This window comes from Streptococcus oralis (genome assembly GCF_964238205.1).
Classification (GTDB): Bacteria; Bacillota; Bacilli; order Lactobacillales; family Streptococcaceae; genus Streptococcus; species Streptococcus oralis_CZ.
This window is the reverse complement of sequence record NZ_CAXSLF010000004.1, coordinates 1-57,671: the sequence shown is the minus strand read 5'-3', so window position 1 is coordinate 57,671 and position 57,671 is coordinate 1. Positions and strand designations below refer to the sequence as shown.

General features: G+C 40.5%; 52 protein-coding genes (1 of these 52 running past the window's edge). 31 read left to right on the top strand and 21 right to left on the bottom strand.

Going from position 1 to position 57,671, the window contains the following annotated elements:
- Window positions 1–1,113: the 3' portion of an MATE family efflux transporter gene (locus tag ACESOD_RS06605; RefSeq protein ID WP_316108109.1), read on the top strand. 258 nt of this gene lie to the left of the window's left edge; the window shows 1,113 of its 1,371 coding nt (coding positions 259–1,371); the start codon falls outside the window, past its left edge; its stop codon occupies window positions 1,111–1,113.
- Between the two features lie 97 nt (window positions 1,114–1,210).
- Complete coding sequence (locus tag ACESOD_RS06600) at window positions 1,211–1,927, top strand: YebC/PmpR family DNA-binding transcriptional regulator (protein ID WP_301392122.1); 717 nt, start codon at window positions 1,211–1,213, stop codon at window positions 1,925–1,927.
- A 222-nt stretch (window positions 1,928–2,149) separates the two neighbouring features.
- On the opposite strand, the gene ACESOD_RS06595 is transcribed toward ACESOD_RS06600, so the two are convergent.
- Window positions 2,150–2,824, bottom strand: a complete 675-nt coding sequence (locus ACESOD_RS06595; protein WP_373094584.1) for a CD20-like domain-containing protein — start codon at window positions 2,822–2,824, stop codon at window positions 2,150–2,152.
- Between the two features lie 207 nt (window positions 2,825–3,031).
- On the opposite strand from ACESOD_RS06595, the gene ACESOD_RS06590 reads away from it, so the two are divergent.
- The 16 genes from ACESOD_RS06590 to ACESOD_RS06515 all read left to right on the top strand — a co-directional run bounded on the left by ACESOD_RS06590 (window position 3,032) and on the right by ACESOD_RS06515 (window position 15,565).
- Window positions 3,032–3,493 (top strand): MarR family winged helix-turn-helix transcriptional regulator, encoded by a 462-nt coding sequence (locus ACESOD_RS06590; protein WP_316108107.1) that lies wholly within the window; start codon window positions 3,032–3,034, stop codon window positions 3,491–3,493.
- Entirely contained in the window at window positions 3,477–5,246 is a 1,770-nt protein-coding gene (locus ACESOD_RS06585; protein ID WP_373094583.1) for an ABC transporter ATP-binding protein, read from the top strand. The genes ACESOD_RS06590 and ACESOD_RS06585 overlap by 17 nt, the downstream gene beginning before the upstream one ends.
- Complete coding sequence (locus ACESOD_RS06580) at window positions 5,236–6,996, top strand: ABC transporter ATP-binding protein (protein WP_373094582.1); 1,761 nt, start codon at window positions 5,236–5,238, stop codon at window positions 6,994–6,996. Before ACESOD_RS06585 ends, ACESOD_RS06580 begins: the two co-directional genes overlap by 11 nt.
- Before the next feature lie 67 nt (window positions 6,997–7,063).
- A complete protein-coding gene (locus ACESOD_RS06575) occupies window positions 7,064–7,420 on the top strand; it encodes a DUF2200 domain-containing protein (protein ID WP_000078814.1) in 357 nt (118 codons plus the stop codon).
- Window positions 7,421–7,422: 2 nt separating this feature from the next.
- Window positions 7,423–7,926, top strand: coding sequence for a phosphatase PAP2 family protein (locus tag ACESOD_RS06570; protein WP_373094581.1), 504 nt, complete (start codon window positions 7,423–7,425; stop codon window positions 7,924–7,926).
- A 118-nt stretch (window positions 7,927–8,044) separates the two neighbouring features.
- Window positions 8,045–8,491 carry a LytTR family DNA-binding domain-containing protein gene (locus ACESOD_RS06565; protein WP_004250544.1) on the top strand — a complete coding sequence of 149 codons (447 nt, stop codon included), beginning with the start codon at window positions 8,045–8,047 and terminating at the stop codon, window positions 8,489–8,491.
- 4 nt (window positions 8,492–8,495) lie between these two features.
- Window positions 8,496–9,170 carry a LiaF transmembrane domain-containing protein gene (locus ACESOD_RS06560; protein WP_373094580.1) on the top strand — a complete coding sequence of 225 codons (675 nt, stop codon included), beginning with the start codon at window positions 8,496–8,498 and terminating at the stop codon, window positions 9,168–9,170.
- A gap of 106 nt (window positions 9,171–9,276) precedes the next feature.
- The gene (gene rpmB, locus ACESOD_RS06555) at window positions 9,277–9,465 is read left to right on the top strand and encodes a 50S ribosomal protein L28 (RefSeq protein ID WP_001140948.1); all 189 of its coding nucleotides are present in this window, start codon (window positions 9,277–9,279) and stop codon (window positions 9,463–9,465) included.
- A gap of 150 nt (window positions 9,466–9,615) precedes the next feature.
- Window positions 9,616–9,981 (top strand): Asp23/Gls24 family envelope stress response protein, encoded by a 366-nt coding sequence (locus tag ACESOD_RS06550; protein ID WP_000216431.1) that lies wholly within the window; start codon window positions 9,616–9,618, stop codon window positions 9,979–9,981.
- A gap of 2 nt (window positions 9,982–9,983) precedes the next feature.
- On the top strand, window positions 9,984–11,651 hold the full coding sequence (locus tag ACESOD_RS06545) for a DAK2 domain-containing protein (RefSeq protein WP_373094579.1): 1,668 nt from the start codon (window positions 9,984–9,986) through the stop codon (window positions 11,649–11,651).
- A 224-nt stretch (window positions 11,652–11,875) separates the two neighbouring features.
- Complete coding sequence (locus tag ACESOD_RS06540) at window positions 11,876–12,067, top strand: hypothetical protein (protein ID WP_301392128.1); 192 nt, start codon at window positions 11,876–11,878, stop codon at window positions 12,065–12,067.
- Entirely contained in the window at window positions 12,064–12,258 is a 195-nt protein-coding gene (locus tag ACESOD_RS06535) for a hypothetical protein (protein ID WP_006154913.1), read from the top strand. Before ACESOD_RS06540 ends, ACESOD_RS06535 begins: the two co-directional genes overlap by 4 nt.
- A complete protein-coding gene (locus ACESOD_RS06530) occupies window positions 12,245–13,129 on the top strand; it encodes an ABC transporter ATP-binding protein (RefSeq protein WP_301392129.1) in 885 nt (294 codons plus the stop codon). The genes ACESOD_RS06535 and ACESOD_RS06530 overlap by 14 nt, the downstream gene beginning before the upstream one ends.
- 1 nt (window position 13,130) lies before the next feature.
- A complete protein-coding gene (locus ACESOD_RS06525; RefSeq protein WP_373094578.1) occupies window positions 13,131–13,868 on the top strand; it encodes an ABC transporter permease in 738 nt (245 codons plus the stop codon).
- Window positions 13,868–14,965: a sensor histidine kinase gene (locus tag ACESOD_RS06520; RefSeq protein WP_373094577.1), complete on the top strand. Its 1,098-nt coding sequence runs from the start codon at window positions 13,868–13,870 to the stop codon at window positions 14,963–14,965. Before ACESOD_RS06525 ends, ACESOD_RS06520 begins: the two co-directional genes overlap by 1 nt.
- Entirely contained in the window at window positions 14,966–15,565 is a 600-nt protein-coding gene (locus ACESOD_RS06515) for a response regulator transcription factor (protein ID WP_373094576.1), read from the top strand.
- Window positions 15,566–15,628: 63 nt separating this feature from the next.
- On the opposite strand, the gene ACESOD_RS06510 is transcribed toward ACESOD_RS06515, so the two are convergent.
- The 12 genes from ACESOD_RS06510 to ACESOD_RS06455 form a co-directional block, all read right to left on the bottom strand.
- The gene (locus ACESOD_RS06510; protein WP_373094575.1) at window positions 15,629–17,203 is read right to left on the bottom strand and encodes a hypothetical protein; all 1,575 of its coding nucleotides are present in this window, start codon (window positions 17,201–17,203) and stop codon (window positions 15,629–15,631) included.
- A gap of 170 nt (window positions 17,204–17,373) precedes the next feature.
- Window positions 17,374–18,606 carry a DNA cytosine methyltransferase gene (locus tag ACESOD_RS06505; protein ID WP_373094574.1) on the bottom strand — a complete coding sequence of 411 codons (1,233 nt, stop codon included), beginning with the start codon at window positions 18,604–18,606 and terminating at the stop codon, window positions 17,374–17,376.
- Window positions 18,607–18,656: 50 nt separating this feature from the next.
- Entirely contained in the window at window positions 18,657–19,502 is an 846-nt protein-coding gene (locus tag ACESOD_RS06500) for a hypothetical protein (RefSeq protein WP_373094573.1), read from the bottom strand.
- Entirely contained in the window at window positions 19,486–20,670 is a 1,185-nt protein-coding gene (locus tag ACESOD_RS06495) for an AAA family ATPase (RefSeq protein WP_373094572.1), read from the bottom strand. Before ACESOD_RS06495 ends, ACESOD_RS06500 begins: the two co-directional genes overlap by 17 nt.
- Entirely contained in the window at window positions 20,667–22,901 is a 2,235-nt protein-coding gene (locus ACESOD_RS06490; RefSeq protein WP_373094571.1) for a DUF262 domain-containing protein, read from the bottom strand. The genes ACESOD_RS06495 and ACESOD_RS06490 overlap by 4 nt, the downstream gene beginning before the upstream one ends.
- Before the next feature lie 59 nt (window positions 22,902–22,960).
- Complete coding sequence (locus ACESOD_RS06485; protein WP_373094570.1) at window positions 22,961–25,612, bottom strand: valine--tRNA ligase; 2,652 nt, start codon at window positions 25,610–25,612, stop codon at window positions 22,961–22,963.
- Window positions 25,605–26,147 carry a restriction endonuclease subunit S gene (locus tag ACESOD_RS06480; protein WP_373094569.1) on the bottom strand — a complete coding sequence of 181 codons (543 nt, stop codon included), beginning with the start codon at window positions 26,145–26,147 and terminating at the stop codon, window positions 25,605–25,607. Before ACESOD_RS06480 ends, ACESOD_RS06485 begins: the two co-directional genes overlap by 8 nt.
- The gene (locus ACESOD_RS06475) at window positions 26,144–27,199 is read right to left on the bottom strand and encodes a restriction endonuclease subunit S (protein WP_373094568.1); all 1,056 of its coding nucleotides are present in this window, start codon (window positions 27,197–27,199) and stop codon (window positions 26,144–26,146) included. Before ACESOD_RS06475 ends, ACESOD_RS06480 begins: the two co-directional genes overlap by 4 nt.
- Window positions 27,192–28,202: a RhuM family protein gene (rhuM, locus tag ACESOD_RS06470; RefSeq protein ID WP_373094567.1), complete on the bottom strand. Its 1,011-nt coding sequence runs from the start codon at window positions 28,200–28,202 to the stop codon at window positions 27,192–27,194. Before rhuM ends, ACESOD_RS06475 begins: the two co-directional genes overlap by 8 nt.
- On the bottom strand, window positions 28,195–30,177 hold the full coding sequence (locus ACESOD_RS06465; RefSeq protein ID WP_373094566.1) for an HsdM family class I SAM-dependent methyltransferase: 1,983 nt from the start codon (window positions 30,175–30,177) through the stop codon (window positions 28,195–28,197). Before ACESOD_RS06465 ends, rhuM begins: the two co-directional genes overlap by 8 nt.
- Window positions 30,177–30,755, bottom strand: a complete 579-nt coding sequence (locus ACESOD_RS06460; protein ID WP_373094565.1) for a GNAT family N-acetyltransferase — start codon at window positions 30,753–30,755, stop codon at window positions 30,177–30,179. Before ACESOD_RS06460 ends, ACESOD_RS06465 begins: the two co-directional genes overlap by 1 nt.
- Window positions 30,756–31,117: 362 nt before the next feature.
- Window positions 31,118–31,513 (bottom strand): helix-hairpin-helix domain-containing protein, encoded by a 396-nt coding sequence (locus ACESOD_RS06455; RefSeq protein ID WP_045762766.1) that lies wholly within the window; start codon window positions 31,511–31,513, stop codon window positions 31,118–31,120.
- Window positions 31,514–31,728: 215 nt separating this feature from the next.
- Between ACESOD_RS06455 and ACESOD_RS06450 the strand changes: the two genes are divergently transcribed.
- The 5 genes from ACESOD_RS06450 to ACESOD_RS06430 all read left to right on the top strand — a co-directional run bounded on the left by ACESOD_RS06450 (window position 31,729) and on the right by ACESOD_RS06430 (window position 38,036).
- Window positions 31,729–32,481, top strand: a complete 753-nt coding sequence (locus ACESOD_RS06450) for an isoprenyl transferase (RefSeq protein ID WP_373094564.1) — start codon at window positions 31,729–31,731, stop codon at window positions 32,479–32,481.
- An 8-nt stretch (window positions 32,482–32,489) separates the two neighbouring features.
- The gene (locus ACESOD_RS06445) at window positions 32,490–33,293 is read left to right on the top strand and encodes a phosphatidate cytidylyltransferase (RefSeq protein ID WP_373094563.1); all 804 of its coding nucleotides are present in this window, start codon (window positions 32,490–32,492) and stop codon (window positions 33,291–33,293) included.
- A 21-nt stretch (window positions 33,294–33,314) separates the two neighbouring features.
- Window positions 33,315–34,571: an RIP metalloprotease RseP gene (rseP, locus tag ACESOD_RS06440; RefSeq protein ID WP_373094562.1), complete on the top strand. Its 1,257-nt coding sequence runs from the start codon at window positions 33,315–33,317 to the stop codon at window positions 34,569–34,571.
- Window positions 34,572–34,588: 17 nt separating this feature from the next.
- Complete coding sequence (locus ACESOD_RS06435) at window positions 34,589–36,442, top strand: proline--tRNA ligase (RefSeq protein ID WP_373094561.1); 1,854 nt, start codon at window positions 34,589–34,591, stop codon at window positions 36,440–36,442.
- 214 nt (window positions 36,443–36,656) lie between these two features.
- Window positions 36,657–38,036, top strand: a complete 1,380-nt coding sequence (locus tag ACESOD_RS06430; protein ID WP_373094560.1) for a glycoside hydrolase family 1 protein — start codon at window positions 36,657–36,659, stop codon at window positions 38,034–38,036.
- A gap of 82 nt (window positions 38,037–38,118) precedes the next feature.
- Here the strand turns inward: ACESOD_RS06430 and ACESOD_RS06425 are convergent, their stop codons facing one another.
- The 8 genes from ACESOD_RS06425 to ACESOD_RS06390 all read right to left on the bottom strand — a co-directional run bounded on the left by ACESOD_RS06425 (window position 38,119) and on the right by ACESOD_RS06390 (window position 46,921).
- A complete protein-coding gene (locus ACESOD_RS06425) occupies window positions 38,119–38,793 on the bottom strand; it encodes a rhomboid family intramembrane serine protease (RefSeq protein ID WP_373094559.1) in 675 nt (224 codons plus the stop codon).
- Window positions 38,777–39,316 (bottom strand): 5-formyltetrahydrofolate cyclo-ligase, encoded by a 540-nt coding sequence (locus ACESOD_RS06420; RefSeq protein WP_373094558.1) that lies wholly within the window; start codon window positions 39,314–39,316, stop codon window positions 38,777–38,779. Before ACESOD_RS06420 ends, ACESOD_RS06425 begins: the two co-directional genes overlap by 17 nt.
- Before the next feature lie 3 nt (window positions 39,317–39,319).
- The gene (locus ACESOD_RS06415; protein ID WP_373094557.1) at window positions 39,320–40,450 is read right to left on the bottom strand and encodes an N-acetyldiaminopimelate deacetylase; all 1,131 of its coding nucleotides are present in this window, start codon (window positions 40,448–40,450) and stop codon (window positions 39,320–39,322) included.
- A 61-nt stretch (window positions 40,451–40,511) separates the two neighbouring features.
- Window positions 40,512–41,210, bottom strand: coding sequence for a 2,3,4,5-tetrahydropyridine-2,6-dicarboxylate N-acetyltransferase (gene dapD / locus ACESOD_RS06410; protein ID WP_373094556.1), 699 nt, complete (start codon window positions 41,208–41,210; stop codon window positions 40,512–40,514).
- Between the two features lie 63 nt (window positions 41,211–41,273).
- Window positions 41,274–42,206, bottom strand: coding sequence for a DMT family transporter (locus ACESOD_RS06405; RefSeq protein WP_373094555.1), 933 nt, complete (start codon window positions 42,204–42,206; stop codon window positions 41,274–41,276).
- 82 nt (window positions 42,207–42,288) lie between these two features.
- Complete coding sequence (gene pbp1b / locus ACESOD_RS06400; RefSeq protein WP_373094554.1) at window positions 42,289–44,823, bottom strand: penicillin-binding protein PBP1B; 2,535 nt, start codon at window positions 44,821–44,823, stop codon at window positions 42,289–42,291.
- Between the two features lie 160 nt (window positions 44,824–44,983).
- Window positions 44,984–45,883 carry a UTP--glucose-1-phosphate uridylyltransferase GalU gene (gene galU, locus ACESOD_RS06395; RefSeq protein WP_373094553.1) on the bottom strand — a complete coding sequence of 300 codons (900 nt, stop codon included), beginning with the start codon at window positions 45,881–45,883 and terminating at the stop codon, window positions 44,984–44,986.
- Between the two features lie 21 nt (window positions 45,884–45,904).
- The gene (locus tag ACESOD_RS06390) at window positions 45,905–46,921 is read right to left on the bottom strand and encodes an NAD(P)H-dependent glycerol-3-phosphate dehydrogenase (RefSeq protein ID WP_373094552.1); all 1,017 of its coding nucleotides are present in this window, start codon (window positions 46,919–46,921) and stop codon (window positions 45,905–45,907) included.
- Between the two features lie 239 nt (window positions 46,922–47,160).
- Here ACESOD_RS06390 and leuS point away from each other — a divergent pair, with 239 nt between their 5' ends.
- The 8 genes from leuS to ACESOD_RS06350 form a co-directional block, all read left to right on the top strand.
- Window positions 47,161–49,662 carry a leucine--tRNA ligase gene (leuS, locus tag ACESOD_RS06385; RefSeq protein WP_373094551.1) on the top strand — a complete coding sequence of 834 codons (2,502 nt, stop codon included), beginning with the start codon at window positions 47,161–47,163 and terminating at the stop codon, window positions 49,660–49,662.
- A gap of 113 nt (window positions 49,663–49,775) precedes the next feature.
- Entirely contained in the window at window positions 49,776–50,468 is a 693-nt protein-coding gene (locus tag ACESOD_RS06380) for a GNAT family N-acetyltransferase (RefSeq protein ID WP_373094550.1), read from the top strand.
- A gap of 12 nt (window positions 50,469–50,480) precedes the next feature.
- Window positions 50,481–50,897 carry a GNAT family N-acetyltransferase gene (locus tag ACESOD_RS06375; RefSeq protein WP_373094549.1) on the top strand — a complete coding sequence of 139 codons (417 nt, stop codon included), beginning with the start codon at window positions 50,481–50,483 and terminating at the stop codon, window positions 50,895–50,897.
- A gap of 280 nt (window positions 50,898–51,177) precedes the next feature.
- Window positions 51,178–52,044 (top strand): ABC transporter ATP-binding protein, encoded by an 867-nt coding sequence (locus tag ACESOD_RS06370; protein ID WP_373094548.1) that lies wholly within the window; start codon window positions 51,178–51,180, stop codon window positions 52,042–52,044.
- The gene (locus ACESOD_RS06365) at window positions 52,044–52,907 is read left to right on the top strand and encodes an ABC transporter permease (protein ID WP_373094547.1); all 864 of its coding nucleotides are present in this window, start codon (window positions 52,044–52,046) and stop codon (window positions 52,905–52,907) included. The genes ACESOD_RS06370 and ACESOD_RS06365 overlap by 1 nt, the downstream gene beginning before the upstream one ends.
- 161 nt (window positions 52,908–53,068) lie before the next feature.
- A complete protein-coding gene (ruvB, locus tag ACESOD_RS06360) occupies window positions 53,069–54,067 on the top strand; it encodes a Holliday junction branch migration DNA helicase RuvB (RefSeq protein ID WP_083303327.1) in 999 nt (332 codons plus the stop codon).
- A complete protein-coding gene (locus ACESOD_RS06355) occupies window positions 54,048–54,620 on the top strand; it encodes a nucleotidyltransferase family protein (RefSeq protein ID WP_373094546.1) in 573 nt (190 codons plus the stop codon). The genes ruvB and ACESOD_RS06355 overlap by 20 nt, the downstream gene beginning before the upstream one ends.
- A 499-nt stretch (window positions 54,621–55,119) precedes the next feature.
- Window positions 55,120–57,671 (top strand): accessory Sec-dependent serine-rich glycoprotein adhesin (locus tag ACESOD_RS06350; RefSeq protein ID WP_373094545.1); only part of this gene is annotated, 2,552 nt, incomplete at its 3' end.

The following is a 57,671-nucleotide window of genomic DNA, read 5'->3' as shown; positions in this document are numbered from 1 at the left end:
CGTAACTTTTCGAAGATTAAAGAAGCTGTCGCAGCCACTTGGATCTTAGGAGCCCTTTTAAGTGTGATTGTTATGGCGATAGGATTTGTCGGCCTCTATCCACTTCTCCAATATCTGGAAACTCCTACAGAGATTCTCCCCCAGTCTTATGAATACATCTCCATGATTGTCAGCTGTGTGGGAGTTAGCTTTGCTTATAATCTCTTTGCAGGATTACTACGCTCGATTGGTGACAGCCTTGCAGCACTTGCTTTTCTTATCTTTTCAGCCATTGTTAATGTCATTCTAGATTTATATTTTATTACACAACTGCAGTTAGGTGTTCAATCTGCTGGTCTTGCAACCATTATCTCCCAGGGCTTGTCAGCTATCCTTTGTTATCTCTATATCCGAAAGAGTGTTCCAGAGCTCCTTCCTAGGTGGAAAGATTTCAGATGGAATAAGGCTCTCTATATTGATCTTTTGGAGCAGGGGCTAGCCATGGGCTTGATGGGTTCAATCGTCTCTGTCGGAAGTGTTATTTTGCAATCCTCTGTCAATAGTTTTGGAGCAGTCATTATCAGCGCTCAGACGGCAGCACGCCGAATCATGGCCTTTGCCTTATTGCCAATGACGGCTATTTCAGCCTCTATGACCACATTTATCTCTCAAAACTTTGGGGCAAAACGTCCAGAACGTATTGTTCACGGTCTTCGACTAGGGAGTTATATCAGTATGGCTTGGGCGAGCTTTGCCTGTATTTTCCTATTTTTTGCAAGTCCTACTCTGGTTTCTTTCCTGGCAAGTTCGACAGACGGCTACTTGATTGAAAATGGGACTTTATACCTACGCATCAGTTCTGTATTCTATCCATTTTTGAGTCTTTTATTGATCTATAGAAATAGTTTACAAGGGCTAGGTCAAAAGTTCCTACCTCTCGTATCTAGCTTTATCGAGTTATTTGGGAAAATCGTGTTTGTAGCTTGGATTATTCCTTGGACAGGCTATACAGGTGTGATTCTATGTGAGCCCCTTCTCTGGCTAGTTATGACTGCTCAACTTTATTTCTCACTTTCCAAACATCCATGGATCAAAGAAGGCAAGAAAATCTTGGTTGCTGGTGGGAAATCCTAGCTTGATTTACAAAAGAAAAATCCATTTCCTCTAGTGAAAATCAGGTAGACTTGTGTTATAATAAGAAAGATTAAAATGTGAAAAAAGGAGATTCCTAATGGGACGTAAATGGGCCAATATCGTAGCTAAGAAAACAGCTAAAGATGGAGCTAACTCTAAAGTATATGCAAAATTTGGTGTAGAAATCTATGTAGCAGCTAAAAAAGGTGAACCAGATCCAGAATTAAACACTGCTTTGAAATTCGTTGTCGATCGTGCCAAACAAGCGCAAGTGCCAAAACACGTTATTGATAAGGCTATCGATAAAGCAAAAGGAAACACAGACGAAACCTTTACAGAAGGTCGTTACGAAGGTTTCGGACCAAATGGTTCTATGTTGATCGTTGATACTTTGACTTCAAACGTTAACCGTACAGCTGCCAACGTGCGTGCTGCCTTTGGTAAAAACGGCGGAAATATGGGAGCTTCAGGTTCTGTATCTTATCTCTTTGACAACAAGGGTGTTATCGTATTTGCAGGTGACGATGCTGATGCTATTTTTGAACTCTTGCTTGAAGCAGATGTTGATGTAGATGATGTAGAAGCAGAAGAAGGAACAATCACTGTCTACACTGCACCAACTGACCTTCACAAGGCTATCGTTGCTTTGCGTGAGTCTGGTATTGAAGAATTCCAAGTAACTGAATTGGAAATGATTCCTCAATCAGAAGTTGAGTTGTCAGGTGAAGATTTGGAAACATTTGAAAAACTCTACGGAGTCCTTGAAGACGACGAAGACGTACAAAAAATCTACACAAACGTAGACGGATTCTAAGAATAAAAATAACCCCTTTGAACATTCAATATTTTCAAGGGGTTTGTTTATCTTGTTATGACAAAAGGGGTAAGAAAGAGACAAAAATCTCTTTTGCCCAAAACGTTATTAGTTATCTATAATCGTCTATAATCCAATGGATTGTGGAAATATCGTGGTGCTGGGATTTAGAAATCGAGACTTGGTCTACCGATTGCTATTCCCAGCACCTTTTTAGTTATATTAAATTTTCACTCCAGAATCAGATTGTTCTTTGCGATCTAGTCCGATGGCGAATTTACGGATCAGAAGAAACTGGCCATTTTCTTGTTTTACGAAGGTGAGCACAACTGTCTTAGGATCTGAACTGATGGAGAGATAGGTGATTCTTTTTATTTCATAGTCTCCCATAATTGAATCTGTTTCTGAATCTGGGATTCCGTGTTTCCTGATAATATCTTTGTAGTTGCTGCCTCCCTTCCCGCTATCAGAAGTGTCCCCTTCTACCAAGGCATCGAACTGTTCCTGACTCCAAGTGAAGAATTCGGTATCCTCTTCGTCATCTTCCTCAGTTGTACTACTATCAGGAAGTTCATCATACTCCTCAGTATTAGTTGAAAAAGTGATGTTTCTATAGGGGTGACTAAAGGTTCTGGCAAGATCAGTAAAGATATTAGTAGATAGAACTTGAGTTATCAAAACAATGACAATGGAAATAACACCTAAGGTTGTTCCAATAATGGCCAATGTTTTACGGTTTCTAAGATTGAGGACAATGCCAAAAATTCCTAAAATCAAAGAGGCGATGGCAAGGAAAAATGATAGGATGTTTACAATAGGTATCCAAGAACCAAGAAGTGCCAGGGTTCCAAAGATGATGGCAAGGATTCCTAAGATTTTCTGTTCTTTTTGCTTCATTTGTGAATGACTCATTTCTAGTAAACTGGATTTGTGTTCGTGTGAGATAGTGTTTATTATAGATAAAATAAGAGCTGATGTCAATTTATACCGAGATAGTTCTCATAGAAACTTTTTTCTTGACATCTTTTCTGAAAATGATAAAATAGTTCTCATGGAAACTTAATTATTCTCAAGAGAACTATTTTTATTTAGAAGGGAGATAGCATGGATAAACCGATGTTGGTCTTTAAACGTTTTGGTCACCAGTTACATCTGATGGTACAAAAGGAAGCCAAGCGTTGTGGTATTGAATTTATGGGTGGTCCGCAAGGGCAGGTCATTCGTTTTTTAGATCGTCGTGAGCATGAACAAGAATTAACATTCATCAAGGATATTGAACAAGAGCTCAATATTACCAAGTCAGTTGCTAGTAATTTGGTCAAGCGTATGGTGCAAAATGGTTTGGTAGAGTTGGAGGTGAGTCCAAATGATAAACGAGCGAAATTTGTTCATTTGACCGAAAAATCACGCTCTCAGATGAAACAAATCAAATCATTCTTTGATCGAATGAACCGTAGTTTGCTTGATGGCATTTCCGAAGAGAATCTCGCTATTTTTGAAGAAGTTATGGGCCAACTACAAGCAAATGTAGAAAAAATAGGAGGTAAGAATGAAGAAACTCGCTAAGCGTATCACAGGAAAAGAGTGGAGCATGATTCTAATAACTGTTCTCTTTACCTGTTGCTCGGTCTATCTAGAGTTAGAAGTACCGACTTACGTTTCAAAAATAACAGAATTACTCGGAACGCCAGGTACGGAGTTGGGAGACCTTTGGTCGCCGGCAACTAAGATGATGGGTTTGTCATTCTTAGCCTTCCTATCATCTGTAACAGTTGGATTTTTTGCCGCTCGAGTTGCAGCATCCTATACGGCTCATCTACGAAGCGATATTTTTAATCGTGTTTTGGATTACTCCCAGACAGAAATTAAACGTTTTTCAATTCCCAGTCTATTGACTCGGACAACCAATGATATCACGCAGATTCAGATGCTCTTTACCATGGGACTCCAAGTGGTCACTCGTGGTCCTATCATGGCTATTTGGGCCATTGGTAAAATACTTGGCAAGTCTGAATACTGGATTTGGGCAGTAGTGGTGGCAGTCATTGTCAATGTTCTGATGACAACTGTCTTGATGACTTTGGCCTTTCCTAAACAATCTGTCATTCAAAAATTGACAGATAAACTCAATAGCATCACTCGTGAAAGTTTGACAGGGATTCGGGTTGTTCGTGCATACAATGCTGAGGAATATCAAGATAAGAAATTCGAAGAAGCCAATGATGAAGTCACACGACTCAATCTCTTTGTCAGTCGCTTAATGGCCATTATGAACCCAATTATGCAGGCAATTTCCAGTGGTTTGATCTTGGCTATTTACTGGATTGGTGCTTATCTTATCAACGACGCTAGCTTGACAGAGCGTCTACCCTTCTTTAGCGATATGGTGGTCTTCATGTCCTATGCTATGCAAGTGGTAATGGGCTTCTTACTCATGGGTGCTCTCTTTATCGTCTTGCCTCGTACCTTGGTTTCTGCAGGTCGTATCAATCAAGTCTTGGACCTTCATTCCTCTATTGAAAATCCTAGTCACCCACAGACAGCAAACTCTTCTGTAAAAGGTCAAGTGGAATACCGCGACGTAACCTTCCGTTACTCTAAAAACTCAGAAGCAGTTGTGGAACATGTCAGCTTCAAGGCAGAAGCAGGGCAAACCATTGCCTTTATCGGCTCAACCGGTTCTGGTAAATCTACTCTTGTGAACCTCTTGCCCCGTTTTTATGATGTATCAGAGGGAGAAATTCTAGTAGACGGCGTCAATGTTCAGAATTATGACTTAGAAGATTTGCGTAATAAAGTTGGCTATATCCCACAAAAAGCTGTGCTCTTTTCTGGAGATGTTAAGGGCAATCTCGACTTTGGTAAGAGTCAAGAAACACCACTAAGTGAGACGGCCATGTGGCAAGCTTTGGAATTGGCTCAATCTAAAAACTTTATAGAGGATAAGGAAGCCGGTCTTGACTCAGAAGTAGCTCAAGGCGGGACCAATTTCTCAGGTGGACAGAGACAACGTCTGGCCATTGCACGCGCCTTGGCTCGTAAACCAGAGATTCTCATTTTTGATGATTCATTCTCAGCCTTGGACTACAAGACAGATCGTATCTTGCGTCAAGTATTAGCTGAAAAAACACAATCCATGACCAAGTTAATCGTTGCTCAACGCATTTCAACCATTATGGATGCAGACCTTATCTTAGTATTGGATCAAGGTAAAGTCGTGGGACAAGGCACCCACAAGGAACTTCTTGCAAGCAATGAAGTTTACCAAGAAATTGCCTATTCACAACTATCGAAGGAGGAATTGGAACATGGAAAATAAGAAAATGTCCTTATGGAAACAGTGTAGACCTTTTCTAGCAGGTCTCCAACTTCCCCTACTAATCGCAGTTGTGGCGGCTATATGTTCAAGTATTATCACGGTTTATGGACCAACTAAAATCAAAGAAATTACCAATTTGATTTCAGATGGGTTAATGACAGAGATTGACCTAGAGGCTGTCTCAAGTATTGCTAGCTTTTTGGTTATCCTCTATGTGCTTGGGATTATCCTGAACTATACGCAAGCCTACATTTTTTCAACTAGTATCCAACATTTCTCAAAACGTTTGCGGACAGCTATTGCTGAGAAAATCAATCGCTTGCCACTTGCTTATTTTGACCGTCATTCTCAAGGGGACACTCTTTCTCGTGTAACCAATGACGTCGATACGGCGGCTCAGTCACTCAATCAAAGTCTAGGGACAGTTATCTCAGCTAGCTTCTTGCTGATTGCAGTTTTGATTACCATGTTTGGTATGAACTGGATTTTGGCACTGGTAACCGTTGTTTCAACCCTTGTTGGATTTACGGCGGTTTCCGTAATTATGGCCAAGTCGCAGGGCTACTTTAAAGCTCAACAAAATAACCTAGCAGCTGTAAATGGCTATGTGGAAGAAATGTACTCTGGCCACAATGTGGTGACCAGCTATAATGCTGTGGAGCCAACAAAAGAAACATTTGCTAGTCTAAACCAAGATTTACATGATAGTATATGGAAATCTCAGTTTATTTCTGATATCATGATGCCTGCTATGTTCTTTGTTGGAAATTTTAGTTATGTTTTGGTCATTATCGTCGGTGCTGCCTTGGCTCTTGAAGGTCATATCAGTATCGGGATTATCGTAGCCTTCATGGTTTATGTTCGAACCTTCTCGCAACCCTTATCACAGATTGCCCAAGGAATTACCAGCTTACAACAAGCTAGTGCAGCCATGACTCGTGTCTTCGAATTTCTTGGTGAAGAAGAAATGGAAGATGAATCTCATAAGGAAAGACAATTGACCAACATGAAGGGTGAAGTGGTCTTTGACAGAGTTTCATTTGGCTACACACCGGAGCGAACGATCATTCATGACTTTTCTGCGACAGCTCATGCAGGTCAAAAGGTTGCCATTGTTGGACCAACTGGTGCTGGGAAGACGACCATTGTTAACCTCTTGATGAAATTCTATGAGATTGATAAGGGAAGTATTCGCATCGACGGTGTGGATACCAAGGCTATGACGCGTTCAGAAGTACACGATGCCTTTTCAATGGTCTTGCAGGATACCTGGCTCTTTGAAGGAACCATTCGTGACAATCTTATCTACAATCAAACAGGTATCAGTGATGAAGGTGTCATTGAAGCTGCCAAAGCAGTAGGAATTCACCACTTTATCACAACCTTACCTGATGGATACGATACAGTCTTAGATGATACAGTGACCTTGTCAGTCGGGCAGAAACAACTCTTGACCATTGCTCGTGCTCTGCTCAAAGATGCTCCGCTCTTGATTCTGGACGAAGCAACATCCTCAGTCGATACTCGTACGGAGGAGTTGATTCAAAAGGCTATGGACCGTTTGATGGAGGGACGCACATCCTTTGTTATTGCCCATCGCTTGTCAACGATCCGCAATGCTGACTTGATTCTGGTCATGAAAGATGGAAATATCATCGAGCAAGGCAATCATGAGGAACTCATGGCTCAAGGTGGTTTCTATGCAGACCTCTACAATAGTCAATTTACAGAAGACCAAGTAGAAGAATAGTAATTCAAAAGAAAGCTTGACGGCCTTCTTTTTCTTCTTTATACTGGTATAATAGAAAGAGGAGAGTATGAGTCAGAAATTATACAATATGAAATTTTCTGCGGTCTATCAAGCCTTGATCGCAAAGGTTGAGCGAAAGGGTGGAAGGGCAGAATCCGTTCACCAAGTGACCAGTTGGCTGACAGGTTATGAAGTGAGTGACATCCTCACTTGTCTGAATAAAGACCTTACTTATGGAGATTTTTTTCGACAGGCGCCGTCTTATGCTCCTGAACGGATAGCGATTACAGGAAAGATTTGTGGGGTTCGTATTGAGGAAATTGAGGATCCTCTGATGCAGGAAATCCGTCGTCTGGACAAATTAGTAGACTGGCTTGCCAAGGGGAAAACAGCCCAGCAGGTCCTAGAAAAGTATGAGAAATAGAAATGAAAAACTATCAAGAGTGGTACGATAAGAGGAAATCAAGTCTTCTTCGACATCCACAACTATTGCAATTGATGCGAGTCTTTAATCGCATGATGACAGTCCTGATGCCCTTGGCATACTTGATACTGTTGGGAACAAACTTTGTAGGTAAAGGAATCGAGAAAGACCTTTCTGCTTATATTTTGGTGCCAGCTTTAGGCTTTGTCCTATTGACGCTAGTTCGTAAGTGGATCAATCAACCGCGTCCTTATGAGACTTGGGAAATTGTCCCGCTACTAGATAAAGACAGCTCTGGGAATTCAATGCCCAGTCGCCATGTCTTTTCGGCAACCATCATTTCCATGGCTTGCCTGCATGCAAATCTACCTGTGGGGTTGGTTTTGTTGGTCTTATCAGCTTTTCTCGGTCTTGTGCGAGTCTTGGGTGGTGTTCATTACCCCAAGGATGTTCTGGTTGGCTATGCCTGTGGCCTCCTCTTGGGAATTCTTTTCTTTATTTTGTAAGAAGCAAAGCAAGTGGGCTTGGCCTCGTAACCACTTACGGGTTAAAAGCGACCACTTGCTTTTTTGCCCTTGTAAAGTCTTTTAGGCTTTGGTATAGTAGATGCAGAAAGGAGATAGGATGAAGTTACGAATCGAGATTGATAGTGAATTAACTGAGACAGAGATTGTCATCAAGGCTGCAGCCCTGACAGATGAAATAGCTGACTTGCAACGACTCTTGCAAGAAACCAAGGCTCCTAGGTTGATCTTTTACAAGGGGACGGGTGAGTATTACTTAGACTTGGCAGAAATCCTCTTCTTTGAGACGGAAGGTAGCAAGATTTACGCCCATACCCAGAAAGAGGCCTACGAGGTTCGGCTCAAGCTTTATGAGTTGGAGTCTATCCTGCCCCGTTATTTCAGTCGGGTTTCTAAGTCGACCATTGCCAATATCCGTCAGGTCTACTCGGTGGACAAGTCCTTCTCAGGGACAGGCACTATTTCCTTTTATCAAACCCACAAGGAGGTTCACGTGTCACGACACTACCAATCCCTCCTAAAAGAAAATCTAAGAAACATGAGGTAAGAACATGAAAAAGAAAGCATTTGGTATTGTGTTGCTAGTATTGGCAGCTTTAGTGTTATTGCAGGGGAATTTTGGAATCCCTTCTCTGGGAGGGCACATTTGGCCCTTGATCGGTATTGGATTTTTTGCCTATCAATCAGTTGAAGCATTGCTTCGTCGTCATTTCACTTCAGCCTCTTTTACAGCTCTAGTAGCCCTCATGATTGCTAATCATTTTTATGACATTTTACCGATTCCCAATCAGTCATTGTTCTGGGCAAGTATTTTAATCGTAATGGGTGTCAGCGCACTCACTCATTCTAACAGAACTTGGAATGGGAAAAAATGGTGGTATGACGGTGAAAAGACCATTCTGACAGACAAGGAAGTCGCTTTTGGGGCGGGTACATTTTACAAGCAAGACCAAGCATTGGTAGAAGATGAGTTTGAGGTAGGTTTTGGGAATGCCAAGATTTATTATGACAATGCAGAGATGTTAGGTGATTTTGCTACTCTGAATATCGAAGTCGGTTTTGGGAATGCAGTTATCTACGTGCCTCAACACTGGAGAGTAGATCTAAAGGTAGAGACTTTTTGTGGAGCAGCCAAGGCAGATGCCCCTGTAGCCCCAACCAGCAAAACTTTGATTATCCGTGGAGATGTAGCTTTTGGGAAACTAGGAGTTGTTTACGTTAAATAAAAAAATCTTCCAATCCCCTTGCCAAAAAAGAGAAAGTGTGATAACATAGTACAGTATGTGGTGCTAGCACATCCGCTATATTAGATCTAATAGGAGGAAAACACAAATGGCTAAAGTATGTTACTTTACAGGTCGTAAGACTGTATCAGGAAACAACCGTTCACACGCGATGAACCAAACAAAACGTGCCGTAAAACCAAACCTTCAAAAAGTTACTGTACTTATCGATGGTAAACCTAAAAAAGTTTGGGCTTCAGCTCGTGCTTTGAAATCAGGTAAAGTAGAACGCGTTTAATAAAGAGTAAAAGGCCATCAGGTCTTTTTCTTTTGCTCTAAACTCAAAAAGTCTCGTCAAAGGAGCAAATATCCGCCGATACAGTATTCTGCTTTTACACTTGGCTTGAAATATGATAAAATAGAGTATCAACTAGTTGAGGTAGAAAAAATGACTGTAAAAATTAATACAAAAGATGGTCAAATCGAACTAACAGATGAAGTGATTGCTACCGTTGTAGGCGGTGCAGCAACTGAGATTTTTGGTGTGGTCGGTATGGCAAGTAAGAAAGCCCTCAAAGATAATTTCCAAGCCCTCCTTGGGAAGGAAAATTATTCTAAAGGTGTCGTTGTAAAAGCGGCCGAAGATGGTAGCATTGCAGTTGATGTATATACCGTGTTGAGCTACGGAACTAAGATTAGTGAAGTCTCAAAAAACATCCAAGAGCGTGTACGCTTTAGTTTGGAAAACCAACTTGGCATCACTGCTCAAACTGTGAATGTCTACATTCAAAATATCAAAGTTGTAGGAGAATAATCGTGTCAAATATTACTACAAGCTTATTTCAAGAAATGGTACAGGCTGCATCTACTCGTTTGAACAAGCAAGCCGAATATGTCAACTCATTGAACGTCTTCCCAGTTCCAGATGGAGATACAGGAACAAACATGGGAATGACTATCGAAAATGGTGCTAAGGAAGTAGCAGACAAACCAGCTTCAACAGTTGGTGAGGCTGCAAGTATCTTGGCTAAAGGTCTGTTGATGGGTGCGCGTGGGAACTCTGGAGTTATCACTTCTCAGCTTTTCCGCGGATTTTCACAAGCCATCAAAACCAAAGAAGAGTTAACAGGAAAAGACCTAGCTCTTGCCTTCCAATCTGGTGTTGAAGTAGCCTACAAGGCTGTTATGAAGCCAGTTGAAGGAACAATCTTGACTGTATCACGTGGTGCTGCCATCGGTGCTAAGAAAAAAGCCGAGCAGACAGACGATGCTATTGAGGTTATGCGTGCAGCCTTGGAAGGAGCTAAAACAGCCCTTGCTAAGACTCCAGACATGCTTCCAGTCTTGAAGGAAGTTGGTGTTGTGGACTCAGGTGGTCAAGGTTTGGTCTTCATCTATGAAGGATTCCTTTCAGCTCTTACTGGTGAATATAGTGCGTCTGAAGACTTTGTAGCGACTCCAGCGAATATGAGTGAAATGATCAATGCTGAACACCACAAGTCTGTAGCTGGACATGTGGCAACAGAAGACATCACCTTTGGTTACTGTACGGAGATCATGGTTGCTCTTAAACAAGGCCCAACTTATGCTAAAGAGTTTGACTACGAAGAATTCCGTAACTACTTGAACGAACTTGGGGATTCATTACTCGTTGTTAACGACGATGAAATCGTTAAAGTTCACGTCCATACAGAAGATCCAGGTCTTGTTATGCAAGAAGGTCTTAAATATGGTAGCTTGGTTAAGGTTAAAGTCGATAACATGCGTAACCAACACGAAGCACAAGTGGAAAAAGAAGCAGCTCAAGTCAGCAAACCAGCTGAAGAAAAAGAATATGCTCTTATCGCAGTAGTAGCTGGACAAGGATTGGCAGACATCTTCCGTGCTCAAGGTGTGGACTATGTCATCGAGGGTGGACAAACCATGAACCCTTCGACAGAAGACTTTATCAAGGCTGTAGAGCAAGTGAATGCTCGCAACATCATCTTCTTGCCAAACAACAAAAATATCTTTATGGCAGCTCAATCTGCAGCAGAGGTATTGGAACAACCAGCAGTAGTGGTAGAAGCTCGTACCCTTCCTCAAGGATTGACTAGTCTTCTTGCCTTCGATCCAAGCAAGTCTATCGAAGAAAACAAAGAACGTATGACTGCAGCTCTTGCTGATGTGGTCAGCGGTAGTGTAACAACAGCCGTTCGTGACACGACTATCGATGGTCTAGAAATTCATGAAAATGACAATCTGGGTATGGTAGATGGTAAGATCCTCGTATCAAACCCTGATATGCACCAAACCTTGACTGAAACCTTGAAACACATGTTGGATGAAGACAGTGAAATCGTAACCTTCTATGTTGGAGAAGACGGAAGCGAAGAATTGGCAAATGAAATTGCTCAAGAAATCGCAGAAGAATTCGAAGATGTCGAAGTAGAAATTCACCAAGGTCAACAACCAGTGTATCCATATCTTTTCAGTGTGGAATAAGAATGAAATAGAAAACGAAAGAGGTCGGGAAAAGATTCCCGATCTTTTTGGTTTGCAATGAGTTTTGGACCCAGTAGGTGATTGGGGCTAGAAAATCAATCCAATCTAGTAATTTTTGTTCCATCATTTTTAATGACATTTGTCATATCTCCTCATGACAGAAGCTTCTAGTGATTCTACCTTCAAAGAATTATACTAGATGTATCAAATGGAGGAAGAAAAAAATGAAACATAAAGTAATTGTCGCAATGAGTTTAGTAGCAGCAGGAGTCATGACTTATCTCATGTTTTCTGGGATGGATGAAGGCTTCTATCATTTTCCTTGGGAATTGTTTGCAAGCTTTGGAATCATGTCTTGGTTGATTCGAGAAGGTTTGAAATTGGTCTCAGATGTGAAAAAGGAGTTTGAAAAATGAAAAAAGCGATTCTCTATCTTTTTATTGGACTGTCACTAGTGGTATGGTTGGTAGAAATGTTTACAGGTTGGTTTGATCAAGCCTTCCTTCACCAAGCCATTCGCGGTGCCTGGGGTCTAGGATTTATGATTTTTATCGCCTTTCCGATGGGAAAGGAGTGGCTGAAAGGAGAATATCATGAACATGATTAAGGTAGAAAGACTAAATAAAACCATCAAGGGTAAAGCTATTTTGAAGGATATTTCCTTTGAGGTAGCGGAAGGTGAATGCGTCGCCTTGATTGGGCCAAATGGTGCTGGAAAGACAACACTCTTGGACTGTTTGCTTGGAGATAAACTGGTCACCAGCTGTCAAGTATCCATCCAAGGCTTGCCAGTGACGAGCTCTCAGTTAGACTATATTAGATCCTACCTCCCTCAAGAAAATGTCATCGTTCAGAAATTAAAGGTCAAAGAGTTGATTGCTTTCTTTCAAAGCATTTACCCAAATCCCTTGAGCAACCAGGAAATCGATCAACTATTGCAGTTTGACCAGCAACAAAAAGAACAATTGGCAGAAAAATTGTCAGGTGGGCAAAAGCGTCTCTTCTCTTTTGTCTTGACCTTGATTGGCCGACCAAAGCTTGTCTTTTTAGATGAACCAACTGCTGCCATGGATACTTCAACCCGTCAACGCTTTTGGGAAATTGTTCAGGATCTAAAAGCGCAGGGAGTAACTATTCTCTATTCGTCCCATTATATCGAAGAGGTAGAGCATACAGCGGACCGGATCTTGGTCTTGAATAAGGGAGAGTTGATTCGTGATACGACACCTCTAGCCATGCGCAGTGAGGAGATTGAAAAGCACTTCATCCTACCTCTGGCTTACAAGGAAGTCATTGAGCAGTCTAACCTGGTTGAAAACTGGTCACAAAAACAAGATGCCCTGCAAGTAGTCACACGCGAAGCGGATGCTTTCTGGGAACTGTTAGTGCAAGCAGGATGTAGGATTCAAGAAATTGAAGTCAATAACCGTAGCTTGCTAGATACAATCTTTGAAGAAACACAAAAGGGAGATGACTAAGATGAAACGATGGATCGCACTAAACAAGATAGAATTTCTATTGACCAAACGACAATTAGTCTATTATCTATTATCCGTAGGGATGCCGACAGCCTTCTATTTATTCTTCTCAGGCATGTACCAGGAAACACCAGGTGGACCAGCTAATTTTATGCGCGACTACCTCATCTCCATGACGGCTTTTTCCATGATGTCGACAGCTATCTTTTCATTCCCAGTTGTTTTACATACCGACAAGATCAACAACTGGCAGAAAATAATACGTCATAGCCCTGTAAATATGGTAGAATATTATCTATCAAAGATAACAAGTATGATGGTTGATTATTTGGTCTCAATTCTGGTTGTTTTCTCAGTTGGGCACTTGGTCAGAGGTGTGGATATGCCTCTAGGAAGCTGGATTGGGGCTGCGTTCTTGCTGATAGTAGGAAGTGTAGCTTTTGTAGCGCTTGGCTTGACCTTGACACTCTTGCCTTCTAGTCAGCTGATGTCTGTCGTGGGCAATCTTCTCTATCTAGGCTTGGCTGTTTTAGGTGGGCTCTGGATGCCCATCTCTTTATTTCCAGACTGGATGCAAGCAATCGGAAAGTGCCTACCAACTTATCAGTTGATGGAGTTGCTCAAGACCTTCTTAAACGAGGGTGGCATCAATTTATCAGCCACAGTTTATTTACTTGTTTTTTCAGCAGTTTTGTTTGGTTTGACCATTTACCTTCAAGGTCATAAGGAGAATTCTTAATGCTTGGAAGACTGAAAAGTATAGACTATATGTATTGGGCCAGTTTGATTTTTATGGTTTTTTCCATCATTCCTGTAGTGACTGGGGAGCTTCCTGTCTGGCATTTATTGATTGATATTCTATTTGTAATGGCGTATTTGGGTGTTTTAATAACTAAGAACCAGCGCCTTTCTTGGCTTTTCTGGGGCATCATGCTAATCTATGTAGCTGGGTATACTGCCTTTGTTGCTGCGAATTATATCTGGTTCTTCTTTTTCCTTTCCAATCTCTTAATTTATCATTTTGGTGTACGTAGTTTAAAGTCTTTACATGTCTGGACTTTTCTCCTTACTCAAGTCTTTGTTGTAGGGCAACTGTTGATTATTCAGAGAATCGAAGTTGAATTTCTATTCTATCTACTTGTAATTCTTGCTTTTGTCGATTTGATGACTTTTGGTTTAGTTCGGGTTCGTATTGTGGAGGATTTGAAAGAAGCGCAAGCCAAGCAAAATGCCCAGATAAATCTATTGCTTGCTGAAAATGAACGTAGTCGTATCGGTCAGGATTTGCATGATAGTCTGGGACATACTTTTGCTATGCTCAGTGTCAAGACAGATTTAGCCTTGCAGTTATTTCAGATGGAGGCTTATCCACAGGTGGAGAAGGAATTAAAAGAAATCCACCAGATCAGCAAGGATTCCATGAATGAAGTGCGAACCATTGTGGAAAATCTGAAATCACGGACCCTAGCATCAGAGCTTGAGACTGTTAAGAAGATGCTGGAAATTGCTGGCATTGAGGTTCAAGTTGACAATCACTTGGACAAGGCTAGTTTGACCCAGGATGTAGAGTCGACGGCTGCTATGGTTTTGTTAGAACTAGCGACCAATATCATCAAGCATGCCAGAGCTGAAAAAGCCTATCTAAAACTGGAACGTACAGATCAGGAATTGGTCCTGACAGTTAGAGATGATGGGAAAGGTTTTGCAACTGTAAAAGGAAATGAACTTCATACAGTCCGTGACCGTGCAGCAGCCTTCTCAGGTCAAGTAGAGCTGGTCAGTTTGAAAGATCCCACAGAGGTGCGTGTGCATCTGCCTTATAAGGAGAGAAAGTAGATGAAAGTATTAGTCGCAGAAGATCAAAGTATGCTTAGAGATGCCATGTGCCAGCTCTTAAGCTTTCAACCAGATGTGGAGACCGTCTTGCAGGCGAAAAATGGAGCTGAAGCTATCGAAGTTTTGGGGAAAGAAGCAGTAGATATTGCCATCCTTGACGTCGAAATGCCAGTAAAGACGGGACTAGAAGCACTTGAGTGGATCAAACAAGAAGTGCCTGAAACCAAGGTGGTTATCGTTACGACCTTTAAACGCCCAGGTTATTTTGAACGAGCGGTCAAAGCAGGAGTCGACGCCTATGTCTTGAAAGAGCGAAGCATCTCTGAGCTCATGCAAACCCTGCATACGGTATTAGAGGGACGTAAGGAGTATTCTCCAGAGCTGATGGAAGTCATGATGACCCATCCCAATCCCTTGACCGAGCAGGAAGTCGCTGTTCTACATGGAGTAGCTCAAGGTCTCTCCAACCAAGAAATTGCGGATAAGCTCTACCTCTCAAACGGCACTGTCCGTAATTACATGACCAATATCCTCTCTAAACTAGGCGCAAGCAACCGAACCGAAGCAGCCAAAACTGCCGAAGAAGAAGGCTGGTTGTGAGGGAGAGAAGTAAGAAAAAATCTCTTAGAAATGAATCTAAGAGATTTTTTGTGTTGTTCAGGTCTATTTTGCTACCCAGCCACTGGCATCACTAGGTGGATTTTCGGTATCGATCCAGATGAATTCAATTCCGATTTCCCCGTTTTTAAACTTAGTCAATCGAATACCGTTGATTTCCAGCTCATTGAGTCGTTGTCCTGTCAATACTTCTCGTTCCTTCAATTGGAAAACACCACGCAAAATCCAATTTCCAAGAATTTCTTGCTTATCAGTTGACTGAATCGCCTTACCAGCTTCTTGGTTGATATAGGCGTTGATAACATCACCAGAAGGTAAGAAGCGTAGTTTAAAGGTTCTTTCTTCTTTGGATAGAGCTAGTTTTTTAGTGCCGGGTTCAAAGGTCCCAAATCTAGGACCAAAGAAGTCAGGTCTTGCATCATGGAAGTTTTTGGATTCAGGCAGGGGAATGTATACTTCACTAACTGGACGGTACACAAGTTGTTCAATTTCTTTGATGAGTTTTTCATTGCCAGTCTCGTGGACAAAGTTAATCAAGTCCTCACGAATCGCCTTCATCTGAGCTTTTTCTTCCTTGCTGATCCATTTCTTCAAGAGGATTTCTTCCAGAGAGAAGGTCACAAAAGCTAGTTCTTCAGGAGCCATACTGTTCTTAAATTTATCCTGGATCTTTAAAATTCGTGGCAGACGGTCTTTTTTGGCTAATTTTGAACCACCATTAAAGGCATTGAAACCAGAGTTTTCTTCTACATTTCCATGTTTGTCTGTGATTACCCAAGACACCGTTTCTAAGATATCGGATTGTCCCTTTTCAGCTGTTAGCAAATGAAGATTTTCAAAAAGAGAAAAAGGATCTTCGATGTAATGGACATCCCAAGTATCTACCACAATATCTTTATTGTTAAAAGTCATGTGAAGCTGGCTGTCAGCTGCTGTATACTTGTAGTGGTGTTGTCCATCTGTAAATCGGAAATTAGTTGGATTGTTTTTGGTAGTTGAGCCTTCAATGACTAGATTATCAATATCGACTGGTAAATAAGTCGTTTCACCGACAAAAATCTTAGGATTTTCTCCCTTTGGTGTTGGCATTAGAACGTGATAAACAGCTTCCACATTGACCGAGTCAGAGCTGAAACCCTTGATTTGAGCCTTAGAAGATTCGATTCTCTGATTCCTCAAAGTCGCAATCTTTCGCGCCAACTCTTCATAGCGTTGATAGTTTTTCTTGTCTGCTGTTTCTTTATCAGCAGCAATATCTGCATGAAACTTGATATCACCCAACAAGTCCGTCCAAGATTGAGAATCTTTCTTGAACTGGGCAATTTTTTGGTCTCCCGAATTAATTCCAAAAGACTTGATACCCACTAGGTATTTATGATTTTCATCCACAACGACAGAAGCATCATAGGAAGTATTGGCAATATCTTCCCCAACGGCATTAAAAGCCTTCTGGAAAACTGTCTCCTGAAATTTGGAGTTAACGATCGGAGCCACATAATTCTCTGTTTGTACCTCGTCTTCGGATTCTGCCTTTTGAGAGAAAGCTTGGCTTAAACTAGCGAAATTGGTAATTAAGGTTTTGTATTTTTCTTTTTGTTCAGACTTTAGATGTTCCCACATAAATTATGTCTCACCTACCTATATTATATTTGTAACAAGACTAGCTTAAGCACTAGTTCCCATTTGTATATTTCAGAAAAATTATCAAAATACTCTAATTTATCAAATTGCCACGATTTTCGGACAATGTAATACGCTCTTCATCCGAAACAACAAAACACAAATATTTATTATCTATTTATGGACAGCATATAAAACTCTTTACTTTTTTTATTACGAATCAATGATCTATACTGTTTAGAAGAAATAACCTCAAGATTATCTCTGTATTCAGTATAGATTTTTTCGTATGCCTCAGCTTCATTCCGTACAAAATCTTTAACATACGACTCACCTTCGAACTGACCATTCATCTTAATGTAGATAATTGCAATTTTTCCCGAACGATGCAGCTGAGACTGCCCTTGACTTTCATTTAAAGCCTTGGCAACATTTTCCGCGATACGTTTAATCACAGGAACAACTACGCTATTTCCAGCTTGTTTGTAGAGCTGACCATTGGAAACCCCTTCTGGGATTTTAAAGGATTTAGGATAGCCTTGAACGTTAAAGGTTTCTTTTGGTGTCAATTTACGAATCTCACCACTATCCGTCAAAATCAATGGAACGTTATGCCCACCTGTTCCCATATTTGCTGTCAGGGTAGGGACAACACCGTTTTTATTTTCACGGACATATTGACGGCGCCACTGGTAAACCGTATCTTGACTGGTTACCTCAAACTTCAACTGGTCATAGAAATTCTGCTTGCCTTCACGGTAATAGTAGACTTCATCAAGCTTATCACCAAAGTTAATCACATCTTGAAGACTCGTAGTTAACTTGATTTCCTCTGGAAATTCAAACAAGTCATAAGCTTCTTTGGTATCAAAGCCGACAATGTAGATCCGCTCACGGTTTTGCGGGATATTCCCATAGTCTTTCCCATTGAGAACCTTCCACTTGATGAAGTAGTTGTTCTCGGTTAAGGCTTCACGAATAACCTTGAAGGTATTGCCGTGGTCATGACCGACCATGTTTTTGACGTTTTCGATGAAAATGGCGCGAGGTTTACACCCCTCAATCATGCGAAGCAATTCGAAGAAAAGATCGCCACGATCATCGTCAAAGCCCTTACGATAACCCGCAATACTAAAGGCCTGACAAGGGAAACCTCCCATAATCACATCCACGCGCTCAGCTGGAATATCCTCTGGCTGAACATCGTGAATATCACGACCATCCAAATAGGTATCTGGATGGTTTAACTGATAAGTCTGACGCGCATACTTATCAAACTCATTGGCATACACCACTCTGAACTCGTTGGTCTGTTCAAATCCCAACTCAATTCCCCCAACACCTGAGAAGAAAGCTGCAATGTTGTACTTCTCAGGTCGGTTCGAACTTACAGAATTTGTCATGTAGTAACCTGCTTTCAATTTTTTTAAAATATTGTTTTACTCTCTAATAATTATTCGATATCACTCGGAATAAAAAAATTATGCTCTTTTAATACTTTTTTTATCTCGCTAGAAACACGATATTTTTTACCATATCCATCATGCTTCCATAGATTTTTTTGGCTCTTTTTTATATCAAAAAAGTTATCTATTAAGTAGAACGCAAAATCTTTTTTAGGATGTATATGAGAAAAATTCAATTTCTCCTTTCCTCCTGATTGGGTTTGGTTATCTGGACCATCGACGTGAAAATCACTATTATTACGTATAGAAGTTCTAAATAGCCTTTCTTTTTGACTGAGCATTTCATCACATCGTTTACCATATCCATCTATTAGATAGTTCTTTCTTTTTTCTCCAATTAAAGAATATTTATGAGATAATTGATTTCCTAAATTATCAACGTCTATAATTTCTAATGGAAAGGTGATGAATTCTGGTGATTTAAACTGTAAATAATTACTTAGCTTGTCTTTTGATAGATTAATAACTTTCTTACCATTTTTAGGTGTTTCTTGGTAGCTTAGAGTCCAAGCCTCACAACATTTTTCATGATGTGCTTTTGTTAAATTATCGATAATAGAGTCTAATATTGCCACAATATAATAATCTTGAACCTCAGAATATTCATATCTTTTTGTATATAGAACCGATAATAATGAAGGGCTAAATATAAGAATTAATTTATCTTTTTCTCCTTTACTTGTCAGTAAATCATTCAGCAATTCTATTTCAGTTTTTGTTAAATCTAAATTCTCGCATTCTCTAAAAAGTAAAACAATCCATAGTGGAATTTTGGGATGTAAGTCATAAAATTCTGTACAAGATGTTGTTTTCTTTTCAGTATTTTTTGCCATCTTCTCTTCTCTTCTCATATACAACTTTATAGAATTTATTATTATCCTTTAAGTACTGATCAAAAAGCCCTTGGTGATATTCTATTACAGTACCATTTTCATCTAACTCCACTGTTCTAATTTTAGTTGTTAATACTTCTCCTAGGTTCTCATCACTAACTTTTTCAAGAGTGGCAAATAAAATTGTACAATCTAAATTCGTCATTTTAAAATATTTGGCTACATTGAAAATGTGATCACTATGAGTTTCAATAAATAATTGGCGATTTGACTCAGATACCCATTGGTAAAAATACATTAGATTGGATTGTAAACTAGGATGTAAATGTATTTCTGGGTTCTCAATAATAACTACTGTTTCCTCAGGAAGTATAAGTAGTGCCAATATTTGAAATAGTATAAAGGTAACCCCTGTGCCAACATGTTGTGGTTCATACTCACTTCCTCCCTTATGATATTTCAATTGCAATAGTTTCGAACTAATATCATCTACAGAGACTGTATATCCAGTGAACTCTTCAAGCCAAAAATTAACTATATTAATCAATTCTGCCTTACTACTAGTTTCAACTATATAATCAATTCCATCACGTTCCAAAATTGTTTGTTGCATGGGATCTGATTCATAGACAGGTAGTTTAGGAAATATTTCACGAATTTTATTATTATTACAAAATAACTTTCTATTTTTTATAACAAATTCTTTACTATCACTTTTTTCATAAAGTAATGAAATTATCCCTTCCCCTCTAGGGTTAAATAATTCTAAATCTCTACTCTTTTTATAACTATCCAAAATTCCAATTCTCTCAGCCGATAGATAAGCCATATCTATAATTTTCGGATATGTAGGGGGACGCTTCCCATCCTCTATCGTAATTATTTGGTCTAGAGTTGTGGGAACGCCAAAGGAATACTTAAATTTAATTGTTTTTGATTCCTCTTTTGATAATTGATTATTTTTTAAATTATCTACACTTCCTAATTTTTTTAAATATCCGTTTAAAATATCGTGTGAGTCAGATTGCCCCAAAATAAGCAATGATTCAATCAATGAAGATTTCCCTGTAGAATTTACGCCAGTAATAACATTTAAATTAGAAAATTTAACTTTCTCATTTAATGCGTACGATTTATAATTTTCAATTTCAACACTTTTTAGTTTCATAATTTATCCTTCAATTTTAAAGATTGATTGATAGCTTTTATAAATTGTTCAATGTAAGCAAATCTCCAGGTTAGTTTTTCTTTAGAATCTCGTCTATATAAAATATTATCTTCAAAATTCTCATCGCCAATAAATTTAATATAAAAGTCAAAGAATAAATCTAAATTAGTTTCAATAACTGATTTTTCAAAACTAGATATTAAAAACAACCAACTCTCAAAAATAATCATATTTACAGTGTTTGAGTCTTTTCGACTGAATTCTTTATATGATTTCAACTCAAACATTCGTTTTGAAATTCGAATACATGATTCATATAATGAATACAACTTTTTCACCTCAGAATCGCTAATAATATTAATAAATTTCATTACCCTATCCAATAGATTATCAATTCCATCATAATCACTATCAAAGTTATAAATACTCTTAAATGAATCATTATTATGAATTAGATAATAAGCAAGGAATCTCAATACTAAGTATTGATCTTTCTTTCTTTTTATTGGAACTATTCGTAACTCTTTATTATCAGAAATTTTATTTAATAAATATGTTACTTTACCAACATTTGAAGCATTTCTAATTTCTTGAATAGTTAATCTCTCTCCACCTCTATTAACTCTCATAAAGATTTCATTTTGAAATCTCGGTATAACTGAAGAGTCAACTAAGTAACATGTCAAAGGGTAATCTTCAAATTTTCTTTTTACTCTTGATTCAAGTTCTTTAAAATAAACATAATCTTTTGAATCTTTATTTAAACATAAAAATCTATAACTGGATGGCAAAGAAAGTTTCCCTTCTAGAAATTCTAAAATTGAATTAATTCTTTGTTTTCCATCTACTACCAGCAAATTTCCATTTTTATCTATTGAAAAATAAAAAGTAGGAATAGGAATACCAAGTAAAATACTATCGATCAATTGTTGTTTTTTAGGTTGATTCCAAACATATTCACGCTGAAAACTAGGTTCCAAAATCAATGCATCGCCTAAATCAGTATAATCTATTCCCACATTGCTACTGTAATCATTTTGAAATTCTATAAATCGATCATAAAATTTTTTGATATCTGAAATACTAAGCTCTCGTTGAGTAACCGATAGTTTTCTTTTTAATTCATTGGCAGGCAATATCATAAGTTTTTCCATGTCTGATTTAAACTCATTATCATCCTTATCCATTTCAAGGACAGCTTCTAGTGCTTCACTCTGATCAATAAAATTTTCATCGCTTGATAAATTTATTTTATCTAATAAATCATCATTTCCTTCAAAATCTAGATTTAGACTATTCTTTAAGCTATTTTCTTCATATTCGCCATCTGTTAATAATTTAGGAACATTGTCCAAACTTTTAAAATTCTCACTACCAATCAATAGCTTTATACTATTTTTATAATCAGGGAATAAATCACAAATAGCACTGAAAATAGAAAGCGCACCTTTTGTTGAAACACGATTAATAGCTTGGTTGGGAGTTCCTTTGAGACTAGGGCCAATATTAAATTCATTTGAAGTATCTGGATAGTAATATAAATCTGAAGGTGTTATTTCTGTAGGTAATTTAATTAAAACTTTAGCAGTAATTTCATAGTTATTAGCTGAATTCTCTACATAAATATTCTCCACCTGACCAATAGCTGTCAATCCATTTTCCCATTCCTTCCATTTCTCACTATCTCCACCTAGAGAAAGAAATAAAAGGTCACCAACTTTAAGTTTTTGACTATTTGATGTTTTAGGATTGTATCGGTTAAGATTATCGATTCTAACATTATAATTAATTATCTCTGTACTAGCATCTAAATTGTAAAGAGAGGTTGAAGTTGCTTCTTTTTTGGTTTTGATACTATAAAGATATACTTCTTTGCCTCCTATACAAAGGAAATATGAATTCTTGTCTAAATTTTTGTATATCTCGGACACTTTATTTTGAAGTTCGCTTAATGAGAAATCTTTATATTCATTATAAACTTTCCAAAGACTTTTATTTTCATTTTCTAAATCTCTTTGGTGGTATCCTTTTCTACCGTTATCGAAATAGGGATCAAATGAATCTGTCCATTGTCGAATAGTATTAGCCTTTATTCCGGTTAAAATCTCTAGTTCACGGTATTTACTAATAATTTTACTTCTTCTTTTATCATTGCTAGGCAATTTTGAGAAATACAAACAAATAATTTGAACCTTCGTCTTCAAATCAATATTATCGTTTCGAGTAGTCATATAACTATACTTTCTATTTTAGGTAGTAGGAAACACGGCATTCCGCCGTGTTTCTGTGTTTATTTAACTAACTTCTTCATATCATCAATACGCGCTATGGTCGCGTCATATTTCGCTTGGTAGTCGGCTTGTTTGTCGCGTTCTTTTTGGACGACTTCTGGTTTGGCGTTGGCTACGAAGCGTTCATTAGAGAGCTTCTTACCGACCATATCCAGTTCTTTTTGCCACTTAGCCAATTCCTTATCGAGACGAGCGAGTTCTTCTTCGACATTGAGGAGGTCTGCCAGTGGCAAGTAGATTTCTGCTCCTGTGATGACGCTTGACATTGCGAGTTCAGGTGCAGGGATGTTTGATGCGATTTCCAAGTGTTCTGGATTTGTGAAGCGTTTGATGTAGTTAACATTGCTGTTAAAGAAGGCTTCCAAGTCGCTATCGCTTGTCTTCACAAGGATGGTGATAGGCTTGCTTGGTGCTACGTTTACTTCCGCACGCGCATTACGAACGGCACGGATCAAGTCTTTGAGGCTTTCCACACCAGTGTGAGCTGCAAGATCTTCAAAGGCTGGGTTAACAGTTGGGTATTCTGCTGTAACGATAGAGCCTTCTGAGATTTGTCCAAAGATTTCCTCTGTCACGAATGGCATGATTGGGTGAAGGAGACGAAGGATCTTGTCCAAAGTGTAAAGGAGAACAGAACGTGTGATGACTTTATCTTCTTCGTTATCGCTATAAAGGACTTCCTTAGTCAACTCAACATACCAGTCCGCAAATTCGTCCCAGATGAAGTTGTAGAGGATGTGGCCAGCCACACCAAACTCAAACTTATCAAAGTTTTCAGTGACTTTTCCGATGGTTTCATTGAGGTTGTGGAGAATCCAACGGTCTGTGACGTTCCCAGCTTCCTTGTTAACAACTTTTTCCACATTGGCAGTAGCTTGCTCGAGGGTCAAACCTTCATTGTTCATGAGGATGTAGCGAGAGATGTTCCAGATTTTGTTAATGAAGTTCCATGAAGCATCCATTTTCTCGTAAGAGAAGCGGACGTCTTGTCCTGGTGCAGAACCGTTTGAAAGGAACCAGCGAAGGGCATCGGCACCGTATTTCTCGATGACATCCATTGGGTCAATCCCGTTACCGAGAGATTTAGACATCTTACGTCCTTGCTCGTCACGGATAAGACCGTGGATAAGAACGTTTTGGAATGGCTGACGGCCAGTGAATTCCAAGGATTGGAAGATCATACGAGACACCCAGAAGAAGATGATGTCGTAACCTGTTACCAAGGTTGAAGTTGGGAAGTAACGTTTGAAGTCTTCTGAATCGACATCAGGCCAGCCCATAGTTGAGAATGGCCAAAGGGCAGAACTGAACCACGTATCCAAGACGTCTTCGTCCTGAGTCCAACCGTCGCCTTCTGGAGCTTCTTCGCCGACATACATTTCACCCTCGGCATTGTACCAAGCAGGGATTTGGTGACCCCACCAGAGCTGACGAGAGATTACCCAGTCGTGGACATTTTCCATCCATTGGAGGAAGGTATCGTTGAAACGAGGTGGGTAGAATTCTACCTTATCATCTGTATCTTGGTTGGCAATGGCATTCTTAGCTAATTGGTCCATCTTCACAAACCATTGAGTAGACAAGCGTGGTTCAACCACTACACCTGTACGCTCTGAGTGACCAACACTGTGGACACGTTTTTCGATTTTAACGAGGGCGCCGATTTCTTCCAACTTAGCAACGACTGCCTTACGAGCTTCGAAACGGTCCATGCCTGCAAATTCAAAGGCCAAGTCATTCATGGTTCCGTCATCGTTCATAACATTGACTTGTGGCAAGTTGTGACGTTGACCAACCAAGAAGTCGTTTGGATCGTGAGCAGGAGTAATTTTTACGACACCTGTACCAAACTCAGGATCTGCGTGTTCGTCCCCAACGATTGGAATCAATTTATTAGCGATTGGAAGGATGACGTTTTTACCGATCAAATCCTTGTAGCGTGGGTCTTCTGGATTGACCGCAACGGCAACGTCCCCAAACATAGTCTCAGGACGAGTTGTCGCAACTTCAAGGGCGCGTGAACCGTCTTCAAGCATGTAGTTCATGTGATAGAAGGCACCTTCCACGTCCTTGTGGATAACTTCGATATCAGAAAGGGCTGTGCGAGCTGCTGGATCCCAGTTGATGATAAACTCACCACGGTAGATCCAGCCTTTCTTGTAAAGGTCCACAAAGACCTTGCGAACCGCTTTTGACAAACCTTCGTCAAGCGTGAAACGCTCACGAGAGTAGTCTACAGAGAGCCCCATCTTGCCCCATTGTTCCTTGATAGTAGTGGCATATTCGTCTTTCCATTCCCAAACCTTATCGAGGAATTTTTCACGACCAAGGTCATAGCGGGAAATGCCCTCACCACGCAAGCGCTCCTCAACCTTAGCTTGAGTCGCAATCCCCGCGTGATCCATCCCTGGAAGCCAAAGCGTATCAAAGCCTTGCATGCGTTTTTGACGGATGATGATATCTTGCAAAGTCGTATCCCAAGCGTGACCAAGGTGAAGTTTCCCAGTCACGTTTGGTGGTGGAATCACGATTGAATAAGGCTTAGCCTTTTTATCTCCAGAAGGCTTGAAAACATCTTCGTCAAGCCATTTTTGGTAACGTCCAGCCTCAACCTCGGCTGGATTGTATTTAGGTGAAAGTTCTTTAAACATGTGTGTTCTCCTTGTTTAAGTAGTTCAATATCTTAAAAATTTGTTCTAACTCTTGTTTTTGCATATAAGATTTCATATAGTCATAATCTTGCAATCCAGTTTCAGCAACTGGTAACATAATCTTTTGACGTTTCATGCGTTCTCCATTGAATTTATAACCATAGGCATACTTGATTTTTTGCGACAAAATCATTTGTTTCAAGAAAAGGTAGGTATATTTGTTTCCGTATATTTCGTCTTTCCATTTTAATCGTTTGACATCATCAGAAAAAATGGCTTTGTAGGGATGATAGAAATTCTCGACGACACTACCATTGTAATTTACACCAAGCACATTTGCATCAAGACTTTTATTTGTATTAGATACAAAGGCTGTAACCCCATTATCGCTATCGCTAGCACCTACAAATGGTCTCACTCCTATTTCTTGATTGGCTTTTGTTAAACGAATGCCCGATTTAATTTCACAAACATCCTCAATCCAGAAATCTTTCCAAGAAATTTCACAAACTTTTTCTTTAAGAATGTTCATCATTCTGATATATATATATATTCTAGCACTTCTTGGACTTTATCAAGTTCTAATTTTTTCACAAAGTCAGACATATATTGGAAATTAGGGTTATCTTCTTTATCCGCTGGAAGAATGACTTTTTCTCTTTTTATGCGAGAGTCGTTGATTTCTCTGTTAAAAGAATATTTTTCTTCTAAACTTTTAACAACGGTAGATAAAAATAGATAAGCGTATTTGTCTGCATTGTCAGACTTTAAAGTCGTTACATGATCACTAGCCACAAACTCAAATTGCTGATAGAATGTGGATCCGACACTTCCGCTATTAGCAAGAGTGAGGACATCTTCAAATTTTCGAATCCCTGTTTCATTTCCAATAAAGGCATCTACACCATTGTTTTCAGAAGTTGAGGAAATATATGGTGTAGGACCGTTTGTCTGATTAGCTTTTGTCAGACGTTTTCCTCTTTGAATTTCTCGAAAAACTTCAGTGAAACGAAACGTTTTCCATTTAACCTTATCTAGTCCTACCACATCTCCAGCTAACTCAACCAATTTACGCTCATAATAATCAATGATTTTCTGAGCTTGTTGCTTCTGTTCTTGCTTGATGTAATCTTCCATAAACTGCCAGTTAGGCTGATCTTGGGAATCGACAGGTAACATGAGCTTATTTTTTATTACTCTATTTAACCCAACTGGATAACCATAACCAAACCCTTTTGAGATAAGATAGTTATTAATGATTGAAATTAAAAATTTACTAATATCTTTATTTAAAATTTCATTTCTCAATACTAAAATATTTTGACTACAAGTAAAATCATAGGGTTGATAAAAAGCTCTTGGCTCTCCTACCATACTTACGGTTATACAATTTTTCTTAACAATTTTACTTTCAGAAACCTGATATAGACCTTGGAATCCATTATTAACTGAACTTCTCCCAACAAAGGGGATATCTCCTTCACTAAGAGCATTTGAATCAGATGATTTAGCTATAAAAATTTCTGAAAATATTTTCGGGAATAAAAACTCTCCCCACTCCACATCCGTCAATTTTAACTTACTCATCTTTGTCACCTGCCATTAGTTGTTTGATTTGCTTGTCAAAATCCGATACGATTTTCTGGGTGCGGTTGAATTTCTCATATTCTTGACTGGCTTTCTCATCTGCCTGTTTTTTAGAAATAGATCCTTTTCCTTCTAGAATGTCATATTCATTAAAAGAAAGGAAGCGGTTAATACTTTCTGCCAAAGATTGCATGGTAAAGGTATTGCGTCGCTCAACTAAACCTTCAATATAGTCGAAGTAAGAGGTTACGGTACGCTCTAGTTGACGGATTTCGGTTTCTTGCAAATAATTCTTAGCAACTGTCACATCCGATTTCAGGACTCGGCCATCTGGTGCATTCTTCCAAGTCGTTAATCCCATTTGTTTCTTATCAGCGTCTGCCTTATGATAAATAATCTCAGCAGCGGTATTACCTGTAATAGCAAAATGAAACTTGTTCTGCACCATAGCATAGAAATTCTTAGTGATTTCAGAATTTCTATCGTAGTCAATAGCGCATTCCGCAAAAATATCGGTTATTTGCTGATAAATACGGCGTTCACTGGCACGGATGGAACGGATTCGCTCTAAGAGTTCACGGAAGTAATCTTGACCAAAGACCGTTTGTCCCTGTTTAAGACGCTCATCATCAAGTACGAACCCCTTAATAATAAATTCTTTTAAGGTATTCGTTGCCCAAATTCGAAATTGTGTCGCCTTTGTTGAGTTAGCACGATAACCAACTGATATGATAGCATCAAGATTATAATACTCCAATTCGCGCTGAACCGCTCTATTTCCCTCTTTTTGAACTGTTCGAAATTTTCGAACAGTTGCCAGCTTATCTAACTCGCCATCACTATAAATATTTGATAAATGGTGACTAACTGTTGATTTAGAAACTCCGAATAACTCGGAAATCCCTTTTTGTGTCAACCAAAGATTTTCATCTTGTAAGAGAATATCTAAATTAACATCACCATTAGGTGTCGTATAAAGGACAAAATTAGAAATTTCATTCATACTTGTCACCTTTTTCCGCTACCATCGGAAGTTCCTCAATATCGGTATTTTCTTGATAATTCTCTTTTTCTTCTATTCCGAAAAGATAACCTCGGCCATGAGTAATCATATTGACTTCAAAAGTTAGATAATCTGCAATGGTCTTTTGAAAATCTTCCTCAGAAGGAATTTCATCATTAAAGTAATAGAAAGAGTGAAGCCATTCATCATCAGCTTCAATTGTTGTTTGAACACAGAACTTAGTTTCTGCTTCTGTGCGATCAAACCAGACATCAAGCAAGTGTTGTTTTTTATCCTTAGCTGTAGCTGTTTCAACCAGGCCGATGTGTTTAGAGACTTCAAAACCATCATTTTCAAAGTTGATAAATTTGCATTCTTTTTCCGGACGATGCGGTATACCAGCTGTAAATACTGCAATACAAGGGTTTGTTCCTACGCCATAAAAGGTATTCTTATTAAGTGTGATAACACCCTCTAAAGTATGGTGTTTTAAAATATTTTGTTTAGCTTCTTTTTCAAACTTGGTCTTTCCTGTAAAGGTGGACTGAGGCACAATAACAACCGCCTTTGCACCTTCGACTAAAGAATTTAACAGATGTTCTGTAAAGTTGATTTCATACAGTTCGGTATTGGCTGACGACCCCATTGAATATGGCGGATTCATCATACCAACGTTGCATTGTTTTAGCTGAAGCTTACTAGGATTTTGGCGTAGAAAGTCTTGGTTTTCAAGGTTACTTTTCCCATCGCCGCGTAATATCATATTTGTCGTAGCAATTGTAAACATATAAGATTGTTCTTCAATCCCGAAGAGCTGATATTTCCGGATTTGGTCACGTTGAGAATCACTTTTTGCTTTTGTTAACATATCATGCATAGCGGCAATTAGAAAACCTGCTGTACCGCAAGTAGGATCAAAAACCTTATCCGTCGGCTTTAAATCAACTAAATCACAAAAAAGTTGTGTTATATGTTTTGGTGTTAAGACAATACCTAAATTTTGACCGTCTCCTCCAGAGTATGACATAAATTCCCCGTAAAAACGACCAAGATAATCCTCAGCAGAATTGTAATATCTTAAACTTTGGTAGATACTTTTATAAAGAAATTCTGTAAAGTATTTGATAGGTGTTTTACCTAGATTAGCATTTTTCTCATTAATTTTTACATCGTCTCTAATGATGGCAAACTGACTAAGTAATTTATCTTTTTTTACTTCGGGAGATACATTAGCACGCTGAAGGTTAGACTTGATGGCAGTATAAATCTTTGAGCCGTCTGTTTTTACAGTATCTCCAGTTAAACTTTCCAAAGAGAAGTTTCCATGCTCCGTTTCTCTCAATGCTAACAGGATTCCTGAAATAATTAGAGGTTTATTCTTTTCCTCAATATTGCCATAATTTCTCAAATCATTATGTAAAGTCGCTGCATCTTTTAAAATCTCAGCAGTTTCTTTTTCAAAATTGGTTTCTTCTTGAAGAATCTCTTTTACGTAATACTCATCAATATTATCTATTGAGAAAGAAATCAAAGTTTCAATGTCAGCAAGTTCAAAATACTCACCCCGTTCATTCACAAAAACAGGTGTAATGCGGTGTTTTTTTTCATTACCACTAATTCCTACAGCAATGATTTTTTTATAACTAACCTTATCTGCTAAATGCCTAGCATAAAAGACCGCTCCGTTTACTGCGTAGTCTGTGTTTGATTTAGTATCATCAGCAATTAAATCATCATCTGTATAATTGATATGTTTTGATAATCCAGGTTTATCCTCAATAATAATTAAAAAATCTTTAACAATTCCAACGTATTCTGGGAAACCTGAATTTCCAGTCCCTTTTTTCGAGGCAGTTTTCAGAGCTTCATCAATCTCTTTAACATTGCTTCCTTGGGCATCAAAATTTTCACGAATTCCTGCTTCTTTCAAAAGTTCATGAACCCATAAATCAGTATTTACTTCTTTTTTTGCCATTATTCGTTCCTTTTAATTACTAAACATTCCCACTCACTCTTCAACAAGCCATATATCAGACTGTCACAGCGGTTTCCTTGAGCATCCTTTCTGTCTCGGATGCGAGCTTCAAGAGTAAAACCAAGCTTCTCAGCGACTCGTTGACTTTGGATATTGTAGCCAAAGCAAGACAATTCTACCTTATGAAGCCCCAGTTCTTTAAAAGCCAGGTCAATCAAGGCACTCGCGGCTTCAGGCACATAACCTCGCCCCCAATAGTCTGGGTGTAAGATATAGCCAATCTCCAGTACATCGTCTTCGTAGCGATGGGGGAAATCGACAGAACCAATGATTGTATCGGTTCCTTTAACGATAATTCCGTAGCCTGCTGGGAGATTATCCTTTTGATTGCGATCAGGAAGGATATGATCCAGATAATAAATCTCATCTTCCAAGGTCTTGACGGGTGGAAAGCCAGCTGGGTAAGAAACCTCTGGACGACTAGCATAGTCAAAGATATCCTCTACATCCGCCACTGTTCGGACTCGCAAGACCAGTCGCTCCGTTTCGATTTGTTCTGGCAATTCAGTTCTTGTCATCCTTCTTCCTCGCTTTCTACAAAAAAATCGCCCCTGCCATCAATCTGACAGGGACGAATGTGTTAATCCGCGGTACCACCCAATTTCGGGCAGATGCCCGCAACTTTAATCTTCTTGTTTCTCTTTTATGACGTCGTTAGCTCGTCTTGCCGTACTTGAGTACAGCCTGCAACTCGCTGTCTAGTCCTAAAAGGAAACAAAAAGATTTATATTTCAATTTTTAATTTCATCCATTAGCAACCAGTTTTGACACATTTGTGGACTTCTCAGCACCGCCACTTTCTGTAAAATGTGGGACTCAAAACACCTCTAATGGCTTTATTTTAACAAGTTTTTGACGGAAAAGCAAGGAACAAGAAAGATTACTTGAACTTGATGCCGTTTTCTTTTAATTTCTTGATAGTAGCTGGACCGATTCCTTTCAAGGCAAGGAGTTCTTTTTCTGTCCAGTTTTTGAAGTCAGCAGCAGACTTGATACCTTCATCGTAGAAAGTCTTAGCGCGGTCAACTGAAAGTCCCCCTAGGTTAGCTGCGAAATCTTCTACAGAAGTAGCAACTTTTTGAGCTTGCTCTTTGGTTGCTTCTACAGTTTTTTCAACCTTTTTAGAGACAGCTTTACCTGCATCGCTTGCTGCTTTTTCAGCATGTTTTACAACTTTTTTTGTTTCTTCGACAACCTTGTTTACAGTGCTTGAAAATGCACCTGAGCGACGTAGGCTGTTTCTCAATTGTTTTTTACGTTGGAGTGTCTTTGACATCATAAAATCCTTTCAATAAAAAATCCCTGTGGCTGAACAAGGATCGAATCTCTATGGTTTTATTGTATCAACTTTCTTTAGGAAATGCAAGGCTTGATATACTGGAAATATAGGAGATATATGGGAAATTTCGCCGTAGAATGATAGACGATAATAGAAGAAAAGTGAAAAATATGGTATAATGAAACGATAGATTTTTGAATAGGAATACAATCATGTTTGGATTTTTAAAAAAAGATAAAGCAACAGAAACCCCCACAATGGTGCCAGCACATATCGGAGTTATCATGGATGGTAATGGTCGTTGGGCTAAAAAACGGATGCAACCGCGTGTCTTTGGGCATAAGGCTGGGATGGATGCTTTGAGAACGGTAGCCATTGCTGCTAGTGATATGGGAGTCAAAGCCTTGACGGTCTATGCCTTCTCGACTGAAAACTGGACCCGTCCAGATCAGGAAGTCAAATTTATCATGAACTTACCTGTTGAATTTTATGATAAGTTTGTTCCCGAATTGCATCAGAAGAACATGAAGATTCAAATGATTGGGGAGACTGATCGTTTGCCGAAGCAGACTTTTGATGCTCTTAAAAAGGCAGAAGAACTGACTAAGTTAAATACAGGATTGATTCTCAATTTTGCCCTTAATTATGGTGGACGAGCTGAGATTACACAAGCGGTCAAGTTGATTGCACAGGATGTTTTAGATGCTAAGATCAATCCTGGTGATATCACCGAGGAGTTGATTGGGGAATATCTCTTTACGGGACATTTGCCAAAAGTCTTGCGTGATCCTGACTTGATTATTCGGACCAGCGGTGAACTTCGTTTGAGTAATTTCTTGCCATGGCAGGCTGCTTATAGCGAGCTCTATTTCACGGATGTCTTATGGCCTGACTTTGATGAGGAAGCCTTGAAAGAAGCTATCATCGAGTACAATCGTCGCAACCGTCGCTTTGGAGGAGTTTAGGAGATATTATGATACAGGATTTACAAAAGAGAACCCTTTTTGCTATCTTGGCCTTGGCTATCTTTATCCCAATCTTGGCGATTGGTGGCTTATGGCTCCAGATTGCCATGGGGATTGTGGCGATGTTGGGAGTACATGAGTTACTGCGCATGAAGGGTTTAAATACCATGACGCCTGAAGGACTCTTGACTTTATTAGCAACCTTTTTTCTGACTATTCCTTTGGAAAACTACCTGAAGTTTTTGCCTGTGGATGGGAACGTTGTTGCTTATAGTGTCGTGATACTGATTTTACTAGGGGCAACAGTCTTCAGCAAGAACTATACTATTGAGGATGCTGTTTTTCCGATTGCCATGAGTTTTTATGTTGGCTTTGGCTTTAATGCTTTGGTCGATGCTCGTATTGCAGGTTTGGATAAGGCGCTTTTGGGACTGTGTATGGTCTGGGCAACCGATAGTGGAGCCTATCTAGTAGGAATGAAGTTTGGTAAGAGAAAGCTAGCTCCGAGAGTTTCCCCTAACAAGACCATAGAGGGTGCTATGGGGGGTATCGTGGCTGCTATGCTAGTGACTTTGATTTTTATGCTAGTTGATAGTACTGTTGCTTTACCTTATGGGATTTACAAAATGATGGTCTTTGCTATTTTCTTTAGTATAGCTGGTCAGTTGGGTGATTTGATCGAAAGTGCTATGAAACGTCACTTTGGTGTCAAAGACTCAGGCAAGTTTATCCCAGGTCATGGTGGGGTATTGGATCGTTTTGATTGCATGCTGGCTGTCTTCCCTATTATGCACCTCTTTGGCTTATTTTAAGGAAAGGTAAATAGAAATTAAATGATAGGATTACTAACATTTATCCTGGTCTTTGGGATTATCGTAGTGGTTCACGAATTCGGACATTTTTACTTTGCTAAGAAATCTGGAATTTTGGTTCGTGAGTTTGCCATCGGTATGGGCCCCAAAATCTTTGCCCACATCGGAAAAGATGGAACTGCTTATACCATTCGTCTCCTGCCACTTGGTGGTTACGTTCGGATGGCAGGTTGGGGTGAAGATACGACAGAAATTAAGACTGGAACTCCTGCAAGCCTAACATTGGCAGCGGATGGTAAGGTCAAACGCCTCAATCTCTCTGGTAAAAAGATTGACCAGACAGCTCTGCCTATGCAGGTCACTCAGTTTGATTTTGAGGATAAACTCTTTATTAGAGGCTTGGTCTTAGAAGAGGAAAAGACTTTCTCAGTAGACCATGATGCGACCATTGTGGAAGCTGATGGAACGGAAGTTCGTATCGCTCCCTTAGACGTCCAATATCAGAATGCGACTGTCTGGGGCAAATTGATTACCAACTTTGCTGGTCCTATGAATAATTTTATCCTAGGAGTCGTCGTTTTCTGGATCTTGATTTTCATGCAAGGTGGCGTCCGTGATACGCAAACGAATAACTTCAGTATTATTCCAGATAGCGCTTTGGCTAAGGTTGGTGTTGAAAATACGGCCCAAATCACTAAAGTCGGCAGTTATGAGATTTCAAACTGGTCAGATTTGATTCAGGCTGTTGATGCAGAAACCAAGGATAAAACAGCGCCCGTTTTGGATGTGACGATTTCTGAAAATGGAACTGAAAAACAAGTCCGTGTGACACCTGAAGAAAGCCAAGGTCGTTTTATACTGGGTGTTCAGCCAAGGCTCAAATCAGATATTTGGTCTATGTTTATGGGCGGATTTACAACTGCGGCAGATTCAGCCTTGCGAATTCTCAATGCTTTGAAAAGCTTGATTTTCCAACCAGATTTGAATAAACTAGGTGGTCCCGTTGCTATCTTTAAGGCAAGCAGTGATGCCGCTAAAAATGGTCTTGAGAATGTCTTGTTCTTCTTGGCTATGATTTCCATCAATATCGGTATCTTCAACTTGATTCCGATCCCTGCGCTCGATGGTGGAAAAATCGTGCTTAATATCCTAGAAGCTATCCGTCGCAAACCACTAAAACAAGAAATTGAAACCTATGTCACTCTGGTCGGAGTTGTCATTATGGTCGTTTTGATGATCGCCGTAACTTGGAATGACATCATGCGAACCTTCTTTTAAGAATTAGAGGAGTCATTATGAAACAAAGTAAAATGCTTATTCCAACGCTTCGCGAAATGCCAAGCGATGCTCAAGTTATCAGCCACGCCCTTATGTTGCGTGCTGGTTATGTTCGTCAAGTATCTGCAGGTGTTTACTCTTACCTACCACTTGCTAACCGTGTTATCGAAAAAGCTAAGAAGATCATGCGTCAAGAGTTTGACAAGATGGGTGCTGTTGAGATGTTGGCTCCAGCCCTTCTTAGTGCAGATCTTTGGCGTGAATCTGGCCGTTATGAAACCTACGGGGAAGACTTGTACAAATTGAAAAACCGTGAGAAGTCAGACTTTATCTTGGGGCCAACTCACGAAGAAACTTTTACAGCTATTGTCCGTGATTCTGTCAAGTCTTACAAACAATTACCTTTGAACTTGTATCAAATCCAGCCTAAGTATCGTGATGAAAAACGTCCACGTAATGGACTTCTTCGTACCCGTGAGTTCATCATGAAAGATGGTTATAGCTTCCATGCTAACTACGATAGTTTGGATGTTACTTATGATGAGTACAAGGCAGCCTATGAGCGTATCTTCACTCGTAGTGGTTTGGACTTTAAAGCCATCATCGGTGACGGTGGAGCCATGGGTGGTAAGGATAGTCAAGAGTTTATGGCCATCACACCTGCTCGTACAGACCTTGACCGTTGGGTGGTATTAGACAAGTCTGTTGCATCATTTGACGAAATTCCTGATCAAGTGCAAGAAGAAATCAAGGCAGAATTGCTCAAATGGATGGTTTCTGGTGAAGATACCATTGCCTACTCAAGTGAATCAAGCTATGCAGCCAACTTGGAAATGGCGACAAACGCCTACAAACCAAGCAATCGTGTTGTGACTGAAGATGAAGTGGCTCGCGTGGAAACACCAGGTGTCAAATCGATTGATGAAGTCGCAGCCTTCTTGAATGTCTCTGAAGAGCAAACAATCAAGACCTTGGTTTATATCGCAGATGAGGAGCCAGTTGTGGCTTTACTCGTTGGCAATGACCAGCTCAACGAAGTCAAATTGAAAAACTACCTTGGAGCAGATTTCTTGGAACCTGCAACTGAGGCAGAAGTGAAAGAATTGTTGGGAGCGGACTTTGGTTCTCTTGGCCCAGTAAATCTTCCAGAAAATGTCAAGATTATCGCAGACCGCAAGGTACAAGATAGCCACAATGCTGTTGTTGGTGCCAACGAAGATGGCTATCACTTGACTGGTGTGAATCCAGGTCGTGACTTCACTGCCGAGTATGTGGATATCCGTGAAGTCCGTGAGGGTGAGATTTCTCCAGACGGACAAGGTATTCTCAACTTTGCGCGTGGTATCGAAATTGGTCACATCTTCAAACTTGGAACTCGTTACTCAGCAAGTATGGGGGCAGATGTCCTGGATGAAAATGGCCGTGCTGTGCCAATCATCATGGGCTGCTACGGTATCGGTGTCAGCCGCCTCCTCTCAGCAGTTATGGAGCAACACGCTCGCCTCTTTGTTAACAAAACACCAAAAGGTGAGTACCGTTACGCTTGGGGAATCAATTTCCCTAAAGAATTGGCACCATTTGATGTGCACTTGATTCCAGTCAATGTTAAGGATGAAGCAAGTCTTGAATTGACTAATCGTCTCGAAGAAGCCTTGGTCAACAAAGGCTATGAAGTTTTGACAGATGACCGTAACGAACGTGTCGGTGTTAAATTCAGTGATAGCGACTTGATTGGTCTTCCAATCCGTATCACTGTTGGTAAGAAAGCAGCTGACGGTATCGTAGAAGTCAAGATCAAGGCGACAGGGGATACGATCGAAGTTCATGCAGATAACCTGCTTGAGACCCTTGAAATCCTAACAAATAAATAAAATCTATAATCAGAAGAAAAACAAGACAAAAATGTAACTAGTTTTTGCCTTGTTTTTTCTCTATAATGAGAGAAAGTAAGACTCAATGAAAATCAAAGAGCAAACTAGGAAACTAGCCGTAGGCTGTACTTGAGTACGGCAAGGCGACGTTGACGCGGTTTGAATTTGATTTTCGAAGAGTATAAACATTAAAAGCGTAAAAAGAGGTAGTACTATGCTAAAATTTCCAAAGGATTTTGTCTGGGGTTCCTCAACTTCTGGGCCGCAGACAGAAGGACGAGTGCCTGGTGACGGCAAGGGAGATAATCTCTGGGATTATTGGTATCAAGTAGAGCCAAACCGTTACTTCAATGGCATTGGACCTGATAAAACATCGACCTTCTATGAAAATTGGGAAAAGGATATCGAACTATTGTTAGAAACTGGCCACACAGCTTTTCGAACTTCTATCCAGTGGTCTCGTATTTTCCCACAGGGACGTGGGGAAGTCAACCCTCAAGGTGTGGTTTTCTACCGCCAGGTATTTGAAGCCATCAAGGCCAAGGGTATTCGCCTCTTAGTCAATCTCTATCACTTTGACTTGCCTTTTGCCCTTCAAGAAGATGGAGATGGTTGGGAAAATAAGGCAACTATTAAGGCTTATGAAGACTATGCTCGCTTCTGTTTTGAGACTTACGGAGACTTGGTGGACCAATGGATTACCTTCAATGAGCCTATCGTTCCTGTTGAGTTTGGCTATTTCTATGATGCCCATTATCCTCATAAGGTGGATGCCAAAGCTGCCGTTAAGGTTGCCTATCATACCCAGCTAGCAAGCACTCTTGCGGTGAAGGCCTGCCATGAGGTTTTGCCTGATTCTAAGATTGGAATTGTTCTCAACTTGACACCAGCCTATCCACGTAGCCAGCATCCTGCCGATGTAAAAGCAGCTCGCATTGCCGATCTCTTTCAGGCACAATCTTTCCTAGATTCGTCTGTTTTAGGAGCATATCCAGAAGAGTTAGTGGAAATTTTGGCTGAGCATGACTTGTTACCAGAGTACACGGCCGAAGAGTTGGAAGTCATTCGTGAGAATACAGTTGACTTCCTGGGAGTGAACTACTATCAACCTTTGCGTGTCATGGCGCCGCGTTTTGCTAAGCATCCTGACAGTCCGCTTTTGCCAGAGCATTTCTATGAACCTTACGTCATGCCTGGTCGTAAGATCAATCCGCACCGCGGTTGGGAAATCTACGAGCAAGGGATTTACCATATCGCTCAAAACATCAAGGAAAATTATGGCAATATCGAGTGGATGTTGACAGAGAATGGGATGGGCGTTGAAGGTGAAGATAAATTCCGTGAGAATGGTATGATTCAGGATGATTACCGTATTGACTTTGTCAAAGGTCACCTTCGTGAGCTTCATCGTGCCATTGAAGATGGTGCCAACTGTAAAGGTTACTTGATCTGGACCTTTATCGATTGCTGGTCATGGCTCAATAGCTATAAAAACCGTTATGGTTTAGTCGAGCTTGACCTTGAAACGCAAGAACGACGCCTGAAAAAATCAGGCCACTGGTTCAAAGAACTCAGCGACAATAATGGGTTTTAAGAACTTTGCAGTCTAACAAATGATATGAAAAAACCATTGGACCTCAATTCTTTTCGAGTTTTTCCAATGGTTTTTCTTGTTCTTATAATAGTCCGATAAAAAGCATCAAGGCTGATAAAGTAATAAAGGCTAGGGTTGCTAGACCACGTTGGCCTGGGCTGTAAATCTTTCGTTCGCCTAGAACTGGGAAGACGATAGCTAGTAATGCACCGCCGACAGCTCCCCCGACATGTCCAGCAAGGCTGATGCCAGGCATTAAAATACTTCCTACTAGGTTGATGATCAAGAGGGAGAGGTAGGATTGACCAAGCTGTTGAAGATAGGGGTTGCGTGAGGCATAACGAAGAACGACAATAGAAGCGAACATACCGTAGAGGGCAGTTGAAGCACCTGCAGTAATGGCATTGGGACTAAAAACTAGGACAAAGAGATTTCCCATCATACCTGATAGAAGGTAGAAAAAGAAAAACTGTTTAGAGCCAAAGATTTGTTCCATCTGACGTCCTAAGAAGTAGAGGGATAGCATATTGACTAAAAAGTGCTCCAAGCCAATATGGACAAAGGTTGCCGAGAATAAGCGCCAGACTTGTTCAGGCATGGCCTTGATTGCTGGGGGATAAACAGCTCCGAATTTATACAAGGTGGCTGCACTTGTGTAGTTAAAACCACTGGTTAAAAACATGAGTATAAAAACCAGGCTTGTCACGAGAAGAAAGAAGCTCGTGACAGGATACCGACGATCAAAAATCTCTTTCATAGATAAGTACCTCCTCAACGGGAATATCATGTGAATCAGGCTGGAAGTCCTGAATCTGACAAGGATAAAGTGTACTGATGGTGTGGCCTAGGAAATGCTCTAAGTAGCGATCATAATAACCACCACCGTAGCCAATCCGATAAGCAGAAGAATTGAAAGCCAAACCAGGAACATGAATCAGGTCAATCTGAGAGGGTTCAAGGATTGTGAAGTCTCCTTGAGGTTCAAGAAGTCCAAAAGAATTTCTTTCGAGTTTCTCTGGTTCATAGAGCACAAAGTTCATTTTCCCTTGTGGATAAGTTTTGGGAATGAGGATGGTTTTCCCATCTTTTTGAGCTTGTTCGATCAGTCTAGCTGTCTGAAACTCATGAGGAAAAGACAGGTAAGTGGCGATGGTTTTTGCTTCCTTATAGAAGGGATGTAGAAGTAGTTGCTCAGTCAACCAAGCGTCCATGACTTCCTTTTCTTCGGCTGATAGAGATTTGAGTTCTTGCAAGACCTGCTTGCGTAGGGCTTTTTTCATTGTTTACTCCGCAGCTTTCTTTGCTAAAAAGCTTGATACAGCCTCGACTCCAATTGCCAGAGCTTCTTCCTTAGGACTCATCTGTGGATGATGAAGAGCATAGGGACTATCAATTCCAAGCCAGAACATAACTCCAGGAACCTTTGAGAGAAGATAACCAAAGTCCTCTCCTGTCATGGCAGGCTCGATGTCGATTAGTTCAATTCCCTCTTTTTCATCAAAGAAGGTCATCAATTCTCGAGCTAATTCAGGGTTGTTTTCGACAGGTAGGTAACCTCCCTGCTTGAGTTCAACTTCCACATCCATATCAAAAGCAGCTGCTACACCTTCAGCGATGGCTTTGACACGTTTTTGAACTAAGAGGCTCATGTTGTGTGTAAGAGCTCGAATCGTTCCATGTAAGAAGGCTGTATCAGCGATGACATTATTGGTTGTTCCAGCTTGAAAGACACCGAAAGTGACGACAGCTCCCTCGATAGGATCGACATTACGGCTAACGACTGACTGGACTTGAGTGACAAAATAGCTAGCTGCAACCAGAGCGTCGTTTGCTTGATGTGGAAAGGCAGCGTGACCACCTTTACCCTTGAAACGAATCTTGACTTCGCAAGTTCCTGCAAAGAGTGTATGGGTATTGGTCGCAATCTGTCCAACTTTTAGGTCTGGACGAACATGAAGCCCATAGAATTGGTCAGGCAACCAGTCGCCAAAGGCCCCATCTTCATACATGAGCATGCCACCTGCTTCGTTTTCTTCCGCAGGTTGGAAGAGAAAGAGGAGATTGTTTTTGGGTTGTTTTTCTAATGCACGTTCGAGACTTCCAAGGGCAATGGTCATGTGAAAGTCGTGCCCACAAGCATGCATGCGATCTTGGTGTTGAGAGGCAAAAGGAAGACCTGTTTGTTCAACGATTGGGAGTCCATCAATGTCTGTCCGCCAGCCAATGGTACGTTCTGGCTGACTTCCTTGCAAGTAAACTAAAATACCTGTTTGCCAAGTACGAATCTGAACAAAATCCTTACCAGCCGTTAATGTTTCAATGACATTGAGTAAATAAGCGTGAGTCTTGAATTCTTCTAAACCAATCTCGGGAATTTGGTGAAGATCGCGTCGAGTTTGAATTAAATCTAACATATCTAATTTCCTTCTATTGATACGATAAAGAGGCTGGAAATATTTCCGCCTCTGTTACTAATTACAAGGTGCGAAGCGCATCTTCTAGCGCTGTTTTTTGTTGGGTTTGGCTATCGATTTCTTTGATAACACGAGCTGGAACACCAGCTACCACAACATTTTCTGGAACATCTTGAGTAACGATGGCACCTGCTGCAACAACAGAACCGCTACCGATTTGAACACCTTCGATAACCACTGCGTTAGCACCGATGAGTACATTATCACCGACACGGACAGGCTCGGCACTAGCTGGCTCGATAACACCTGCAAGAACGGCACCTGCACCCACGTGACTATTTTTACCGACAATAGCACGTCCACCCAGAATAGCTCCCATATCAATCATAGTACCAGCACCGATTTCAGCACCGATATTGATAACAGCTCCCATCATGATAACAGCGTTGTCGCCAATCTCAACCTGGTCACGGATGATAGCGCCTGGCTCGATACGAGCATTGATAGCACGCTTATCAAGGAGAGGTACAGCGGAGTTGCGAGCGTCTTGTTCAACAACATAGTCCTTGTTTTCTGTTAGTCCTTCAAGAAGTGGAGCGATATCTTTCCAGTCTCCAAAAAGAACATTCCCAAGCTTGATAACAGAGGCAGGGATAGATTCGGCAAGTTGTCCTTCAAAGGTCACTTTTACACTTGTTTTTTTCTCAGCATTTGCGATAAATTGGATAATTTCTTGTGCATTCATTTTTGTAGCAGTCATAGGTGTCTCCTCACTCTTTGTAATGCTTACTATTCTACCAAAAAAGGCTTCAATTTTGAAGCCTTAAGTGTTAAAAGAAGATTCTTTCATTTTGTTTTTTGATTCTTCAATGGATAGAAAGATCATTGGGATGATAATCAAAATCATAGCCAGTAGCAGATACCCATCCAAGACTAAACCTAGAAAGAGAACGCTTAGAATAGCAGATGATAAAGGTTCGCTTGCACTGACCACTGACACCACCAAGGGAGAAACGAGCGAGACAGCCTTCATCGATAGGAAGAAAGCAAAGGATGTTCCCAAAAAGGCAATGGTCAAACAAATACAGATACTGATGGCATCAACCTGGAAGCTAATCTTATAAACAGGGTAGAGAAAATTACTAAAAATCCCAGCGATAATCATTCCCCAGCCAACAGTAGGCACAAAACCGTATTTTTTAGCAAAGCGTTGGGGTAAGATGACATTGAACATGACACCTAGTGCACTGAGAAGTCCTGTCAGTAAAGCAAGTGGTGTAATTGATAATTTGGATAGATCTCCTTTGGTAGCCATCAAAAAGACCCCAACCATAGTGACCAAGACATAAAAAATAGCACTTTTAGAAGCTTTTTTCTTGTAGATGATGCGATTGTAAAAGAGGATAAATACAGGACTGATAAATTGTAGGATGGTTGCCGTTGTAGCGTTGGAGTACTCCACACAGAGATAGAAGAAATACTGAACGGAGAAGATTCCTAAGATAGCATAGGCCAGAAAAGGAAGGGAATTGTTTCGATTTCTCCAGATCTCGAAAAGCTGGGACCGGAGTTTAAGGCTAGATAAGACGATTACGAAACTACCAGCGACGAGTAGACGCATAGAAGTAATCCACCCTGAAGACACTTGATAATGTGAAAAAAAGTACTCTCCTAAAATTCCGCAGATCCCCCAGATCAAGCCAGATAGGAGAGAATAAATGGTTCCCTTAAAAATATTCTTTTGATAGTTATTCATGTTGCTATTGTACCATGAAAGGAAGAAAGAAAAAAGAGAGTTGAGAAAATCATTTCTTTCCCACTCTCAATGATTGTGCTAGTTAGCGCCGTTGATTGCTACTTCTGTTATTGGAACTAGAGCTACTATTATTGTTCCCGTTACTATTAGAAGTATTATTACGATTATTATTGTTGTTGTTATTATTACTGTTACTGTTACTGCTATTGTTTGATGAGGAAGAAGATGCTTTAGGCAGACTTCCTAAAATGGTGTTCCAAGCATTTTGGTAGTCAGAATCGCTTCCACCAATAGCAAATTTGTAGCTAGTAGTTGGAGCACCAGCTTGGTTTGCCCAGTAGCTAGTCACCGTTTCTCCACTCAGATTAATTTCTTTTCCATTAATAGTCACCTTTCCTGGCTTTTGACCAGTTGATTTGAGGACTTGTGATGAAGTGACACTTGAATCGAGTTTGAAACGTTCTGAACCCCAAGCAGAAGGGGCTGCTTGCTGAATGGCATTTACCAGATGAGCCATATATTTTGCATTGCGGTAGTAAGCTCCCTGGGCTAGAGAACTGTTGTCGTCATGTCCAACCCAGCCTCCCAGAGTTAATCTTGGAGTAGAGACCATGAGCCACATATCTCCTTCTTCATTGCTTGTACCAGTTTTTCCGATCCAGTCAGCACCTGCTAGACTGGAATTGATAGAAGCCAGATCAGTTTGGAAGCTTGTAGTAACTCGAGATGAAAGCACATCTCTTAGCAGACTCTGCATAATGGTTGCAGTAGCTTTAGAGTAAACTTGGATGGGTTTAGCCTGATGCTCATAGAGAACCTCACCGCTCGTTTTTTCAATTTTTGAGATCATGTATTTCTTATGATAGGTACCATTGTTAGCGAGTGTTTGGTAACCATTGGTATGCTGGGCTACAGTAACTTCAATTCCTCCTCCCATAGGAAGACTTTCAATGCCATATTCTGGGATTTCATAGCCCATTTTTTCCATATAAGAACGGACATCAACCCCTTTTTCACGGAGCATTCTGTAGGTCCAGTAGGCTGGGATGTTCCAAGAATAGTTCAGAGCTTCTTTAAGGTCTATCATGGCTGTTCCAGGACTGTTGACATGCATGATCGGAGTTCCGTTAGAGAAGTTTGTTGGATAGTTAGAGAGGATGCTAGCACTTCCCATAAGCCCTTGGTCGATAGCAATACCGTAGGCCAAGAGTGGCTTGGTAGTGGAGGCAGGGGAACGTTTGGTATCGAAGGCGTGATTGTTTTGATTGGTCTGATAATCTCGTCCACCTACAAACCCTAAAATCGCCCCAGTTTGATTGTCCATCAAGACATTCCCGACTTCAGGTTGACCCGAGCTATCATTTAGAAGGTATCCATAGTTTGTTACGGCATTTTGCATAGCAGTATGAATCGTTTTATCGATGGTAGTTGTAATACGGTAACCACCGTTTTGGATTTCTTTTTCGGCCAATTCTCGATAAGATTTTCGGATCGATTCGTTCTGTAGTTCTTGGTCAGAAACATTGTCCTTTTGCACCAGATAATCATACATAATCTTGGTAGCCTCATCGAGTGCAGTGAAGTAGAGGAAGCCTTTAGAGGTAACGCTAGCATTTTCTGCTGGCAAGAAATCTTGCTTAATGTCATAAGCCTTGTAGGTTTCATAGTCTTCCTGGCTGAGGGCTCCTGTTCGATACATATTGTAGAGAACATCTTTTGAGCGCTTAATACCGAGTTCAATATCTTCTTCGCTCTTCATCTCACCAGTAGACTCGTAAGGTGAGTAGGAAATAGGGCTTTGTGGTAAACCTGCTAGGAAAGCCGCTTGAGGGATGGTCAGTTTGCTTGCATCCACTCCAAAAATCCCTTTGGCAGCCTGTTGAGCCCCTGCAATATTTTGTCCCTTGTTATTACGCCCAAAAGGTGCAACGTTGAGATAGGTGGTTAGGATTTCGTCCTTGCTCATGGCTCTTTCTAAGGCCAAGGCGTCAACGATTTCACTGGCTTTACGGGCAAGCGTAGGAGCATCACCAACTACTTGTTGTTTGATGAGCTGTTGTGTTAGGGTAGATCCCCCACTGGAAGAACCAAGTCCGATGAATTTTCCTAGACTGGCACGAATGACAGCTTTAGGAACGACACCGTTGTGCTCTGCAAAGTGTTCATCCTCGGTTGCAACGATAGCTTGCTTGAGGTTATCTGAAATGGCATCTGATGATACAGATGTGCGAAGTAGATCGCTTTCGATAGCGCTAATCATGGAACCATCTGTATAGCGGATTTCAGAGATGGATGGAATATTATTGACCTGCTTGATCAAATCTTCTGTTTGAGGGACACTAACTTGATCAAAGAGAGAAACAGCATACCCCAAGGCAACCCCTGTTCCAAGGAGACCGCCAATAAAAGCTAGGATAAAAAGTGTGTTAAAAGTTGCCTTTATTCCAAGTAAAATCTTGGCACATAAGGTCCAAATATCGAATGGTGTTTGCGTTTGCTTTTTCTTCTTAGAATTTTTTCCACTCTTTTTCTTTGTATTCATTTTAGAAATTGTTAATTTTAGAGACCCAAGTAAGGCCAGTCCTTTTTGTTTGATTCTTGTTACATGTTTGTTCATAGAATTCCTCACTCTTTATTATTATACCATAAAAGCATCTCTTACAAGAAATTAGGCTTAAAACAGGGCTTAAAACAGGGCTTTGGATAGGGATTGGGTCTTGAGATTTAGACATCAAAACAGTCAGATTTAAGCTAAATCTGACTGTTTGACAAATTGTTTATTTTTCTCCTGAAAGTTCTTTTCCAAGATCAATCAAGTAGTCCTTCAAGTGGTCTTTGACTTGTGGATGTTTAAGGGCGTATTCGATGGAAGTCTTCATAAACCCAAACTTGTCTCCGACATCGTAACGTGCACCTTTAAACTCACGAGCAAATACTCGTTGGGTTTTGTTGAGGGTATCGATAGCGTCTGTTAGCTGGATTTCATTTCCTGCTCCTGGTGTTTGATTTTCAAGAATGCCAAAAATTTCAGGTGTGAGGAGGTAACGGCCAATAATGGCTAGATCACTTGGTGCGTCTTCAGGTGCTGGTTTTTCAACGAAGGTTTCAACACTGTAAAGACCGTCATTTCCTTCACCCTGAGGAGCGATAACACCGTATGAAGAAACTTCTTCGTGTGGGACAGGCATTACGGCGATAGTAGAAGCATGAGTCTTCTCATAATCATTCATGAGCTGCTTGGTCAATGGAACAGCTTTGTCATTAGTGATATCCATGAGGTCATCTCCAAGCATAACCACAAAGGGTTCGTTTCCGACGAAAGCTTTGGCTTGTAAGACGGCATCTCCGAGTCCACGTGGGTGTGTTTGACGGATGAAGTGAAGACGCATACCAGTTGTTTCGTCAACTAGTTTCAAAAGGTCGGTTTTTCCTTTTTCCTTTAGGTTGTATTCTAGTTCAAAGTTTGAGTCGAAATGATCTTCGATAGAACGTTTTGACTTTCCTGTTACCACAAGAATGTCCTCAATTCCAGACTTAAGAGCTTCTTCAACGATGAACTGGATGGTTGGTTTATCCACGATTGGCAACATTTCTTTGGCCAAAGCTTTAGTTGCAGGTAGGAAACGAGTTCCAAGTCCCGCAGCAGGGATAACGGCTTTTCTAACTTTTTGCTTCATGAGCTTCCTTTCTAACGGTGACTAAGACCACTCGTTCTCTGCCTTGAACTCATTGCTCATGAGTTCAGAAACGGCATCCTTAATATTAACATTTTCATAAATAACTTGGTAGATGGCTTGGGTAATAGGCATATAAACTCTGAGTTCTTGCGCCAATTCGTAAGCAGCTTTGGTTGTTGAAATACCTTCAATGACCATTCCCATATTTGCTTCGATATCTGCCAAGGCTTCACCGCGACCAAGAGCATCTCCAGCACGCCAGTTACGTGAGTGGACAGAAGTTCCTGTAACGATTAAATCCCCAACTCCAGAAAGACCACTGTATGTTAATGGATTTGCTCCAAGTTTAACCCCCAGACGGGTAATTTCTGCCAGACCGCGCGTGATAATAGCAGCTTTTGCATTATCACCAAATCCAAGTCCATGAAGGGCACCTGCACCAACAGCGATGATATTTTTAAGAGCACCAGCTGTTTCCACTCCGATAACATCCGTATTGGTATAAAGGCGGAAGTAGTGGTTGCTAAAGAGTTTTTGAACATATTGAGCAGTTTGTAAATTTTTAGAGGCAGCCGTAATCAAGGTGATGTCGCGTACAATCGTTTCTTCCGCATGGCTAGGACCAGATACAACCACAATTTCACTACGCAACTCTTCAGGGATTTCTTCTTCTAGAATGGTTGAAAGACGCTTGTGGCTATTGGGTTCGAGGCCTTTTGAAGCATGCATGATCACTACTTTATGATCCAAAACAGCAGCCACTTGTTGGGCCACCAATCTGGTCACCTTGGTTGGCACCACAAACAAGACAGCATCAACCCCCTTTAAGGTTTCTGCTAAATCATGGTAGGCCACAATTTTATCGTCTAATACAGTATCCTTAAAATAGCGTTTGTTAGTATGTTGTATATTAATTTCATCAATTTGATCAGGAATATTTCCCCAGATACGTACTTGGTGTCCGTTGTCATTTAAAACTTGTGACAAGGCAGTACCCCAAGAACCAGGCCCTAAAACAGCGATGGTTTGTTTGTCCATATTTTCCTCCTTCTGAGAAAGCACTTTCCTATATTCTACCATAAAAAGCCCTATCTTGCATCTATAGAATTCATTAAGAGATTTTTGTCAGATTATTTATGTATCTGAGAAAGAAATTGAAAAAATGACAGTAGAATAATAGGGTGTTCATAGGTCAAAACAATAAAATCTCGAAAAGAGAAACAATATTCCCCCTAAAAATGGTATAATAGGAGCATCACGAAAATTGGAGAGACGATATGAGTTTTTACAATCATAAAGAAATCGAGCCTAAGTGGCAAAAATACTGGGCTGACCATCACACTTTTAAGACAGGAACAGATGCTTCAAAACCTAAGTTTTATGCGCTTGACATGTTCCCTTACCCATCTGGAGCGGGTCTGCACGTAGGACACCCAGAAGGCTACACAGCGACTGATATCCTTAGCCGTTTTAAACGTGCGCAAGGCTACAATGTCCTTCACCCAATGGGCTGGGATGCCTTTGGTTTGCCTGCTGAACAATATGCTATGGATACAGGAAATGACCCAGCGGAATTCACAGCAGAAAACATTGCTAACTTCAAACGCCAAATCAATGCGCTTGGATTCTCTTACGACTGGGACCGTGAAGTCAACACGACAGATCCAAACTACTACAAGTGGACGCAGTGGATTTTCACTAAGCTTTACGAAAAAGGCTTGGCCTATGAAGCGGAAGTGCCAGTAAACTGGGTTGAGGAACTAGGAACAGCTATCGCCAATGAAGAAGTCCTTCCTGATGGAACGTCTGAGCGTGGAGGCTATCCAGTTGTCCGCAAACCAATGCGCCAATGGATGCTTAAAATCACGGCCTATGCAGAGCGCTTGCTCAATGACTTAGATGAACTAGATTGGCCAGAATCTATCAAGGACATGCAACGCAACTGGATTGGAAAATCAACTGGTGCCAATGTCACTTTCAAGGTGAAAGGAACTGACAAGGAATTCACCGTCTTTACTACTCGTCCTGACACCCTTTTTGGTGCGACTTTCACTGTTTTGGCTCCTGAGCATGACTTGGTAGATGCCATCACAAGTCCTGAACAGGCTAAGGCTGTAGCTGACTACAAACACCAAGCTAGCTTGAAATCAGACTTGGCTCGTACAGACCTTGCTAAGGAAAAAACAGGGGTTTGGACTGGTGCTTATGCTATCAACCCTGTAAACGGCAAAGAAATTCCAATCTGGATTGCCGACTATGTTCTCGCTAGCTACGGAACAGGTGCTGTTATGGCCGTACCTGCCCATGACCAACGTGACTGGGAATTTGCTAAACAATTTGGACTTCCAATTGTAGAAGTATTGGAAGGTGGAAATGTGGCAGAAGCTGCCTACACAGAAGATGGACTTCATGTGAATTCCGACTTCCTAGATGGATTGAATAAAGAAGACGCCATTGCTAACATTGTGGCTTGGTTGGAAGAAAAAGGCTGTGGTCAAGAAAAAGTGACCTACCGTCTTCGCGACTGGCTCTTTAGCCGTCAACGTTACTGGGGTGAACCAATCCCAATTATTCATTGGGAAGATGGGACTTCAACAGCTGTTCCAGAAAATGAATTGCCACTTGTCTTGCCGGTAACCAAGGATATCCGTCCTTCAGGAACTGGTGAAAGCCCACTAGCTAACTTGACCGACTGGCTGGAAGTGACTCGTGAAGATGGCGTCAAAGGTCGTCGTGAAACGAATACTATGCCACAATGGGCAGGTTCAAGCTGGTACTACCTCCGCTATATCGATCCACACAACACTGAGAAATTGGCTGACGAGGACCTCCTCAAACAATGGTTGCCAGTCGACATCTACGTGGGTGGGGCAGAACACGCCGTTCTTCACTTGCTCTACGCTCGTTTCTGGCATAAATTCCTCTATGACCTTGGTGTTGTACCAACTAAGGAGCCATTCCAAAAACTCTTTAACCAAGGAATGATCTTGGGAACAAGCTACCGTGATCACCGTGGGGCTCTTGTGGCGACTGACAAGGTTGAAAAACGTGACGGTTCCTTCTTCCATGTGGAAACAGGGGAAGAGTTGGAGCAAGCACCAGCCAAGATGTCTAAATCGCTTAAGAACGTTGTCAACCCAGACGACGTAGTGGAACAATACGGTGCCGACACTCTTCGTGTCTATGAAATGTTCATGGGACCACTCGATGCTTCCATCGCTTGGTCTGAAGAAGGATTGGAAGGAAGCCGTAAATTCCTTGACCGTGTTTACCGTTTGATTACAAGTAAGGAAATCGTTGCGGGAAACAATGGCGCTCTTGACAAGGTTTACAACGAAACCGTTAAATCTGTTACAGAGCAAATCGAATCTATGAAGTTCAACACAGCCATTGCCCAACTCATGGTCTTTGTCAATGCGGCGAACAAGGAAGACAAACTCTATGTGGATTATGCCAAAGGCTTTATCCAATTGATCGCCCCATTTGCGCCTCACTTGGCAGAAGAACTCTGGCAAACAGTCGCAGCAACAGGGGAGTCAATCTCTTACGTGTCTTGGCCAACTTGGGACGAAAGCAAATTGGTTGAAGATGAAGTCGAAATCGTCGTCCAAATCAAAGGTAAAGTCCGTGCCAAATTGATGGTCGCTAAAGATCTTTCACGCGAAGAATTACAAGAAGTCGCTCTGGCTGATGAAAAAGTCAAAGCAGAGATTGATGGCAAAGAAATCGTGAAAGTGATTAGTGTACCGAATAAACTTGTAAACATTGTTGTGAAATAAGAAATGATAAGTCTTCAAAGTTTTACTTTGGAGGCTTATTTGGAAGCTTAGCATAGATGTATGATATACTATGTGCAACCATAAAGTTTGGAAAGCAAAACAAGGAGAAAACAATGCCAGTAAATGAATACGGTCAGATGATTGGTGAACCTGTAGATGATACACCTGGAGTTTTGCCTTCACTTGTACGGATAAAAGGACAGTATACGATTCTAGAAGCTCTTTCGGTTGAAAAGCATGCAGAGGATTTATTAGCTGTCTATGGTCCGGATAGCCCTCGTGAGATGTGGACCTACCTCTTTCAACCACCTGTGGCTAATCTAGAAGAGTTAATGGTTGCTTTAAAGCAGATGATTGAACGTAAGGACCGCTTTTACTACGCAATTATTGATAAAGCAACTGGTAAAGCTATGGGAACTTTTTCGCTCATGCGCATTGATCAAACCAATCGCGTCATTGAAGTGGGTGCCGTGACCTTTTCTCCGGCCCTCAAGCACACAAGAATGGGGACAGAAGCCCAGTTTTTATTAGCCCGTTATGTTTTTGAGGAACTCAATTATCGACGCTATGAGTGGAAGTGCGATGCCCTTAATCTTCCATCTAGAAAAGCAGCAGAACGTTTGGGATTTATCTATGAGGGAACCTTCCGTCAAGCTGTTATCTATAAAGGTCGCACCAGAGATACGGATTGGTTGTCTATGATTGATAAGGATTGGCCAAAGGTTAAAGCCCGTTTTGAAGCATGGTTGCGTCCTGAAAATTTTGATAAAAATGGACATCAGATAAAATCACTTAGGCAATGTTAGAGAGGTTCTACTATGATAAAAATTACAAAAGGAACATCTGTTTCAATTGATGACGTTTTGCATCTCTATCAGGCAGTTAGCTGGACAAACTATACCAATCAACCACAGATGTTGGAGCAATCTTTAACTCACTCGTTGGCTATTTATGTTGCTCGTGATGGTGAGAAAATCGTTGGTTTAGTTCGTCTGGTTGGAGATGGTTTTTCATCGGTTTTTGTCCAGGATTTGATCGTTTTGCCTAGCTATCAGCGCCAAGGAATTGGCAGTGCCTTGATGAAAGAGGCTTTAGGGGATTACAAAGATGCCTATCAAGTCCAACTAGCCACCGAACAGACAGAAAAAACCGTGGAATTCTATCGTTCTCTGGGGTTTGAAACCTTATCTACTTATGATTGTATAGGGATGATTTGGGTGGATCGAAAAAAATAAAAAAATTATTTTATCTTAAGTTAACTTTAAGTATTCTACTGTATCATATAGTTATTAAATAAAGACCTCCTAACTTTATTTAATGGAAATCCTAAACTTTTCTTTTTCATAATAATCTCCCTAATGAAGCCACCAAATCAGGTGGCTTTTTTGTGATCAAATGCAGAAATTTTAACATAAAATTGACCACATAATCATCCATTTCGACCACATAACTCCAAAGTGTATTTTTTCTTTTCTCTTTTTGTTAAACTGAGGGTGTAAAAAGGAGGAAAGAAATATGATTTTACAGGCAAAAGGCCTCACTAAGAGCTATGGAGAGCATGTAGCAGTTAGGAATATAAATTTAGAGTTTAAAAAAGGGAGTTTTAATGCGATCTTAGGCCCTAACGGGGCGGGGAAATCGACCACGATTTCAATGTTAATCGGACTTAAACGAGCAACTAATGGACAAATCATCTATGCGCCCAACACTAGGATTGGGATTGTCTTTCAAGCAAGTGTATTGGATGAAAAGTTGACAGTCAAAGAAAACCTAGCCATTCGAGCCAAACAATATAAGGGAATTACACATAATCGTGTCGATGAGTTGATCCATCAACTGGGTTTGACAGCTTTTCAGAAACAACTTTATGGAACTTTATCCGGAGGACAGAAACGTCGAGTTGATATTGCTCGTGCTCTCCTTTCAAAACCGGATATTCTCTTTTTAGATGAACCGACGACAGGACTAGACATTCAGACTCGTAAATCCATTTGGGACTTATTGTATCGTCTACAAAGGGATGAAGAGATGACTATTATCTTAACAACTCATTATTTGGATGAAGCAGATGAGGCAGACCAACTTTATATTATAGATCACGGGAAGGTTCTTGCCCAAGGTTCTGCTGCTGAGATAAAGAGCAAATACGCTTCCAATCTCTTAAAAATTCGCTTTAAAAATTTGCAAGATTTGGAAAAAATCCTACCAAATAATATGGTTGTCGAGAAGGAAAAGGACTTGGAGTATAGTCTCTGTCCAAAGAGCCAATTGGAAGCTGTTGATTATTTGACCCAAGTTCGTGAGAAGATTGCTGGCTTTGAGTTTCGTCCAGGAACTATGGACGATGCCTTCATTGCTCTTACAGGAAGAGAGGTACGCTAATGTTAGCCTTATTAAAACGTGATTTTTTGTTGTATGCTCGTAATCGTTCAGGAGTCTTCTTCTCATTACTAGGAGCTTTGATTTCCTTTCTACTCTATATCATCTTTTTGCAGAAGAATTTGACAGATGCTTGGTCCCAACTTCCCAATAATACGAGTCTTTTAAACAGTTGGTTGATGGGAGGAACATTAGCAGTTACAGGAATTACGACCAGTTTTGCTGCTCTGACCCAGATGGTACAAGACCGTGAAAATCAAGTGGATCAGGATCTTTTTTTGACAGACCTAGGAAGATGGGGTTTGGAGCTGTCTTATCTGATCAGTAGCTTTGTCATTTCCTTTGTCATGCGGGTCTTTATGTTTATAATTATGAGCCTTTATTTCCAAGAAATCCCGATCATGAGTCATCTACTCGAAATCAGTTTAATCATGTTGCTAAGTAGCCTTCTTTCAACATTGGTAAATGCACTCCTGATTTATCATTTCCAGTCAGTAGATAGTCTGGGTAAATTGGCTACCATTGTAGGTACAGCTTCAGGATTTTTAGTAGGAACTTATGTACCAATGGGAATTCTTCCTAACTTCGCTCAAGTTCTCATGAAGTGCACACCGGCTACCTATCTTGCTTCTCTCTATAGACAGGTCTTAATGAAGGAGCAATTAGAAACTACATTTATGGGGAATAATAGCTTGTTAGAAGAGTTTCAAGAAAAATTGGGAGTCCAGATTCATTGGCAGGAGCTATTAACAAAGGAAGAAACATACTTAATAGTGATGAGTATCTGCCTCCTAACTTTTATGCTTTGGTTGGTGTTGGTTAAGATTTCTAGCAAGAAAAAATATAATCATTTTATCTTAAGTTAATTTTAAGTATTCTTGTTTATCATATACTTATTAAATAAAGACCTCCTAACTTTATTTAATGGAAATCCTAAACTTTTCTTTTTCATAATAATCTCCCTAATGAAGCCACCAAATCAGGTGGCTTTTTTGTTTGTGGGCTGGATTTTTGCTATAATAGGAACATGAGTAGAATTTTAGATAATGAAATCATGGGTGATGAGGAGTTGGTAGAACGTACCCTCCGTCCCCAATATTTACGTGAATATATCGGTCAGGACAAGGTCAAGGATCAGCTTCAAATCTTTATTGAAGCAGCTAAAATGCGCGATGAGGCGCTGGATCATGTTCTTTTGTTTGGCCCTCCAGGTCTCGGGAAAACAACCATGGCTTTTGTCATTGCCAATGAACTAGGAGTCAATCTAAAACAGACGTCTGGCCCTGTTATCGAAAAAGCGGGTGATTTGGTTGCGATTTTAAATGACTTGGAGCCTGGAGATGTGCTCTTTATCGACGAGATTCATCGCTTGCCCATGTCGGTAGAAGAGGTCCTTTATAGTGCTATGGAAGATTTTTACATCGACATCATGATTGGTGCGGGGGAAGGTAGTCGCAGTGTCCATCTAGAATTACCACCTTTTACCTTGATTGGTGCGACGACACGAGCAGGGATGCTTTCAAATCCTCTACGAGCACGTTTTGGGATTACTGGTCATATGGAGTATTATGCCCATGATGACTTGACAGAGATTGTCGAGCGGACGGCAGATATTTTTGAGATGGAAATCACCCATGAGGCAGCTTCCGAGTTGGCCCTCCGTAGTCGTGGGACTCCTCGTATCGCCAATCGTCTCCTCAAGCGCGTGCGCGACTTTGCGCAGATTATGGGCGATGGCTTGATTGATGATGTGATTACGGATAAGGCTTTGACTATGCTGGATGTAGACCATGAAGGTTTGGACTATGTAGACCAGAAAATTCTCCGTACCATGATTGAAATGTACGGTGGCGGTCCTGTCGGTCTAGGAACTCTTTCGGTTAATATCGCCGAAGAGCGTGAGACGGTTGAGGATATGTACGAACCTTACCTGATCCAGAAAGGCTTTATCATGCGGACTCGTTCAGGTCGGGTCGCGACAGCTAAGGCATATGAACATTTGGGGTATGAATACATTGAAAAATAAGGCTGAAATTTTAGATTCTTTCAGAGATAATTCTGACATGATGGTTATTCTGACCATCATCCGTGACTTGGAGTTGAAAGATTCCTGGTTGGCGGCTGGTTCGGTCCGAAATTTTATCTGGAATCTCTTGTCAGATAAGCCAGCCTTTGATCGTGAAACGGATGTGGATGTGATTTTCTTTGACCCAGATGTGAGTTATGAAGAAACGCTGGCTCTAGAAAACAAGTTGAGGGAGGACTTTCCTCAGTATCAGTGGGAGCTGAAAAATCAAGTCTATATGCATCAGCATAGTCCCCATACGCCTCCGTATAGAAATTCCTGCGATGCCATGAGTAAGTATCCAGAGCGTTGTACGGCAGTAGGACTTCGCTTGCATGCTGACGCAACTTTAGAACTCTTTGCGCCTTATGGTTTGGAGGATATTTTGAACTTTCAGGTTTGTCCAACTCCTCATTTCTTAGAAAATCAAGACCGAATGAAGCTCTATCAAAAGCGTTTATCTAAGAAAAACTGGCGAGAAAAATGGAAAAATCTTACAGTTAAAAATACTTAAGGAAACTTTAAGTTAGGAGTTATATACTTATCTCAGAAGTTGAGAAGACCTTAACTTTAACTCCTAAAACTTTTTCATAATAATCTCCCTATAAAAAAATTAAGTCGCCCAATCAGGCGGCTTTTTTTGGTGTTAACTAAGTGTTAGTTTATCACTGTTACGATTAAGGTAGAGGTGACAAAATCTGGAGGAATCAAACTAAACAAGTTTGAAAAAACAGGAACTCAAAGTTCGCTGATATTCCTTTTACTTATAAAATGAAAAAAATGAAGCCTAGAAGGTTAAAATATGGTAAAAAAACGTCAAAAAGTTTAGACATATATGACAAAAATGTGCTATAATATAACGATTAAAACATTAGTCTATATTATAAATTTTGAATATATATGCTGATAAAGATGATAAAATAAGTAAAACTCCAAATTATAGCCATTATTTACAAAAAAATATAAACAGGACTTTGTTTTATAAAAAAACGGAATCCAAGGAGATTTTAAAAATGTTTTTTAGACGTCAGGAAGGACGATATAGAGAAACAGACCGAGTAACGAGGTATAAATTGATCAAGTCAGGGAAACACTGGCTTCGAGCATCTACCTCTCTTTTTGGTTTGTTCAAGGTTCTTCGCGGGGGTATTGATACAGCTCAAGTTACAACAGAAGTCGTTGAAGATCGTTCTTCAACTTCCCTAACTGGGCTTGATATCCTCAAGGGGATAGCTGCTGCAGGGACTGTCATAGGTGGAGGGATTGCGACTCAATCTCATGTTCATGCTAATGAACAGACTGCTGTCGAAAAAGTAGTTGAAGGTAAGGAAGTTCTTGCTAATGCAGATCAAACTACCTTGGGAACAGTTGGGCAAGATAATCAAGAAACACCAACTTCAGATACAACTTCTCAGTCATTAAGTGAGAGTGAATCTGCATCAGAATCAGCAAGCGCTTCAGTTTCAGCATCTGCTAGTACAAGTGCAAGTCAGTCAGCAAGCACATCAGCGTCTGAGTCTGCAAGTACTTCTGCTTCAGCATCTGCTAGTACAAGTGCCTCTGAATCAGCAAGTACAAGCGCATCTGAGTCTGCTTCAACAAGTGTTTCTGCTTCATCTACTGCAGTAGGCTCTCAAACAGCTACGAAGGAAACTGTAACTGATACAAGCACGCCAACTGATAGAACAGATGAATCGTCAGAAACGCCATCGACAACTTTAGAGGGTAAGGTAACCCTTGCTAACCAAATTTCTAAAGTTGAGAAAGTTGCAGATTCAACTACCAACTTCTCAGCTTCTGCAACGGATCTTGTAGCCACAACTGCTGCTACAGAAGCAACTGCTAAGAAGGTTGAAGAAGACCGTAAGAAACTAGCTAAACTTTCAGCTGAGATGGGTGAGTATCTTGCAAAAGCAGTAGATTTGCCAGATACGGACTCTGCGATTTTCAAAGTTCAGAATGCGATTATTGAAATCGAAAATGCTTTGAAGGATCCAAATGCAGACCTAGGAGCAGTTGTCAAATCTGCTACTTCAGCACGCAACTCAATCGCTAATGCTGTTTTACGTGCAAATTCAGGTCAACGTGATAGCCGTAATGGACAGGCAATGCCGACAGGGGAAAATCTCAGAGGCTTTGCACCTAAAACTCAGAATGAGCAAACAATGGCAAATATTGTGTCTGGGACTTTTTCACCAACTAGTCGTGAGGTAAAATGGACAATCTCGATGAATGCCCAGAGTCCTCTTACCTATGCAGGTTTGATTGCTAAGGTCGATCCAAATACGACAATCACAGCAGCCTATCTAAATGGTGTGAGAATGGACATGCAAAGTCGGCCCGACAATGAGTATGTTTTCCAGAATCGTCATGGTTATAGTGCCAGAAAAAACTTGGATGCCACTATTGAGATTGTTGGAACAGCCAATAATAGCTCAACTCAGGCAACCTTGGAGGCACAAGTTGCGACAAGTAGTAGGGAGTTTTTAGCAAGTAACCCTCCTGGCAACTATACTTCTGTAATGACTTATCCTCCTGTTAAAACAGGACCTAATACTACAAAACCAGTAAACCCAAGTGTTCCAGGTAATTCTAGACAAGCAGACAATCCACCAACCATTACGATGCCATCACGTATTGAGGTGTATAATGATGATGCAGTAAACTATAATATTGTCTTCAACGACGACAAAGGTTTGCGAGATTTTTCGCCAACAAGAAATCCAGAAATTAGAGGATTGAATGGAGAACATTTCCCAGGTGCTTATGGTTTTGCTACAGTTCAAACGAATAAAAAAGGTCAAGTAGTTGGATATGTTTTTGATAATAAAACATGGACTTCAAGAGTTTATGGAACTGTAGGTAGAATTGGTAACACTTGGAATCCTATGACACCTGGTGAATATATTATTGAATATCAAGCAAGTGATAATCCTGGAATTCAGTGGGGGGGAGCAACTACAACATTTGTTATTAGAGGATTTAATGAACGTCAAGATCCTGTTAGTGGTGCGACAGTAGGTGTTAAAAACCCTTCATCACTAACACAAGAAGAAAAGAATCAAGTTCTTGAAAACTTTAAACAGGCCAATGCAAAGATTCTTGCAAGCACGGATTATGTAAAAGGAAAAGAAATTGGTTCGCTTGCTGTATCTGATAGTGGTGTGATTACAGTTACTTATCGAGATAAGACAGTGGATACTGTCCAAAGTAGCTTGAAGGATTTGACATCAGAAAGTATTTCAGTTAGCAAGTCTATTTCTACAGTTGCAAGCAGAAGTGCTTCAGAGAGTGCGTCAAAATCAGCATCAACAAGTGCTAGTCAAAGTGCCTCAACGAGTACCTCAAAATCAATCGTAGCTAGCAAGAGTGCCTCGGTTTCAGCAAGTCAAAGCGCGTCTAAGTCAGCGTCAACGAGTGCGAGTCAAAGTGCTTCAACCAGCGCGTCTAAGTCAGCGTCAACGAGTGCGAGCCAAAGTGCTTCAACCAGCGCGTCTAAGTCAGCGTCAACGAGTGCGAGTCAAAGTGCTTCAACCAGCGCGTCTAAGTCAGCGTCAACGAGTGC

Excerpts from the sequence above, each read along its gene's own strand:
- ACESOD_RS06600 (WP_301392122.1), top strand. The coding sequence starts at position 1,211 with ATGGGACGTAAATGGGCCAATATCGTAGCTAAGAAAACAGCTAAAGAT.
- ACESOD_RS06595 (WP_373094584.1), bottom strand. The coding sequence starts at position 2,824 with ATGAAGCAAAAAGAACAGAAAATCTTAGGAATCCTTGCCATCATCTTT.
- ACESOD_RS06590 (WP_316108107.1), top strand. The coding sequence starts at position 3,032 with ATGGATAAACCGATGTTGGTCTTTAAACGTTTTGGTCACCAGTTACAT.
- ACESOD_RS06585 (WP_373094583.1), top strand. The coding sequence starts at position 3,477 with ATGAAGAAACTCGCTAAGCGTATCACAGGAAAAGAGTGGAGCATGATT.
- ACESOD_RS06580 (WP_373094582.1), top strand. The coding sequence starts at position 5,236 with ATGGAAAATAAGAAAATGTCCTTATGGAAACAGTGTAGACCTTTTCTA.
- ACESOD_RS06575 (WP_000078814.1), top strand. The coding sequence starts at position 7,064 with ATGAGTCAGAAATTATACAATATGAAATTTTCTGCGGTCTATCAAGCC.
- ACESOD_RS06570 (WP_373094581.1), top strand. The coding sequence starts at position 7,423 with ATGAAAAACTATCAAGAGTGGTACGATAAGAGGAAATCAAGTCTTCTT.
- ACESOD_RS06565 (WP_004250544.1), top strand. The coding sequence starts at position 8,045 with ATGAAGTTACGAATCGAGATTGATAGTGAATTAACTGAGACAGAGATT.
- ACESOD_RS06560 (WP_373094580.1), top strand. The coding sequence starts at position 8,496 with ATGAAAAAGAAAGCATTTGGTATTGTGTTGCTAGTATTGGCAGCTTTA.
- rpmB (WP_001140948.1), top strand. The coding sequence starts at position 9,277 with ATGGCTAAAGTATGTTACTTTACAGGTCGTAAGACTGTATCAGGAAAC.
- ACESOD_RS06550 (WP_000216431.1), top strand. The coding sequence starts at position 9,616 with ATGACTGTAAAAATTAATACAAAAGATGGTCAAATCGAACTAACAGAT.
- ACESOD_RS06540 (WP_301392128.1), top strand. The coding sequence starts at position 11,876 with ATGAAACATAAAGTAATTGTCGCAATGAGTTTAGTAGCAGCAGGAGTC.
- ACESOD_RS06535 (WP_006154913.1), top strand. The coding sequence starts at position 12,064 with ATGAAAAAAGCGATTCTCTATCTTTTTATTGGACTGTCACTAGTGGTA.
- ACESOD_RS06530 (WP_301392129.1), top strand. The coding sequence starts at position 12,245 with ATGAACATGATTAAGGTAGAAAGACTAAATAAAACCATCAAGGGTAAA.
- ACESOD_RS06525 (WP_373094578.1), top strand. The coding sequence starts at position 13,131 with ATGAAACGATGGATCGCACTAAACAAGATAGAATTTCTATTGACCAAA.
- ACESOD_RS06520 (WP_373094577.1), top strand. The coding sequence starts at position 13,868 with ATGCTTGGAAGACTGAAAAGTATAGACTATATGTATTGGGCCAGTTTG.
- ACESOD_RS06515 (WP_373094576.1), top strand. The coding sequence starts at position 14,966 with ATGAAAGTATTAGTCGCAGAAGATCAAAGTATGCTTAGAGATGCCATG.
- ACESOD_RS06510 (WP_373094575.1), bottom strand. The coding sequence starts at position 17,203 with ATGTGGGAACATCTAAAGTCTGAACAAAAAGAAAAATACAAAACCTTA.
- ACESOD_RS06505 (WP_373094574.1), bottom strand. The coding sequence starts at position 18,606 with ATGACAAATTCTGTAAGTTCGAACCGACCTGAGAAGTACAACATTGCA.
- ACESOD_RS06500 (WP_373094573.1), bottom strand. The coding sequence starts at position 19,502 with ATGGCAAAAAATACTGAAAAGAAAACAACATCTTGTACAGAATTTTAT.
- ACESOD_RS06495 (WP_373094572.1), bottom strand. The coding sequence starts at position 20,670 with ATGAAACTAAAAAGTGTTGAAATTGAAAATTATAAATCGTACGCATTA.
- ACESOD_RS06490 (WP_373094571.1), bottom strand. The coding sequence starts at position 22,901 with ATGACTACTCGAAACGATAATATTGATTTGAAGACGAAGGTTCAAATT.
- ACESOD_RS06485 (WP_373094570.1), bottom strand. The coding sequence starts at position 25,612 with ATGTTTAAAGAACTTTCACCTAAATACAATCCAGCCGAGGTTGAGGCT.
- ACESOD_RS06480 (WP_373094569.1), bottom strand. The coding sequence starts at position 26,147 with ATGATGAACATTCTTAAAGAAAAAGTTTGTGAAATTTCTTGGAAAGAT.
- ACESOD_RS06475 (WP_373094568.1), bottom strand. The coding sequence starts at position 27,199 with ATGAGTAAGTTAAAATTGACGGATGTGGAGTGGGGAGAGTTTTTATTC.
- rhuM (WP_373094567.1), bottom strand. The coding sequence starts at position 28,202 with ATGAATGAAATTTCTAATTTTGTCCTTTATACGACACCTAATGGTGAT.
- ACESOD_RS06465 (WP_373094566.1), bottom strand. The coding sequence starts at position 30,177 with ATGGCAAAAAAAGAAGTAAATACTGATTTATGGGTTCATGAACTTTTG.
- ACESOD_RS06460 (WP_373094565.1), bottom strand. The coding sequence starts at position 30,755 with ATGACAAGAACTGAATTGCCAGAACAAATCGAAACGGAGCGACTGGTC.
- ACESOD_RS06455 (WP_045762766.1), bottom strand. The coding sequence starts at position 31,513 with ATGTCAAAGACACTCCAACGTAAAAAACAATTGAGAAACAGCCTACGT.
- ACESOD_RS06450 (WP_373094564.1), top strand. The coding sequence starts at position 31,729 with ATGTTTGGATTTTTAAAAAAAGATAAAGCAACAGAAACCCCCACAATG.
- ACESOD_RS06445 (WP_373094563.1), top strand. The coding sequence starts at position 32,490 with ATGATACAGGATTTACAAAAGAGAACCCTTTTTGCTATCTTGGCCTTG.
- rseP (WP_373094562.1), top strand. The coding sequence starts at position 33,315 with ATGATAGGATTACTAACATTTATCCTGGTCTTTGGGATTATCGTAGTG.
- ACESOD_RS06435 (WP_373094561.1), top strand. The coding sequence starts at position 34,589 with ATGAAACAAAGTAAAATGCTTATTCCAACGCTTCGCGAAATGCCAAGC.
- ACESOD_RS06430 (WP_373094560.1), top strand. The coding sequence starts at position 36,657 with ATGCTAAAATTTCCAAAGGATTTTGTCTGGGGTTCCTCAACTTCTGGG.
- ACESOD_RS06425 (WP_373094559.1), bottom strand. The coding sequence starts at position 38,793 with ATGAAAGAGATTTTTGATCGTCGGTATCCTGTCACGAGCTTCTTTCTT.
- ACESOD_RS06420 (WP_373094558.1), bottom strand. The coding sequence starts at position 39,316 with ATGAAAAAAGCCCTACGCAAGCAGGTCTTGCAAGAACTCAAATCTCTA.
- ACESOD_RS06415 (WP_373094557.1), bottom strand. The coding sequence starts at position 40,450 with ATGTTAGATTTAATTCAAACTCGACGCGATCTTCACCAAATTCCCGAG.
- dapD (WP_373094556.1), bottom strand. The coding sequence starts at position 41,210 with ATGACTGCTACAAAAATGAATGCACAAGAAATTATCCAATTTATCGCA.
- ACESOD_RS06405 (WP_373094555.1), bottom strand. The coding sequence starts at position 42,206 with ATGAATAACTATCAAAAGAATATTTTTAAGGGAACCATTTATTCTCTC.
- pbp1b (WP_373094554.1), bottom strand. The coding sequence starts at position 44,823 with ATGAACAAACATGTAACAAGAATCAAACAAAAAGGACTGGCCTTACTT.
- galU (WP_373094553.1), bottom strand. The coding sequence starts at position 45,883 with ATGAAGCAAAAAGTTAGAAAAGCCGTTATCCCTGCTGCGGGACTTGGA.
- ACESOD_RS06390 (WP_373094552.1), bottom strand. The coding sequence starts at position 46,921 with ATGGACAAACAAACCATCGCTGTTTTAGGGCCTGGTTCTTGGGGTACT.
- leuS (WP_373094551.1), top strand. The coding sequence starts at position 47,161 with ATGAGTTTTTACAATCATAAAGAAATCGAGCCTAAGTGGCAAAAATAC.
- ACESOD_RS06380 (WP_373094550.1), top strand. The coding sequence starts at position 49,776 with ATGCCAGTAAATGAATACGGTCAGATGATTGGTGAACCTGTAGATGAT.
- ACESOD_RS06375 (WP_373094549.1), top strand. The coding sequence starts at position 50,481 with ATGATAAAAATTACAAAAGGAACATCTGTTTCAATTGATGACGTTTTG.
- ACESOD_RS06370 (WP_373094548.1), top strand. The coding sequence starts at position 51,178 with ATGATTTTACAGGCAAAAGGCCTCACTAAGAGCTATGGAGAGCATGTA.
- ACESOD_RS06365 (WP_373094547.1), top strand. The coding sequence starts at position 52,044 with ATGTTAGCCTTATTAAAACGTGATTTTTTGTTGTATGCTCGTAATCGT.
- ruvB (WP_083303327.1), top strand. The coding sequence starts at position 53,069 with ATGAGTAGAATTTTAGATAATGAAATCATGGGTGATGAGGAGTTGGTA.
- ACESOD_RS06355 (WP_373094546.1), top strand. The coding sequence starts at position 54,048 with ATGAATACATTGAAAAATAAGGCTGAAATTTTAGATTCTTTCAGAGAT.